Origin of the sequence: Pandoraea horticolens, from assembly GCF_902459555.1 — a bacterium.
Taxonomy (GTDB): Bacteria; Pseudomonadota; Gammaproteobacteria; order Burkholderiales; family Burkholderiaceae; genus Pandoraea; species Pandoraea horticolens.
The window spans coordinates 115,344-157,274 of record NZ_CABPSM010000013.1; the positions used below are offsets into that span (position 1 = coordinate 115,344).

General features: G+C 58.5%; 36 protein-coding genes and 7 pseudogenes (1 of these 43 cut by a window edge). 24 read left to right on the forward strand and 19 right to left on the reverse strand.

What is annotated here, in order from left to right; translation table 11 throughout:
* Positions 1-285, reverse strand: partial view of a cation diffusion facilitator family transporter gene (locus tag PHO31112_RS19860; protein ID WP_150622306.1) — the 5' end (the start) only. It extends 591 nt beyond the left edge of the window; only the first 285 of its 876 coding nucleotides appear in the window; the start codon lies at positions 283-285; the stop codon falls past the left edge of the window.
* Between the two features lie 224 nt (positions 286-509).
* Here PHO31112_RS19860 and PHO31112_RS19865 point away from each other — a divergent pair, with 224 nt between their 5' ends.
* Entirely contained in the window at positions 510-1,064 is a 555-nt protein-coding gene (locus tag PHO31112_RS19865) for a cytochrome b (RefSeq protein ID WP_281355110.1), read from the forward strand.
* 192 nt (positions 1,065-1,256) lie between these two features.
* Here the strand turns inward: PHO31112_RS19865 and PHO31112_RS19870 are convergent, their stop codons facing one another.
* Together PHO31112_RS19870 and PHO31112_RS19875 are read right to left on the reverse strand one after the other, a co-directional pair.
* Positions 1,257-1,718, reverse strand: a complete 462-nt coding sequence (locus tag PHO31112_RS19870; RefSeq protein WP_150622310.1) for a GNAT family N-acetyltransferase — start codon at positions 1,716-1,718, stop codon at positions 1,257-1,259.
* A 185-nt stretch (positions 1,719-1,903) separates the two neighbouring features.
* Positions 1,904-2,635, reverse strand: coding sequence for a hypothetical protein (locus PHO31112_RS19875; protein WP_150622312.1), 732 nt, complete (start codon positions 2,633-2,635; stop codon positions 1,904-1,906).
* 262 nt (positions 2,636-2,897) lie between these two features.
* Between PHO31112_RS19875 and PHO31112_RS19880 the strand changes: the two genes are divergently transcribed.
* Complete coding sequence (locus PHO31112_RS19880; RefSeq protein WP_174995800.1) at positions 2,898-3,503, forward strand: chloramphenicol phosphotransferase CPT family protein; 606 nt, start codon at positions 2,898-2,900, stop codon at positions 3,501-3,503.
* A gap of 48 nt (positions 3,504-3,551) precedes the next feature.
* Here PHO31112_RS19880 and PHO31112_RS19885 read toward each other — a convergent pair whose 3' ends face one another.
* Positions 3,552-4,001, reverse strand: a complete 450-nt coding sequence (locus PHO31112_RS19885; protein WP_150622316.1) for a YMGG-like glycine zipper-containing protein — start codon at positions 3,999-4,001, stop codon at positions 3,552-3,554.
* A gap of 15 nt (positions 4,002-4,016) precedes the next feature.
* Complete coding sequence (locus PHO31112_RS19890; RefSeq protein WP_425495221.1) at positions 4,017-5,015, reverse strand: SphA family protein; 999 nt, start codon at positions 5,013-5,015, stop codon at positions 4,017-4,019.
* A gap of 812 nt (positions 5,016-5,827) precedes the next feature.
* Between PHO31112_RS19890 and PHO31112_RS19895 the strand changes: the two genes are divergently transcribed.
* Together PHO31112_RS19895 and PHO31112_RS19900 are read left to right on the forward strand one after the other, a co-directional pair.
* Complete coding sequence (locus PHO31112_RS19895) at positions 5,828-6,415, forward strand: BPSL1445 family SYLF domain-containing lipoprotein (protein ID WP_150622320.1); 588 nt, start codon at positions 5,828-5,830, stop codon at positions 6,413-6,415.
* 703 nt (positions 6,416-7,118) lie between these two features.
* A complete protein-coding gene (locus PHO31112_RS19900) occupies positions 7,119-9,800 on the forward strand; it encodes an AAA family ATPase (RefSeq protein WP_150622388.1) in 2,682 nt (893 codons plus the stop codon).
* 6 nt (positions 9,801-9,806) lie between these two features.
* Here PHO31112_RS19900 and PHO31112_RS19905 read toward each other — a convergent pair whose 3' ends face one another.
* The 6 genes from PHO31112_RS19905 to PHO31112_RS19930 all read right to left on the reverse strand — a co-directional run bounded on the left by PHO31112_RS19905 (position 9,807) and on the right by PHO31112_RS19930 (position 16,302).
* Positions 9,807-10,979, reverse strand: coding sequence for a helix-turn-helix domain-containing protein (locus tag PHO31112_RS19905; RefSeq protein ID WP_150622322.1), 1,173 nt, complete (start codon positions 10,977-10,979; stop codon positions 9,807-9,809).
* Positions 10,980-11,135: 156 nt separating this feature from the next.
* On the reverse strand, positions 11,136-11,993 hold the full coding sequence (locus tag PHO31112_RS19910; RefSeq protein ID WP_174995801.1) for a helix-turn-helix domain-containing protein: 858 nt from the start codon (positions 11,991-11,993) through the stop codon (positions 11,136-11,138).
* Complete coding sequence (locus PHO31112_RS19915) at positions 11,990-12,844, reverse strand: helix-turn-helix transcriptional regulator (RefSeq protein ID WP_150622326.1); 855 nt, start codon at positions 12,842-12,844, stop codon at positions 11,990-11,992. Before PHO31112_RS19915 ends, PHO31112_RS19910 begins: the two co-directional genes overlap by 4 nt.
* Positions 12,845-13,172: 328 nt before the next feature.
* On the reverse strand, positions 13,173-14,630 hold the full coding sequence (locus PHO31112_RS19920; RefSeq protein ID WP_174995802.1) for an EAL domain-containing protein: 1,458 nt from the start codon (positions 14,628-14,630) through the stop codon (positions 13,173-13,175).
* Positions 14,631-15,009: 379 nt separating this feature from the next.
* A complete protein-coding gene (locus tag PHO31112_RS19925) occupies positions 15,010-15,699 on the reverse strand; it encodes a response regulator transcription factor (protein WP_174995803.1) in 690 nt (229 codons plus the stop codon).
* Between the two features lie 300 nt (positions 15,700-15,999).
* Positions 16,000-16,302: a hypothetical protein gene (locus PHO31112_RS19930; protein WP_150622331.1), complete on the reverse strand. Its 303-nt coding sequence runs from the start codon at positions 16,300-16,302 to the stop codon at positions 16,000-16,002.
* Positions 16,303-16,992: 690 nt separating this feature from the next.
* On the opposite strand from PHO31112_RS19930, the gene PHO31112_RS19935 reads away from it, so the two are divergent.
* The 7 genes from PHO31112_RS19935 to PHO31112_RS19965 all read left to right on the forward strand — a co-directional run bounded on the left by PHO31112_RS19935 (position 16,993) and on the right by PHO31112_RS19965 (position 25,557).
* Positions 16,993-17,322, forward strand: coding sequence for a DUF930 domain-containing protein (locus PHO31112_RS19935; protein ID WP_150622333.1), 330 nt, complete (start codon positions 16,993-16,995; stop codon positions 17,320-17,322).
* 247 nt (positions 17,323-17,569) lie between these two features.
* Positions 17,570-18,445: an acid phosphatase gene (locus PHO31112_RS19940; protein WP_246178408.1), complete on the forward strand. Its 876-nt coding sequence runs from the start codon at positions 17,570-17,572 to the stop codon at positions 18,443-18,445.
* A gap of 162 nt (positions 18,446-18,607) precedes the next feature.
* A complete protein-coding gene (locus PHO31112_RS19945) occupies positions 18,608-18,907 on the forward strand; it encodes a YXWGXW repeat-containing protein (protein ID WP_150622335.1) in 300 nt (99 codons plus the stop codon).
* A 121-nt stretch (positions 18,908-19,028) separates the two neighbouring features.
* Positions 19,029-20,597, forward strand: coding sequence for a DUF1254 domain-containing protein (locus tag PHO31112_RS19950; RefSeq protein WP_150622337.1), 1,569 nt, complete (start codon positions 19,029-19,031; stop codon positions 20,595-20,597).
* A gap of 36 nt (positions 20,598-20,633) precedes the next feature.
* Positions 20,634-21,884 (forward strand): AI-2E family transporter, encoded by a 1,251-nt coding sequence (locus tag PHO31112_RS19955; protein WP_150622339.1) that lies wholly within the window; start codon positions 20,634-20,636, stop codon positions 21,882-21,884.
* A 539-nt stretch (positions 21,885-22,423) separates the two neighbouring features.
* Entirely contained in the window at positions 22,424-25,009 is a 2,586-nt protein-coding gene (acnB, locus tag PHO31112_RS19960; protein WP_150622341.1) for a bifunctional aconitate hydratase 2/2-methylisocitrate dehydratase, read from the forward strand.
* Positions 25,010-25,242: 233 nt separating this feature from the next.
* A complete protein-coding gene (locus tag PHO31112_RS19965) occupies positions 25,243-25,557 on the forward strand; it encodes a hypothetical protein (RefSeq protein WP_150622343.1) in 315 nt (104 codons plus the stop codon).
* Between the two features lie 44 nt (positions 25,558-25,601).
* Here PHO31112_RS19965 and PHO31112_RS19970 read toward each other — a convergent pair.
* A pseudogene (locus PHO31112_RS19970) lies at positions 25,602-25,863 on the reverse strand (amino acid permease); the annotation flags it as partial.
* Between the two features lie 588 nt (positions 25,864-26,451).
* Here PHO31112_RS19970 and PHO31112_RS19975 point away from each other — a divergent pair.
* The gene (locus PHO31112_RS19975; RefSeq protein WP_150622345.1) at positions 26,452-27,006 is read left to right on the forward strand and encodes a glycine-rich domain-containing protein; all 555 of its coding nucleotides are present in this window, start codon (positions 26,452-26,454) and stop codon (positions 27,004-27,006) included.
* Positions 27,007-27,098: 92 nt separating this feature from the next.
* Here the strand turns inward: PHO31112_RS19975 and PHO31112_RS19980 are convergent.
* Positions 27,099-27,835 (reverse strand): annotated as a pseudogene (locus PHO31112_RS19980) (integrase core domain-containing protein).
* Between the two features lie 634 nt (positions 27,836-28,469).
* Here PHO31112_RS19980 and PHO31112_RS19985 point away from each other — a divergent pair.
* Both PHO31112_RS19985 and PHO31112_RS19990 read left to right on the forward strand, forming a co-directional pair.
* Positions 28,470-29,231 carry a hypothetical protein gene (locus tag PHO31112_RS19985; RefSeq protein ID WP_150622347.1) on the forward strand — a complete coding sequence of 254 codons (762 nt, stop codon included), beginning with the start codon at positions 28,470-28,472 and terminating at the stop codon, positions 29,229-29,231.
* A gap of 79 nt (positions 29,232-29,310) precedes the next feature.
* On the forward strand, positions 29,311-29,829 hold the full coding sequence (locus PHO31112_RS19990) for an AAA family ATPase (RefSeq protein ID WP_150622349.1): 519 nt from the start codon (positions 29,311-29,313) through the stop codon (positions 29,827-29,829).
* 47 nt (positions 29,830-29,876) lie between these two features.
* On the opposite strand, the gene PHO31112_RS27950 is transcribed toward PHO31112_RS19990, so the two are convergent.
* A complete protein-coding gene (locus tag PHO31112_RS27950) occupies positions 29,877-30,164 on the reverse strand; it encodes a hemagglutinin repeat-containing protein (RefSeq protein ID WP_281355112.1) in 288 nt (95 codons plus the stop codon).
* Positions 30,145-30,567, reverse strand: a complete 423-nt coding sequence (locus PHO31112_RS27955) for a hemagglutinin repeat-containing protein (RefSeq protein ID WP_150622352.1) — start codon at positions 30,565-30,567, stop codon at positions 30,145-30,147. Before PHO31112_RS27955 ends, PHO31112_RS27950 begins: the two co-directional genes overlap by 20 nt.
* Before the next feature lie 933 nt (positions 30,568-31,500).
* Between PHO31112_RS27955 and PHO31112_RS20005 the strand changes: the two genes are divergently transcribed.
* Together PHO31112_RS20005 and PHO31112_RS20010 are read left to right on the forward strand one after the other, a co-directional pair.
* Complete coding sequence (locus tag PHO31112_RS20005; RefSeq protein ID WP_150622354.1) at positions 31,501-32,541, forward strand: hypothetical protein; 1,041 nt, start codon at positions 31,501-31,503, stop codon at positions 32,539-32,541.
* Between the two features lie 192 nt (positions 32,542-32,733).
* Positions 32,734-33,135, forward strand: a pseudogene (locus PHO31112_RS20010) (transposase); the annotation flags it as partial.
* A 51-nt stretch (positions 33,136-33,186) separates the two neighbouring features.
* On the opposite strand, the pseudogene PHO31112_RS20015 reads toward PHO31112_RS20010, so the two are convergent.
* Positions 33,187-33,493 (reverse strand): annotated as a pseudogene (locus PHO31112_RS20015) (IS3 family transposase); the annotation flags it as partial.
* Positions 33,494-33,561: 68 nt separating this feature from the next.
* On the opposite strand from PHO31112_RS20015, the pseudogene PHO31112_RS20020 reads away from it, so the two are divergent.
* Positions 33,562-33,987 (forward strand): annotated as a pseudogene (locus tag PHO31112_RS20020) (integrase core domain-containing protein); the annotation flags it as partial.
* 51 nt (positions 33,988-34,038) lie between these two features.
* On the opposite strand, the gene PHO31112_RS20025 reads toward PHO31112_RS20020, so the two are convergent.
* Complete coding sequence (locus tag PHO31112_RS20025; protein WP_150622360.1) at positions 34,039-34,416, reverse strand: transposase; 378 nt, start codon at positions 34,414-34,416, stop codon at positions 34,039-34,041.
* A gap of 516 nt (positions 34,417-34,932) precedes the next feature.
* On the opposite strand from PHO31112_RS20025, the gene PHO31112_RS20030 reads away from it, so the two are divergent.
* Positions 34,933-36,132, forward strand: coding sequence for a hypothetical protein (locus tag PHO31112_RS20030; RefSeq protein WP_150622362.1), 1,200 nt, complete (start codon positions 34,933-34,935; stop codon positions 36,130-36,132).
* Between the two features lie 350 nt (positions 36,133-36,482).
* A complete protein-coding gene (locus PHO31112_RS20035) occupies positions 36,483-36,881 on the forward strand; it encodes a hypothetical protein (protein ID WP_150622364.1) in 399 nt (132 codons plus the stop codon).
* Positions 36,882-37,560: 679 nt separating this feature from the next.
* Here PHO31112_RS20035 and PHO31112_RS28245 read toward each other — a convergent pair.
* Together PHO31112_RS28245 and PHO31112_RS20050 are read right to left on the reverse strand one after the other, a co-directional pair.
* Positions 37,561-37,695: pseudogene (locus PHO31112_RS28245) on the reverse strand (DDE-type integrase/transposase/recombinase); the annotation flags it as partial.
* Positions 37,696-37,763: 68 nt separating this feature from the next.
* A complete protein-coding gene (locus PHO31112_RS20050) occupies positions 37,764-37,958 on the reverse strand; it encodes a hypothetical protein (RefSeq protein WP_150622366.1) in 195 nt (64 codons plus the stop codon).
* A gap of 211 nt (positions 37,959-38,169) precedes the next feature.
* On the opposite strand from PHO31112_RS20050, the gene PHO31112_RS20055 reads away from it, so the two are divergent.
* The 5 genes and pseudogenes from PHO31112_RS20055 to PHO31112_RS20075 all read left to right on the forward strand — a co-directional run.
* Positions 38,170-38,547 (forward strand): hypothetical protein, encoded by a 378-nt coding sequence (locus tag PHO31112_RS20055; protein ID WP_150622368.1) that lies wholly within the window; start codon positions 38,170-38,172, stop codon positions 38,545-38,547.
* Positions 38,548-38,603: 56 nt separating this feature from the next.
* On the forward strand, positions 38,604-38,798 hold the full coding sequence (locus tag PHO31112_RS20060; protein ID WP_150622370.1) for a hypothetical protein: 195 nt from the start codon (positions 38,604-38,606) through the stop codon (positions 38,796-38,798).
* Positions 38,799-38,917: 119 nt separating this feature from the next.
* Entirely contained in the window at positions 38,918-39,289 is a 372-nt protein-coding gene (locus PHO31112_RS20065; RefSeq protein WP_150622392.1) for a DUF2946 domain-containing protein, read from the forward strand.
* An 85-nt stretch (positions 39,290-39,374) separates the two neighbouring features.
* Positions 39,375-41,507, forward strand: coding sequence for a TonB-dependent copper receptor (locus tag PHO31112_RS20070; protein ID WP_150622372.1), 2,133 nt, complete (start codon positions 39,375-39,377; stop codon positions 41,505-41,507).
* Between the two features lie 189 nt (positions 41,508-41,696).
* Positions 41,697-41,801 (forward strand): annotated as a pseudogene (locus PHO31112_RS20075) (transposase); the annotation flags it as partial.
* Positions 41,802-41,931 lie beyond the last annotated feature (130 nt).

The window sequence follows — 41,931 nt, forward strand, 5'->3', positions numbered from 1 at the left end:
GATGCCAGCCGCAACGCCAAGCATGAGCACACCAAGAAGCAACGAAGCTGCCGTCTCGAATCGGTAGTGGCCGTAGGGATGATTGGCGTCAGGGGCCAGCCTGCTTTGGCGGTTGGCCGCGATCACAACGAAGTCCGAAATCAGATCGGAAAGCGAGTGGATGCCGTCAGCCACAAGCGCCTGAGACCTGGCCAGTAGCCCGATGACCACTTGGGCGATCGACAAGACAAGATTGACCCAAACGCTGACTAGCGTGCTGCGTATTGCTGCGTCATGACGATCCATAATTTCCCTTCGCACGGGGTTGGGTGGATAGTGGCTTTTCTCCCGGCGAAGCGAACGATATTTTAAAGTCAGGAATTTTTCAAGCGCATGATATTAAAACGTTTTTGATACTGATAATCGTTCCTATGCGCAATTACAAAAAAGCAAATTTCTTGAACGACCTAATTCTTCGCTAAGCTTAATAAATGCATAATTCACTATCCACTCAAACTGAAGGTTGAATAGTGAATAAGCGAACTTCATTCGGCGTTGTTGCCCGAGCATTTCATTGGGTCATGGTACTGTTGCTCATAGCCCAATATACGGTGGCGTGGACGATGCCGGATATCCACCGGGGAACCCTACCCATCGGCTTGGTCGGATGGCATCTGTCTATTGGGACTGCCCTGCTTGCATTGGTGTTGGCGCGATTACTGTGGCGAATGACTCACCCGGTACAGAGTGCATCAAACACGCCACTATTGAACGCGCTTGCCGGAGCCGGGCATGCGGCGATCTACGTCTTGCTGTTTGCCGTTCCCATTATGGGCTGGATCAACGCTTCGTCGCGCGGTTATGCGGTTCAGCTGTTCGGTACCGTAACGTTGCCGTCATTATCGACAGAAGGCTCGACGCTTGGTCATGCGATGGGCGACATTCATGTCTATGGATCGTACATTCTGCTTGGAATCGTCGGGATCCATGTTCTCGCCGCCCTGTACCACCGTTTGATTCTGCGAGACGGCGTCATGGAGCGAATGCTCCCGCTCTCCAATAAGAAGTGGCGCTCGATCGAATGACGATCTGGACTTCCCCGCTCTCGATGTACTCGCAAGCGACACTCAATGCCATTGCGAGACGTTTGAATAAATGCCCTGGGGGAGACACCATTGACCAGGACACGAATCGCCCTGATCAATGTCCGACATCCGCGCATCAGGTCCGTGTTGCACATTGAGGGGCTGCGCCACAGCGGCCCCCGATACGCAGCATCAACCCGGATTTTTAGACTTGTTGTCGATTGGAATCCGAATGAAATATATGTCCCAGTCGGATTCTCCCGTCCTCGTGAAGCCATGCCGCATGTAAAAGCGAATGGAGTCACTGTCTCTGAGAGCCCCTACAGTGAGAGGTAAAGACTTTTCGTCGGCTTGCCGAAAGATCGACGCCAGGACCAGGGCTCCTATGCCCTTTCGTTGATTGCCGGGTGTGACGTAGAGATGGTCTAGCGCTATATGGTCGGGGGCGAAAGTTATCGATACGAAGCCGACCGGCTGGCCGTCAACAATAATGAACTTGCATTGCGACGGCTCAAAACTTGAAAGGAAGCGGTCTCGAGCCCGTTGCGGATCGAACCGTCCGACTCGCTCGAGACTCTCCTGCATGGCGCTAATGCGAATCCGCACCAATGTCTCGGCATCGGAGTCCTTGGTGGGAGCAAATGTCAATCGCATGGGTTGCACTCTCCTTGTTGCCGAAGGCAATTTCTCGATGTAAGTCCGAGCCAGTCTATCTCAATGATGGCGTGGGACTTTTTCTAACGGGTAGTCAGGTGTTGCGCGTAAAAAGCGCCATTGCCCAGACAACCGCATTATGTACTACGGTTCGCCTGCCGCCTCCATGCCCCTTTATGCGCCCATCACCAAAATACTCGGAAGTAGCCCCGCGGCATTAGAAGGCGCTCCGCGGTTGACGCAGCCTGCTGGCCGCCTGCATCGGCCCCACTTGCCCCACCAGAACCACCAGGACGGCCAACGACGATTCCGCCTGATGGCGCCCCACCTGTGGACTGGCTCTGCCCATCGCCATGCCGCGCTTCACTCAGCCGGGTCGCAACCTCTCGGGCTTCTTCAGCGAACGCCCACAGCCGGGCGGCAAGGTCGGGCGCTTTCAACCCGGCAATCAGGATGACCCTGGAGATCTTGCCGTTGTCGGCAACCTCGACGGTGGAGGCTGCGAACTCGCGGAAGACCTTGTCCTTTGGAAGCCCCGCATTGCCCTTTGTCAGCTTGCCCCGATGCGCCACGAAGATGTCGCCTCGGCCATCCTTGACAAAGGCACCGGCCGTACGCCGGTTATAAGTGCCAGCCGGAAAGTTCAACTGGACAGCTATCTCGATCCGCTTCGTACTTCCCGGTTCTGCGCGAAGCACGAGGTTAAGGCGTTTGTCCGGCGCGACGTGCGGCGACCAAGCCCGGACACTGGTGCCAGCGCGCGCCTCGAAGTACACCGTGCCGGTGTGGTGACCGGCTGGGTAGGTTATCTCGCGGCTCTCTTCGTATTGGAGGGTCGCACGCAATTGCTTCGCAAGTTGCTCGTTCAGTCGCGAGATGTCCGCGATGTCTGTGACCACCTCGAAAGCTTCATCCACTGCTATCTCCCTGCTACCTCAGTTTGCTAAGCATCCGTTCTGGCTGGGCGCGGTCCGAGCCCCCCCCACAAAGATCGAGAACTTGCGGTTGAACAACCGCTTCCGGGTCGCGAATTCCCCGCTACGTAGGGCTGCAACGGGTCGCAAGCCACCGCTTGGGAACGGCGGCAACCGGCGGTGGATTCAACCAGTCGACACCGTGATCCGGTTCGTCGACAATTGCACCGTCGCCTGCGTTCGCAGGCCACCGATGGATACGTCAATGCCGATCACGGAAATGCTGCATCCGCCATATGGGACCATCATTGTGCTCAACGGTCCGAGCAGTGCCGGCAAAAGCACCCTGTCCAAGTATTTGTGTGAGAACTTGGCTGAACATCATTTGCACATCGAGCTGGACGCGTTCCGAAACATGGAGCCGGCTAACTATTGGGATGTCGAGAAGCAGATGACACAGGTTCGCGTGGCCGCGCTATGCCGAGCCATCAATGCCACGGCCGCGACCTTTTCCAGGCACGGCCAGGCCGTGATCGTCGATCACGTCCTTTCATCCGATGCGTGGCACTACATGCTTGAGGACTTGATCGGTCTCCCGGTTCTCACAGTCGGCGTCTTTTGTTCGCTCGACATATTGACCGAGCGCGAGCTTACGCGTGGCGATCGCAAGATCGGACTGGCCAAGTCTCAATTCGATTCGATTCACGCTAACCGGCACTATGATTACGTCGTGGACACGTCGTCTTCGAGCGCACTCGATTGCGCCCAGTCCGTACTGGAATGGTTACAACGCCGACCGACTCCCACTGCATTCGCAAAGATGCACCCGCAATTTTCCGACAACGCAAACTTGACGAAAACTGGCCAATAGTTGCTGGTGGTGGCTGGTCCCCCTTCCTTATGTCCGAACCTCGCAGCGTCACCTAACCGTGTAGCCACGCCCCTCCATACATGCCCCGTACGCTCGCCAGTACGCATCCATCTGCGACATCTTGGCGTTTTGCGCCATCTGGGTTTCTGCGGCATAGCGGCCACGCGCTCGCGCGCCGCCGGCAACGGCACCCACGGTTGCCCCGACCGCCGCAGCGTGCCCCACGTCGTTGTGGCCGAGTTCACCAACAACAGCGCCCGCCGCCGCCCCACGAGCAGCCCCCCTTACGTGGCCGCCCACAGGTGCGGGCGCAGGAGCCGCCTGAGCCGCGACCACTGCCGGATCGATGCCGGTGTTCTGCTTGGCCCATCCGTAGCATGCACCATCGTCGCTCGCCTGCCGCTCAGGACTCTGACCGTGGCCTGGATAGACGGAGGGCTTCTGGCCGAATGCGGAGGCCGCGAGCGTCAGACCCAACGCGAATATCACAAATCTCATGAGAATTTCCTGTTGCTAGAAGATGAGAGTGCCCGTTGCCATGAACGTCTGCGTGCTCTTGAAGCGGTTAGTACTCGAAACGGTCGGCACCCAGCGAGCCGAGAACGAGAGCGGTAGCTTGCCGTCGATCTTCGTGTCGTAGGTCACGATCGGCCCAAGTGCCACGTCCTGACCACGAAAGCCACCCAGGCGATCGGCAGTGGAACCGGTGTCGTTGCCAAGCTGCTGTGTCGTGCCCACGACAAGGCCGACGCCGAGACCATTCGAGAACTTCTTCATTCCCATCACGTCGAGCGTGAACAATGGCGCGTTTTGATAACCGGTGGCGTTATTGCGCGTATAGAACTGCACGCCGGCCACCACGTCGAATTCCAGCCCATATGACGGCACTAACTTCGTATAGGCCACCTGCGGAATGAAGGTCCAATTGTTCAGGCCCGTATTGGCCAGCGCGTTCGAGTCATAGCGCCCGGTCGGCGCCCAGACGTTGAGCGAGAGCGCAATATGATCGGTCTGCGAGAAATGGTAGCCAGCGATGATCGGCGCGAAGCTGATATCGAACAGGTTGGACGCACGCTGCGAGGCAGCCGCGTTGCGTCCGCCCACACCGAGCGATGCCGTGACACTGGTCCACATATAAGGCAACGTGAAACTCGATGCGAAATTCCATGCCCCCGTGCCCGTGTCCCAGGTCTTCATGAGCGTGGCAAGCGTGAGGGCAATCTGCCCATCCAGCCCGAGCGAAGTCTTGCCTGCCACCGGTACCTGCCGGTTTCCGCCGATGCTCCCGTCGAAATAGATCTGTGAGAGATTCGCGATCCAGATCGGCTGGGGCGACACAATCCCGATGCTGGGCTGCACGGCAGTGCCCGTGATCGGGCGGCCCAGCGCGCCCTCGGTGGCGTGAGCGTGAGTAGCGGCGCCCAACATGGACACCGCGGCGCCGAGCGCGAAAGCCGGCCGCCTGAGCGAGGCCGCCTTTGGTGAAATCCGGCGAAACAAACGTTGTGGCATCACGAGAAAGTCCTCATGCATCAAGGCCTGGCGTTTGCCTGGCGTTGGTCGAAAAGTCATGGAAATAGAGAGAGGCAGCGTCAGGCTGAAAGGCTGCCAGGAAGGCTTGCCGGAAGCGGGCGATGTCGCGCCGGCGAAGCGTGGGAAGCGTATTAATGCAGCCTCGCCGCCGGCTGCAATTGCCCTATTGCGATGCGCGCGAACACATCGATTACCGTCAATTGAGACATCTGCCTTTTCGTGCGAGAAAAATAGACGAAGTAAGGAAAGCCCACATTTGAATAACTGTCATTCTTGTTTGAATCACAACCATAGCCCAATCGTTTGAAACAAAAATCCTCTCGTACCCGCGCGATACACGATGGCGCTCGAGCCGAATCAAAGGCGAGCACGCACACACCAAGCGAGGCACTCAGATCAAGGCGACACACGGGAAACGTCGAATCAGAATGTGTCAACTCGTGTGCAAAAACAAGCGCCAAGCGGTCTGACGAGACAAATTCGAGAGGAAAATGAGACGGTGAGATCTTGTGCCGCAGGGGCTGCGTGACAGAATAAGACGTGCTGATGGCAGAGCAGCAACAAGGCTCGTGAGCCAGTGATCCAAGTGGCTTAACGAGGCATGCAAATCACCAGTCACTTGTCGCTTAGGGGAATCCTTGTGAAACACGATTTCTCCGTATTTTTCTGAACGAATGGGTGATGCGCAATCTTGCCAACGATTGCGATGGACTCCCGATCACCTCGTTCACATTGTCAGCCTTCATGGCGAAAACCAACCGATTGCGTATCACAACTGATAGGGAATAACGATGCAGAAACGGAACTCCATGCTGATGGTCGCGGCCGCGCTCGTCGTCGGCAGCTTAGCGTTTGCCGGTTGCACCACCACCGGCGACAAGCCCGACACCGCGGCGACCAGTGCATCCAAAGGTTCGGCGATCGACGCCAGCGTCGATGCCACGCTGACGCGCCTCTATTCCACCGTCAAGGGCTCACGTGAGCTTGTCGCGAAGTCGCGCGGCGTGCTGGTCTTCCCGGAAGTGATCCAGGCCGGCTTCATCGTCGGTGCGCAGTCCGGTAACGGCGCCCTGCGCATTGGCGGCGATACAGTCGGTTACTACAACACGTCGTCGCTGTCGGTCGGTCTTCAGGCCGGCGCGCAGTCGAAGGCGATCGTCTTCCTGTTCATGACGCAGAGCGCGCTCGACGAGTTCCGCCATTCGGAAGGCTGGGCCGCCGGCGCAGGCGCGTCGGTCGCGCTCGTGAAGGTGGGTGCGAACGGCGCGGTCGACACAACCACGGCCACCGCGCCGGTCCAGGTTGTCGTGATGACCAACACCGGCCTGATGGGCGACGTGTCGATCAACGGAACGAAGGTCACGAAGCTCAAGCTCTGACGCCACAGCAAGCGTATGCGCTTCGGTGCCGCGCCTGGGCCCTGCGCAAATGTCGGTGATCTTGCCACTCGGCATCGCCGCAACCTGGATCGCCCCTTATGGCCCGATCCAGGTCGCGGGCTCTTTCTTGAGCCCGCGAACCTCTGGCCTCACAGCACCGTTATCACGCGTGGGCACATGCGCCGACGCGTCGCCAGTATCGAAACGCTTCCCTCCTGCCCGCGCAAGAATCGGTGAACGATTCAGCACAACGCCGTGTTCGCGGCCACAGCCCACGTCACGGTTTGCCCTCCCCTCACCGCAAGTCAACGGTCATCTCCGGCATATCAAACGCCGGCGTCCCCTTCGATACAGGCGATACGCTCACCGTCAACTGGACAGAAGCGATGCCCCCGACACCCCTCCCCGTCGAGACAGCCCCCACGAAGGATTTACGTCCGATTTTCGTCACCGGGATTCGAGCAGATCACAATCGAGATCGAGATCAAACGACCTTTGTAAAAGTTCAAAGGCGAGGTGTAGCAAGCATTGCTAAGGTGAACTATGACGTGCGCCCCATTCCGAGCAGAAAGCGCCAACCAAGCGCGATGGCACGTCCGGGGAACGCTTTTCCGGCGAGAGCTGTTTGCCAGCGCGCCTCGCACGTTAGCTTCATATGCTTGCGGAGTCTCTCGCTCTCCTCCGAAATTCTTGCATGCCTGACATGACACCTCGCGATACCACTCTCGTGCTGCAACGCCTCAATACCCACTGTGCGATGGCGCTCGAGGCGGCCGCGAGTCTGTGCCAGTTGCGGCTTTCAGACGAAATCACCGTCGAGCACTGGTTGCTCGCGCTCCTTGAGGCCGGCGATGGCGATATCCCCGCCATCATGGACCACTACGGCATCGACGTGGATGTTCTCTGGGATGTGCTGATGTCCACCATCGACCGCTTGCCGCGCAATCTGCGAAAAGATCCTGGCCTGTCGTCGCAACTCGTGAGCCTGCTGCACGCCTGCGCGGACAATCCCCAATGGCCTATCCGCTCCGCCCATTTGCTCCAGGTCATTGTTGATTCTCCGCACGTGCTGCGTGCCCCCTCACTCTGGCCGCTATTGAACTTCAGCAGCGCTCAAATCGACAAGCTTCTCTCCCAGCTCAGCGCCCACACATGCGAAACGCCGTCGCCCCTCAGCGCGCCCTCTGCGATAGTCGAGTCAATGCTTCAAACGACATTCGGGCAGGACATAGCGTCCACGGCTCATTCACGCATGCCGGCAGCGGCCGACGGCCTGGGCTCGGCATCGGCAGACCCGCTGGCACGTCACACCACCGATCTGACGGAGAAAGCGAGAAACAGGGAGCTCGATCCCGTCTTCGGGCGTGATCGAGAGATCCAGCAAATGGTCGAGGTCCTCGCCAAAAGCCGAAAAAACAGTCCGATCCTGGTGGGAGAACCGGGGGTGGGAAAAACGGCCTTGGTCAATGGGCTGGCGTTACGCTTGGCGAGCGGCGACGTACCGAATGTCATTCGCGACGTGCGTATTCTGACGCTTGACCTCGGGTCGTTGCTGCCCAGTATCGAAGGAGAAGCCAGATTCGGGCAGCAGCTTGACGCCGTGATCGACGCAGCGCAAACGAGCGCCGAGCCTGTGATTTTGTATATCGACGAAGTCCACACGCTCTCGAGATCCCGTCATGCGACAAATGAAGCAAACGCAATCGATCAATTAAGGCGCGCACTGGCGCGTTGTGACATACGAACCATTGCTGTGGTGACGTGGGCTGAATACAAAGCGATCTTCGAGCCCGATGCCGCGCTGACGCGCCGCTGTCAGATCATTCAGGTCGACGAGCCGGACGACGATGCAGCATGCCTGATGTTGCGCGGACTCAAGTGGCATTACGCAACGTTCCACCGAGTCCATGTGCGAGACGACGCGCTGGTGGCAGCAGTCAAGCTCGCGCGTCGCTATATTCCAACGCGGAAGTTACCGGAAAAAGCCTTTGATCTGCTCGATACCGCAGCCGGGTGCGTGAGAATGGCGCTCGACATCGCACCTGCGGCCCTTCAGCGAGCCTCGGCAACCGTAAGTGCACTCGAAATCGAGCAGGCGACGCTTGAATTCGATATTGCCGAAGCAGGAACTGGGGCGTCCAAACGGTTGAAGGACATCGAAATCGCCCTTCATGCCGCAAGAGCCGAGGTGAGTGACGTTCAAGCCCGTTGCGCGACCGAGCGCGAACTTGCCAATGCCATACGGGCGCAGCGCGACGCAGCGCCTCAGATGCGCGACGCCGACGCGTTGGCGCTCGCTTGCGAAGCGCTGGCGCGGGCGCAAGCGCAGGACACGACCCCGCTCGTGTGCGCCGACGTAGACGCACAGGTGGTCGCTCAGGTGGTCTCCGAGTGGACAGGGATTCCCGTTGGCAATTTGACAATGGACGAGCCACATGATCTCCTCGCGCTGGACGCGTCATTGAGATCATGGATAGCGGGACAGCACGACGCCCTGCGGGTGCTCGCCGAGAACCTGCGGACCGCCAATGCCGGGTTCAAGCCGGAGCGTGCCCCGTCGGCGGTCTTCCTGCTGACGGGGCCATCCGGGGTGGGAAAGACCGAGACGGCATTGGCACTGGCGGACATCCTGTTCGGCAGTCAGGCCGCGCTTATCTCCCTCGACATGTCCGAATACCGCGAAGCCCACACCGCCTCCCGCTTGACGGGACCGCTGCCGGGCGATGTCGGATATGGCCGGGAGGGTGTGCTAACCGAGGCGGTGCGTCAACGGCCGTACAGCGTTGTTCTGCTTGATGGGCTGGAGAATGCCCATCGCGAGGTGTTGGACACACTCCGCCGAGTGGTCGATGGCCGCGTGACGCACGACGCGCAGGGACGCGCGATCGACTTCCGCAACTGCGTCTTCCTCATAACGTCCAGTGTCGGGGTCGAAACGATCGAGTCGATCACCGCCGAACACGCGGACGTGCCCCACGACATACTGCTCGAGGCGGTTCGACCGGTGTTGTCAACACACTTCTCGTCCGCCCTTCTCGAATGCGTCCAACCTCTTGTGTACCGGCCCTTGGATACGCCGGCGCTCCGGGAGGTCGTTCAAATGAAATTCGCAAAGGTGGCGGAACACCTGAAAGGGAAGCACAGGATGACGTTATCCGTAGACGAATCGCTGGTGACAATGTTGGCGCAGCAGTGTTTCTCACGACATACCGGTGCGCCCGGCATCGACGCCCACATCAATCAAGAAGTCTTGCCCATGATTGCCCGGGAGATTCTGACCAGGCGTACCCCGGGTGAGGCAGCGCAGCAAATCGGCCTTACACTGTCGCAAGACGGTCTGCTTGCCATCGACGTTGTGGCAGGTGGGTTCCCGCGCAACGAGTAGTCGGCATCAATCCGGTGTCGCAAAGATGCTCCCCCCGGCACTCTGGAAATCGTCGGGGAAAGGTTTCAGCTTCTTCAATCGCACCGAGGCCGCAGCGGTTTGCTGGGCCAGATGCTCCGATGCAGGGTTTGCATAATTCAACAGATGGGTATACAACCCCGTAACGCTCTGGTCGGCAAGCTCGAATGAAAAAGCCAGTTCTCGCGCCTCGCTCGGTGTCACCCCGAAACGTGCCCGGAATGCCCGTAGAAAATGGTTACTTCCAGAGAACGCCAGGTCATGAGCCAGACGGGTAATGGACAGCTCGCCTCGTCCGTTCCCGAGCGTCAGCGCGCGATAAGCGGCATCCAGCCGCTTGTTACGGATCACCGTCGCAATACCACCGTCAGCCGCGAAAATACGATAGAGATGCGCACGTGAGACACGAAAGCGCGTGATGATGGCATCCAGCCCCAAGGAAGGCGACGTGAGATTGGCATTGATGTATGAAAGCACTTGACTGCGCAGCACGCGCGAGAGCGCCGAGTCTTCGTTGAACCACGTCGATTCCGACTTCTTGGCGAGGATCTCGGCAAGCAGATTCAACGCGCCACTCTCCACACCGGGCGCTTCCTCGCCGTCAATCTCTGCGGCCACGTCCGACAGGCTGGTGAGGAATCCGGCGAGCAAACGGGTGATAGCGTACTCAGCCTTGAGAACGGTACCGTGGATGCTGCGCCCGCCGGTGGATTTGTCGATTGCCTCGCGCGGGATCACCAGAGACACCGTCGCGCCTGGGCTGACCTGTGTATTGACAGCGCGCGAAAGATCCATGGCGAGAATATCGCCCGGACGCACCGCGACGGGTACCCCCTCGAAATCGCCATCGAGCGAACCGGAAATGAACAGTTGGATCACGTACTGATCGAGACTGCTACTCAATATCAGCTTCCGACTCCGTTCATGCCGCTGCGAATTGAACGCCGTCTCGCCTACCAGCAACCTGCCGACATGTGTCGATGTCAGCGCCCCTTCAAGGCTGCCCCCTTTTTCGCTTTTGACGTGACGGGCGTCGAAAAAAGGGCTGATGAGCAGGCGGCACGCCTCGTCGCGATCCTCGGGAGGGAGATAGGCAGTGGAAAACGTAACGCCGTCAGTCGACTGCAAGCCGAATGCGTCCTCTCCAGAGTTGGTGGGCATGCCTTGGTTTCCTTAATGCCGACACGCGGAATTTAACACGGCAAGAGAGAGAATGCGATTCGGTCGACGCCGTCCAGCCGAGGGGCTCTTGACAGGGTGCGCAAACGACTTTAGCCCCCTTGGGGGGGCTCCGACGTCGGGCGTAAGTGGCTCTGCTCAGTTGTCAGAAGACGGTGAACTGCCGTCCTCCTCCTTATCTGCGACTCGACTCTGCCGACGCGCGCGGAATTTTGACGGCGTCAAGCCAGTGTGCTTCTTGAATGCGACGCTGAAATTGCACGGACTCCGAAAGCCGACCTCGTGCGCAACATCCGTCACCGAGATGCCCGAGTGCTGCAGCAGCCACGCCGCGCGCGCCAGTTTTTCCCGCCGCAGATACTCGGACACCGAAACGCCCAACTTGTCCTTGAAGTCCCGCGATAAGCGACGATCGCTTGCACCAACGGCGCTCGCCAACGCCTTCGCACTCATGTCGGCGATCCGTCCGCCGTTGATCAGCGTCATCACCGAGCGCGTGCTTCGCGATGCGCGATCGGCCCGTTCAAGTTCGACCTGATCGGTGACACCGCGCGCAATTCGCAGTTGCACGCGCAATCGAGCAATCAATTCTTCGGGCATGAAGGGGAAAACAATGCAGTCAGATGCCCCGGAAGCCAGCGCGCGGCTGCGGGCCTCGCTGGCCGCTTCAGCATCGACATAGATGACGGGTACGCCACGAAGGCGCGGCGCACCACTCGCCAGGCAACAAAACGCCCTTGCGTCCATCGCGCGGAGGGCGCTGTCGACAACGAAAGCCGTTGGCGGAGAAACCAACGCCTCGTAGTAGCTCGTCCAGCCATCGCACACCTCCCGCACGTCGAAAAGTTGAGCACGTAGTTCGTCAACCACGTCGGCAAACGCTGCAGGGCGCTCGGTCAGGAGCCAGAGGGTGGAACGAATGGCTGTATTGGCGGAGAACCCGCTCCCCTCACCTTGCGACGCGTGGGCCCCGGAAACGGCTGACGGGCTCGTCATGGTGTCGCTCCTGCATACCCAAGCGCCCTCCCTTGCGGAGCGCTCTTCTCTGTACGCCAATCCTTCGCGCGCAGGCCGCTCCCGCTCTGGCATTCGCCGCTCGAAGCACATCGATATTCCGATGGCGACTGCCCGACATCCTGTCTGAACGCCGTCGCGAAGTTGGCGCCATCGCAAAACCCCAAAAGTTCGGCGATGGCCGTCACGCTCATATCGCTTCCCTTGAGCAACACGGTGGCAAGATCTATCCGGCGCCGCTTGAGAAACCGTACGATGCTGCAGCCCAGAACGCTTCGGAAGGCGGCATCGAGGTGCCCTACCGACACGCCGATACGTGAGGCCAGCACTTGTTGCGAGATGTTGCCGATCTCGGTTTGCGCAAGGTACTTCACGGCCAGACGATAGATTTCCTGCTTGCGCGAGCCCGTGATGTCCAGACTATTCCGAGATGCCGGCGCAACGGCAAACTCAGGCCGCGCCCTGAGATGCATGCCAATGCGCAGGTCCAACTCTTTAGGGGATGCATCGGTGTCGATGTAATCGACGGCGCCGGCACGGAAGCACCGCACCCGCAGCGCCGGGGCCTGCGCAGGCCCAAACGCGATGATCGATGCGTCATGTTGGCGCAACACGTCGCGGCATCCCGAAATCGCGTCGACATTCGAATCGCGAACACCGATAAGCACCAGATCGGGCAATTCGTCCGATGCGCAGCCCCTCAGGGCTTCCTCAACACTTCGCACCACGCGAAGGCTAACGCCGCTCAAACGCACGCCATCCTTGATGCTCGTTATGTGACCGATTCCGCCATCGACCATCACATAACGCTCGGATTGTGATTGCAATTGCATGGCACGTCCCCCGTTTGACACAAGCCGGACACTCTCGCCATAGAAAAGCCGATAGGTCCGTTTTCCCCTGATGGCACGCCACCACCGTTCAAGAATCCGTGATCGGTGTGCACATGATCGATCGGGCCGAATGGCGCCTCGTGGATCGTGAGAGCATTGTCGTCAACATGGGGAAGCATGACTCTCCCTTGCGTCTCAGAATTCGGTTCTTTTTGTCTCCATCCTCCGCTGTGCGAGAGAAATATGGGTGGCGAAAGTCCGCTCGCGCCTTAGGACCATGGCCCCGATCCCCCTCGGCGAATGCGATGAACATCCAGTCGATGTCTGCTCACAAAACTGTGGAACATGGGCGCTCCGCCTGCACGGCAGCCGCATGGCACCGTTCAGCCAAGCGGGGAACGAACATGTGAATCGGCATGGGACGGCCGAACAGATAGCCTTGCAGAATCGGCACGCCCCGCTCACACAGGTAATCTCGCTGCCGCGATGTCTCGACCCCTTCCGCGATGATGATCAGGCCGAGCTTCATTGCCATCTCGAGGATACTGTCGAGCACTCGCTGAGAGAGTGCCCCTCCGCCAATCTTCGCCACGAAGGTCTTGTCGATTTTCACGGCGTCCATATCGAAATCGCGAAGATAGCCAAGACTCGAGTGCCCGACACCGAAATCGTCGATGGCAATCTTTATGCCTCTCGCGTGCAAGGCGTCGAAGATCTCCATGGTGTCGATTTCGGAGCCCAGCAGATCTCGCTCCGTAACTTCGAGCACGAGCTGCACACGACTTGTGCCCAACATCGCCTGCAAGGCGTCGCAATCCGCGATGATCGATCGCTCGCTCATGTGTCGCGCGCTCACGTTGAAACTGAGCCGGAAATTCGGCGGCAAATCCACGGAGGTCAGCATTTCTCCTACGGCGCGGAACAACGCTTGCGTCATCGGCACGATTAGCCCGCTCGACTCGGCCAACGGAATGAAACTGTCCGGCATCACCTCGCCCTCCTTCGGATGGAGCCACCGAACAAGGATCTCCGCACCAATCCAGCGCCCATCGGCTGCGCAAACCAGCGGCTGAAAATAGGGGACAAACTCACCGAACTGCAACGCCCTTACCATTTCATGACGCCGGGAACTGACGGCAGCCAATCCGCGCTTGACAACGCTCCCGAGAAACACGCTGAGTATCGCGAATACGATCAGCAATCCGGCGTAATCGGAGATCACCCGTCTTGCAAGCTCCAACCTGGAACTCTCGGCACGGACAAGCACTGGGAAACGTTTGGAGCGCATGACCACCGTGCTGACGGGTGCGCCCGAATGCATCGAAATGAGTCCATCCTTCCCGATGGACACCGCGCCCACATGGACCGTCATGTCGATTCCGTCACGCGCCATCAACCCCAGCACATCACGAACATGCCGTCCATCGATAGCGACAATCGCACCGCGGCCTCGCACTGCGCTCCGATATAGGAAGAGTGTGGAGTCGGGAACGGTTCCGCTGTGCGGAAGGATTTGCAAGCGCCCGTCGACGTAATCCGAGACATCGCGTTCGCGACGATAGGCGCCATACAAGGAACTGCAATAGACAGCAGAGGTATCGACGAACAAATCGACCGACCTGACGAACAGCACCGAGTTGACCTGCTTGCGCAGGTCGAGCACCACATCGTCGCAACTTTTCCCTGCCTCGTCGCGCACCCGGGCCGCCGCCTCTGCGGCGTTGCCCAATATCCACTCAACGTGAACAAGGACGCGATGCGCCTGCAGTTGGACTTCGTCGTCCAAAGAACGGCTCGCATGCCAATACGCGAGCCAGGCCGCTGCGATCACGGGAACAACGCCAGCGGAGATGGCGAGCCAGAGGTGCCAATGCCGAGGAAACGCAGGTCTTCCCGCCACATTCGTTCGCACGTCCCCCCCTTGGACATAAGCTCGATGGATGAGATCAGGATCTGCGACGTGTTCGCCAACACCTCCTGTCACACAAGCCTATTGAATGTCCCTCGCCACCATCTTTGACAAACGCAAAAACGATATTGAATTTCCGCACCGCATCGCGCCCCTGCCGAGAAAAACCGCGCCGGCGTCTGCCATCGGTTCCAGAGTCGTCTGGCGCGGCGGTTCGTAGCCACTCCGTTACGGAATGGCATGACTGAATCGACCTTCACTGCCACGTTTGCGGCAGCACGGGGGGCCACTCGCGACCCTCGTCGGAATGCTTGGTCAAGCGAAAAATCCGATACCCCTGCCCACGCACGGCGGCAAGTTGCAGTTCACCCGTTGCGCTGAGTTTCAGCTTGTTTCTTAGTCTGACAACCAGTACATCGATGCGGCGCGTTTCCCGGTCGACATTCAAGCGCCAGACATTTCGCAAGAGCGCTTCTCTCGAGACGGTTTTTTCGAAGTTGGAAAAGAGTGTCCAGGCGACATCGAACTCAAGTTCCGTCAGAACAACAGATTGCCCCGCCACCAGCACCGAACGTGAGGTGTTGCATAGATCGTAGGCACCAATATTGATGCGCGTGGGGCGCATTGTGATCGGCAGCGACCGACGAACCAGCGCACGCAGGCGCGCCAGGAAGACCGGGGGGGCGCATGCGGCATCGACACATTCGCTGGCGCCGGCGTCGAGCGCCATCACGACCTCGTGATCCGTCATTCGAACGCCAACGACCACAAGCGGAACTGACGGATTCCTGAGATGCACGACGCTGATCCGATCGAGCGAGGTCCAGTGCACACGTCTCATATCTATGATGACGACGTCCGGAATCCCTTTCTCGATAGCCACCAGGGCCTTTTCGAGCCCGTGAAACGTCAGGACATAATGCCCGTCTTCACCTATCGAGCGCACGAGCGTCTCGACTTTCGAGTGGTCTCCGCTTGACGGCCCCACAACTGGCGACGCGTTCGTGTCGAGAAACGCCGACTCAGTCAGTATCAATGCAAACACCGTTTGTCCTCCCGCTCATCGCGCGGAACCTTACGCCCGCGCGCGAGCCCAGCCTGAATATTTCATGCCCGCCCCTCGTTGGATCTTCCGTCAGCGCGATCCGGCAAGTTCAGACGATTCGCTTTATACATTCAGGAAATGAACGGCGCATTTGATACTTGGCTGCGAGTGTTTGATTTGCCGTTTAGCCGCACGCCTGTGTTATCGAACCAGAATCCAGGCCCAGGCCACGCCTAGCAGGCCAAGCACCATCCCCATCAGGCGCCCCTTTGCATTGCTCTTGATAATGCTCAGACCGTCAAACAGGCGACGCCCCTCCATCAACCCGAAGATGACAAGCACGGGACGAGCAAAGAGAAACAACGCCAGCACGATTTCCACTGCGACCCAATGCCACGTTTCATCGAGCGCACCGTTGGAAAGCATGAATATCGCGAAGTTGGCGCTCAGCGTAGTGATTCCCGCCCACCCAACGCCGTCCATGAACGCCTGACCATGAATCATTCACTACCTCCAAGCCATATATCGAGCCAGCGGCCCCACAGCGGCTTGCCCATGGCACCGGCGAGATTCGCCCCCCCCCCACCGTCGAGGTGCCGCTGTTGGTCGTGATGCTGCCCGAGCCGGCCGTATAGTTTCCGCCCGTGGGCAGCGCGCCAATGACGAGGAGCGGCAACGCTCAGCCTCCGCGGCAAAATCGACACAGACGCCATCATTCGACGTCATCGCCCGAAATCGACGTCGCGAATCGAGCACTCCTTTCGTCACGCGTGCGGACACATTGCGTGTCCGACGACACACCTGCCCACGAATGGCATCAAGATAGGAGATGAGCAGAAAGCAAGTCTTTGAATAAAAGGCACCTTCGTTTGCGAGGCAACCCGACGTTCGCAATTCGACAGCGGCCATCACTCTCACAGACCATTGCGAGAATCTTCTCGATTGACCAGGCAAAAAGATCAACAATCAAGATCGATTTTTCAAATATCCTTGTGCGCAATAAGACGTCAAATCACCGAAAGCGCCTTTTTTATCGACGCAAGGGAAATTGAAAAATTGCATCGACGAAGCCCGTGGTTGATTTTGTATTTACGGTGTTCAGCAGTGTGTGCGCAGCAAGTTGGGGGGCTATCCCGTCGACATGAAACATGTTGGACGGTGGGCGCAAGCGAACCTACGCGTGGAGCTTCACGCGTGATCGACGCGAGCATCACGGGGCTACGCTCGCCAAGCGACCGTGCGGTCGCCCGCGGATGGCCGCGCGAGAAGCAGGTCGCCGAGTTCATTTGCCGTCCTAAAGCGCTGGCCGCCTTTGGCGGCAAGCTCAAGGGGGTGGATCGCGTATTCCTCGGCACCGATGACCCCAACAATCTCAGCCTGATTCGCAGCGACAAGCTGATCGGCACCGGTCAGGCGCGATACGACGGAGGCTGGCGCACGTTTTCGTTCGAATGCCTGATGGACCCGAAAACCGCCAAGGTCACGAAATTCCTGATTTCCATGCAAGCGGTACCGCCGGTCTGACGATGGTCCCCGGAAAATTGCGGGAAGCCCGGCCTGTTGTCCGCCGCCGCCCCCTCGATTTCGTCTCATTCTTAATACCAATTTGACTCATTTCGCCCTCAACCCCGTTTCTCTCAAAGACTCCCGGAGTACAGTCGAGGAACAACTGCCATGAAGAAATTCACTGAGCGGTTTGCCGCCGTTTTTTCACAAGAACAACATAAACCACCCTCTTTCATTGCCGCAAAAAGCGAATACCGAATGCTCGATGCGCGATCAATTCTCAATCACATTGAAACGAGAACCATCCTCTATGCGCCTCAAAAATCATAAAATGACGTACGTGCTCGGCGTTGCGCTCCTGAGCGTTGTCAGTGCGGTGGCAACCGCTTCGGACAGCTCGCCGAATCCGAAAATCACCGATCCGCACTTCAAATTTGCGCCCGGCTATCTCCGGCAGAAAGACTTGCCTAACAGTCTCGAATTGCTCGGACCGCCTCCTGCCGATGGCAGCGCTGCGCTGGCCCGCGACGAAGCCGCAAGGGAGGCGACCGTGCCGTTGCGCGGCAAAGCGCGCTCGGAGATCGCCCGCCTCGACGCCGACCTCGTGTTTCCGCAACCGGCCAAGAACTTCTCTTGCGCGATGGGCGTCGACATCGATCAAAAGAAAACCCCTCGCCTGTATCACCTGATGGAGCGAGTGCTGACCGATGCGGGGATGTCCACCTATGGCGTCAAGAACAAATACAACCGCACTCGCCCCTTCGTGGTTCACAACGAAGGCACCTGTATGCCGGAACAGGAACCGTTGCTGCGTCATGACGGTTCATACCCATCGGGCCACACCGCGGCCGGCTGGGCATGGGCGCTGGTCTTGACCGAAGTCAGCCCAGAGCGAGCCGATGCGCTGTTCAAGCGTGGCCTGGCGTTCGGTCAAAGCCGAGTCGTCTGCAATGCGCATTGGCAAAGCGACGTGGATGCGGGACGCACCATGGGCGCCGCTACGGTGGCAAAACTCCACACCAATGCGGCGTTTCTTGCCGACGTGAAGGCCGCGCGCAAGGAAGTTCAGAGCGCGAGAGCCAAAGGTTCTGCCTCTGCACTCAACTGCGGCGCAGAAGAAGCCGCCTTGTCCGATCAGTAACCAATCATTCGGCTGCCCTCGCTCGACTGTCGATGCGGGAGCACCGAAAGATAGGGCTCCGGGCCCCACTTTCGGACTCGCTATCGACGTATGGGCGATCTCCGATGGCGGAATTCAGCGCAACCTGATTCCGCCGGCAATCAACAAGGAAACAGAGTCGTTATGACAAGGAAGTCCCTTTGTGCGTGGCTAGGCGCCGCAGTCCTCACGCTCGCCAGCGGCATTGCCGTCGCAGAAGCGGTCATCATCGCGCCCCACGAACCGCCTGCCGCACGAGTGGAAGTCGTGCCCGCCGCTCGCGCGGGTTATGTCTGGGACCCCGGCCATTGGCGCTGGGCTGCGGGTGGGTATGTCTGGGAGCCCGGGCACTGGCAAGCGGTGCGAGTCGGGCATCACTGGATACCAGGCCATTGGATCCGATTCGGCGCGAACTGGCGCTGGATACCCGGCCGCTGGAACTGAACCCCGCCAACAAGACCGAGTGGCAGCCCCGCAGCCGCTCTTGCCGTGCTCGCGCAAACGCGAGTGCCGGCAGCTCGAAACAAGCATCTCTTTAGCAACAACTCTAGTGTTGGAGAAGTGAATGATATTCAACCGTACCCGTAGCCTTGTCACCGCCACGCTCATCGGGGCGCTATGTGCCCCAGGCGCCTACGCGCAAAAGGCCCCCGATGGAGCAGCGCCGACGCGAGGGTTCAATACCTACATCCCCCAGGAAGTCCTGACACCCAATACGGTCCAGACCCGAATTGGCACGCTTAACTTTGCCGACGGTATTCCGACGGAAGACACGGCTAAACTGGTCTTCGATAACCTCGACTTCCTGCGCGGCGTGGAAGTGTTCCTCAACCTCATGCCTGCCGCGAGTATTGAAGCGATCCGCCGGTCAAGCGTTGCGCTCGGGGCAACCAAGAGCAACCAGGCCACGATCTACGATCAACTGGCCGATTCCAATCCGCTTCTGCTCACCGCCAACACCGACACGGTCTACGCCTTCTCCATGCTCGACCTGCAGACCGACGGCCCAACCGTGGTCGAGGTGCCGCCGGGCAGCGGTCCGGGAACCGTCAACGACGCGTTCTTCCGCTTCGTCGTCGATATGGGCGCACCTGGCCCAGATCGCGGCAAGGGCGGCAAGTACCTGATCGTGCCCCCGGACTACACCGGCAAACTCCCCAAGGATGTGAAGGACGGTGGCGAGTACTACATCTCGCGCTCGCCCTCCTATGTGAACTTCGTGGTCCTGCGCGGATTCCTGGTGGACGGCAAACCCGACGCGGCGTCGAAGATGTTCCGCGAGGGTTTCAAGGTCTATTCGCTGAGCCGCGCGAAGAACCCGCCGAAGATGGAGTTCATCAACTCCTCAAAACAAGCCTTCAACACAGTGCACGCCAACACCTTCGCGTTCTTCGAGGAACTCGATCACGTCATCCAGAAGGAACCTATCGGTTTTATTGATCCCGAACTGCGTGGTCTGGTCGCCTCGATTGGCATCCGCAAGGGCAAGACATTCGCCCCGGACGAGCGGATGACGAAGATTCTCACCGACGCGGTCGCTGTCGGTAACGCCACCGCACGTGCCATCAGCTTCCGCACTCGCGATCCGCGCGCCGCGCTGTATCCGAATAGTGCGTGGCGATCCGGCTTTATCGGTGACGATTATCGCTGGCTGGGCGGCGACGGCCTCTCGGGCCGCGACCTCGATGCGCGTACCAGCTTCTTCTACGTCGCCACGGTCAACACGCCTGCGATGGCTGCGAAACTGGTTGGCAAGGGGTCGCAGTATGCGATTGCCAGCGCCGATGCGGCGGGCAAGCCTCTCGACGGTGCGAAGCACTACCGGCTCCGCATTCCCAATGGCGTGCCGGCAAAGGACTTCTGGTCGGTGGTCCTCTACGATCCGCAGACCCGCTCCGAGCTTCAGACCTCGCAACCGTTCCCCAGCAAGAACAACAAGCGTGACAAGTTAATCGCCAACGCCGACGGGTCAGTCGATCTGTACTTCGGGCCCGAGGCGCCCAAAGGCAAAGAGGCCAATTGGACGCAGACGGTGCCAGGCAAAGGCTGGTTCACGATCTTGCGACTGTACGGTCCCCTCGACGCATGGTTCGACAAGACGTGGAAGCCGGGCGAGATCGAGGAAGTGAAGTAAGCGCGAGCGAGTGAGCGGAGTCATCCGCGAAAGGATGTGAGTGACGATAGGGGCCGCCAGTTGCCGATGCAGCGAGGTGGCCCCTTTTTTTTGCGCCTCGCCACGCGCACGCCCCCGTCAGTCTGCATCGCCGACGCCATAACCCCGAAACAAATTAGCCTGATATTCTTGCGGACGAAAGACGCGCGATCAGAGGCGCGTTTTCTGCCTTTACCGTTAAGAAAATCCATCATGACAACAACACCTGGGTCGGTTGCACAGACAACTACAGGCGTAGCCGCAGGTCTGGCAACCCTGTATTTTCTTCGCCCGGTACTCATCCCGTTCTTTCTCGCCGTACTCCTGCGAATTCTGATTTCGGGCATCGTCTCCGTGGTCGTCCGCCTCCTTCCGCGAGCGCCGAAATGGCTGGTCCTGGTGGCTACCGCAGCGATTGTGGGGTTCACCGCCTATAGCATCTTCATCATCACGCTCCAGGGAATCAGCGACCTCATTCAGCAATCCTCCGACCTCCCCGCTCAACTCGACCGCCTCATTCGGTCTGCCGCCGTGGGCTTCGGACGGAAATTCGATCTCGCCACCGTTATCGGGTTGATCGATCTCCCCCAACTCGAGCACAGCCTTGCCGCCTGGCTGGGAAATGCCGTGTCGATGGCATTTCTTACCTTGATGTTTCTCGTGTTCATGCTGTTGGGGGCAATGACAAACACCGAACCGAAAATACTGCGGATCACGACGAGTGAGGCCAGAGCGAATTCGCAGCGCCTCGTTCTCAACAAGATCGTGCATGGCGTACAGGCTTATCTGATCTCTCAGACGGCGATCAACCTGGCGATTGCCGTTCTCTCCGCGCTGGTTTTCCGGATTGCCGAACTGCCCAATACCGCATTCTGGGCAGTGACGGTGTTTCTTCTCGCGTTCATGCCCGTCGTGGGACCGTTCGTTGCGAGCGTTGTGCCCGCATTGTTTGCAGCGCTTCATAGCGATTCGATTACCGTGCCGCTCGGGGTGTTTGTCCTCACCCTTTCCATTTTCCAAATTGCCCACAATCTCGTGCTTCCCAAGCTCCAGGCGAAAAGCACGAACACGGACCCATTGGTCGGACTGTTCGCACTGGGGATCTGGACGCTGGTGTGGGGGGTACCGGGCGCCATTCTTTCGACGCCACTGACCGTCCTCGTGATGGTCATCGCCGCGCAGTTTCAAAGCTCAAGATGGCTGGCGATTCTCATATCGCACGACGGCGCTCCCGATGCGGCGCTTCCGCCATCCCCTGCCGAGAAGTGAACGCCTGGCGAGCCGATCGGACTCCCATGCGCCGGGCAAAAAAAACCGCCCCTGAAGGAGGCGGCATAGGCTCCCTACCACCTGGGGGGCCGGCAGGGAGAAGTGCGGTCGAGGTAAACCGCAGGGGAGAACTACCCGCCAGCCTCAATCCATTCGAATCGAGTTGCACAGTAGTCGAAATCAAGGGTAATGGGGGCATCTCGTCGGCACAAGACAGATCGCCCCGCATCTGGCAACTCGCACCGGAACTCAATAGCGAGAACAGATAATTCAAAGCCCCGGGAGGCCCGCAAACGATGGGCCGTATCCCGCGACAATCCATCGGCGCTGAACACGGCGTCAACGTCCTGCTCGGCAAACGAGGTCCAGTCACCGTGACCGCTGGCCTACAAATGCTTAACACTCTCAACTCTTATATAAGATATAAGACATTTGACGAGACGCTACGTCGAGACTAAAATCACGATCAAAGTAGCGCCCGGTATAGCCTTGGAGGCCTGAAAAGCCTTCCCCCGAAACGCAACACAGCAGGTCTCCCTATGCTTGAAAACTATCGTGCTCACGTGGCCGCACGCGCCGCGCTTGGTATTCCTCCCCTGCCGCTGACGGCACAGCAGACCGCTGAACTGGTCGAGTTGCTGACGAACCCGCCGGCTGGCGAAGAGCAGACCCTGCTCGACCTGATCACCCATCGCGTGCCCGCCGGCGTGGACGAAGCCGCTCGCGTGAAGGCAGGCTTCCTTGCCGCGGTTGCCAAGGGCGAGACCCGCTGCTCGCTGATCTCGCGTGCCCGTGCTACCGAACTGCTCGGTACGATGCTCGGCGGCTACAACATCCAGCCGTTGATCGAGCTGCTGCCGGACGCCGAAGTCGGCACCGTCGCCGCCGACGCGCTCAAGAAAACCCTGCTGATGTTCGATCAGTTCCACGACGTCAAGGAACTGGCCGACAGGGGCAATGCCAATGCGCGCGCGGTGCTCCAAAGCTGGGCCGACGCCGAATGGTTCACGAGCCGTCCGGAAGTGCCGCAAAGCCTGACTATTACCGTGTTCAAGGTAACGGGCGAGACCAACACCGACGACCTGTCGCCGGCCCCGGACGCCACCACCCGCCCGGACATTCCGATGCACGCGCTGGCGATGCTCAAGAACGCACGCCCCGGCATTACCCCGGAAGAAGACGGCAAGCGCGGCCCGGTCAAGTTCATCGAATCGCTCAAGGAAAAGGGCCATCTGGTCGCCTATGTGGGTGACGTGGTCGGCACCGGCTCCTCGCGCAAGTCGGCTACCAACTCGGTACTGTGGTTCACGGGCGAAGACATCCCTTTCATCCCGAACAAGCGCTTCGGCGGCGTGTGCCTGGGCAGCAAGATCGCCCCGATCTTCTACAACACGATGGAAGACGCCGGCGCCCTGCCGATCGAACTCGACGTGTCGAAGATGGAAATGGGCGACGTGGTCGAACTGCGCCCGTACGAAGGCAAGGCGCTGAAGAACGGCGAAGTCATCGCCGAATTCCAGGTCAAGTCCGATGTGCTGTTCGACGAAGTGCGCGCCGGTGGCCGTATTCCCCTGATCATCGGCCGCGGCCTGACCGCCAAGGCCCGCGAAGCCCTTGGTTTGCCCGCGTCGACACTGTTCCGCCTGCCGCAGCAACCGGCCGACAGCGGCCGTGGTTTCTCGCTGGCGCAGAAGATGGTTGGCCGCGCCTGCGGTCTGCCGGAAGGTCAGGGCATTCGTCCGGGCACGTACTGCGAACCGAAAATGACCTCGGTCGGCTCGCAAGACACCACCGGCCCGATGACCCGCGACGAACTCAAGGATCTGGCTTGCCTCGGCTTTTCGGCCGATCTCGTCATGCAGTCGTTCTGCCACACCGCCGCTTATCCGAAGCCGGTGGACGTGAAAACGCACCAGACCCTGCCGAACTTCATCAGCACGCGTGGCGGCATCGCACTGCGTCCGGGCGATGGCGTGATCCACTCGTGGCTGAACCGCATGCTGCTGCCCGACACGGTGGGCACCGGCGGCGACTCGCACACGCGCTTCCCGATCGGCATCAGTTTCCCGGCAGGTTCGGGCCTGGTTGCCTTCGCGGCTGCCACCGGCACGATGCCGCTGGATATGCCGGAGTCGGTGCTGGTCCGCTTCAAAGGCAAGATGCAACCCGGCGTCACGCTGCGCGATCTCGTCAACGCGATCCCGCTGTACGCCATCAAGCAAGGCATGCTGACCGTTGCCAAGCAAGGCAAGAAGAACATCTTCTCGGGCCGCATCCTTGAAATCGAAGGCCTGCCCGACCTGAAGGTCGAGCAAGCGTTCGAACTCTCAGACGCCTCCGCTGAGCGCTCGGCCGCCGGTTGCACGGTGCACCTGAACAAGGAACCGATCATCGAGTACCTCAACAGCAACGTCACGCTGCTGAAGTGGATGATCGCCCAAGGTTATCAAGACCCGCGCAGCCTGCAACGCCGTATCACGGCGATGGAACAATGGCTGGCCGATCCGAAGCTGCTCTCGCCGGATGCCGATGCCGAATACGCCGCGGTCATCGAGATCGATCTGGCCGACATCCACGAGCCGATCGTGGCCTGCCCGAACGATCCGGACGACGTGAAGACCCTGTCCGACGTGGCCGGTGCGAAGATCGACGAAGTGTTCATCGGCTCGTGCATGACCAACATCGGTCACTTCCGCGCGGCGTCCAAGCTGCTCGAAGGCAAGCGCGACATTCCGGTCAAGCTGTGGGTGGCCCCGCCGACCAAGATGGATCAGAAGCAATTGACGGAAGAAGGCCACTACGGTGTCTTCGGTACGGCGGGTGCCCGTACGGAAATGCCGGGCTGCTCGCTGTGCATGGGTAACCAGGCACAAGTGCGCGAAGGCGCGACGGTCATGTCGACGTCGACCCGCAACTTCCCGAATCGTCTGGGCAAGAACACGAATGTGTACCTTGGCTCGGCCGAACTCGCCGCGATTTGCTCGCGTCTGGGCAAGATTCCGAGCAAGGAAGAGTACATGACCGACATGGGTGTACTCGCCACCAACGGCGACAAGATCTACAAGTACATGAACTTCGACCAGATCGAAGACTTCAAGGAAGTCGCCGATACGGTGCAGATGTAAGTGTGAAGCTGGGTGACGGCGCGGGGCTTGCGCTGTAACACCGCCGCATCACGATCAAATGGCGTCTGGAGAATTCCGCTCTCGACGCCATTTTTTTATGGATACGATGGCCGCGCGCCCCGCCGATGGCGTGCTCCTACAGATCATCAGGCGTATTAAACATCCGTAGAGAAATACCGTTATCTCTCAGACGGTTTGGCGTCAATGCCGGGCCGCAGCGTTCCACATATCCAATGATGGGACCGGGATCTCGTGCATCGAGGCAGAGCTACGAGCAGCGATATGCCAACGACATCGCCAATCTCCACCGGCAATATGACGGTGTGAAATCCGTCACGGAAATGATCCAGTGGGTCGCCAAGGACAAGGAGGTCATCCCGACCTATTCCGGCTTTGAGATCGGCTCTGAGCTGGGAAAGAAGACCCCCGATAAGTCGGCGCAGTTCCGGGGCTTTCTTCAGCAGATTGGCCAGCACCGCGGGCAGGACTATGTCCCGCTTGTAGCACCGACAGTCCTTACGGGGATTTCGGCGACGACCAATAAATAGGCGGCGCCTCGCAAGCGCGGGTTGCCGTCGCGAGCGAGGCTTTAGAGCATGCGCGTTGCCGCGCACGTGCCCAAGTTGCCCGCCGAGAGCACGGAGGTGAGCACCACCGCGTTCATGACCAACGCCGCACCCAACGGTCCCGCGCGCCGGATCCTTGGATTTGCCCGCGGCGATGCCGACGAGTTCGGTGCCCTAGAACGAGAAGCCGACCACCATCGCCACGCCGATCAGCGCGGCGAAGGGCGCATCGCCTATCGCCCAATTAGCGACACCACCGCTCTCGCCTCCGCGAATGAAGCCCAACAGCCTTCGGGCTCAAGGTGTTATCCGCACACGGTTTCGGCGAAGCCGAATTCTGGTTGCGCTGATCAGAAAGGCCACCACACCGGACTATGGCACACGAAGTTCTCTTCGGTATACGAAACGTTCGGCTCGTCTCTGGCGTAGCCATCTGATGAGGCACTCAAGATCGAGGATTTTTAACGACCGTGATTTCGCATTTGCATTTTCTATTGGCGAACATCAGAGATCTGCACTATGATTAAATCGGTTCGATTTTAATAATTTTCTTTTATTTGATTTATTTTTAATTAAATAATTGAAATAAAATCTTACCACAATGAAATTCACGAAATAGAAAGGAATATCTCAATTAATTTTTTCTTGACCGCCAGTTTCGACGGCGAAGTTACTTTCAAATAATGAGGTGATATATGAGCGAAGTTATTTCCTTAAGCACTCTTCGTCTGAAGCTAGCCGAAAAAGAGATGATTGAAAAACTCGCGGGGCACATGGACATGCTTTGCAGAATGTGCGGATTTTGAAATCAACGATCTAATGATAGAGACCGCGAAATATGCGGTCTTTTCTATTTCTACCACGCGAGGAGTATCTATGCTTGCTTGCAAAGCCGTTCGCGATATTGCTCCGGCCTCACTCCTGAGTCATCTTCACAAGAAACTGTCGCACCTGACCAGGGTTGAGCAAGACATTCGTATTGACGAGTGCCTCAAATTTCTATTTCTTGCCTCCGTTCGCCTAAAGGGCGGTGAAGGCGCCTATATCGCTGTTAATCAGGATATTGATGAAGTTTGGCACGAGTGCATCTTGCAAACCAGAGAGTATGAATCTTTGTGCATGGCTCTTCCCGGAAAACAATTTATCCATCATAGCTCATCGGAGGAAGGATACCGTGGCTACGTGCGGGACACCGGTGCGAGCAAGGCGGCAGACGAACATGTGTGGTGGCTGGAGAATTATTATTTGCATTTCGGCGAGCACACCAGAAAATCTTCTGAACATTGGATTTCCGTGATATTTCTTATGAAAACTCTCCAATTGTCCTTGGTAGAAATAAACCGTATCGCCAGAGGAGAGACTATTCAAAAGCCGGTGGCGTATGACGTATCGCAAGCTGAAAAAACTACTGCAGGGATCGCGAATTCATAAGACTGCGCTGCCGACCTTCGGCGCGAAGGGTGAACATTGTTACGGTTGCCACGGTAGTCTCCCCCGTATTTGACGGGGCTCAGAAGTAGAGGTCATGCCGCGATGGGCAACTTCCGTTTCGGCGGTACGCCGCCAATGGCCGAGTTTAGCCGCTCGTGATTGTATGCCCACAGCCACTTTGTCGCAGACTCCTGAACGTCGCTCGCCGTCTCGAAGAGGTAATGAGTGAGCCCGTCGTATCGAACCGTTATGTTGTAACGCTCGATGTACGCGTTCTGTTGCGGTTTGCCGGGTTCGATAAACTGGAGCACGATGTCACGTCGAACGGCCCACTCCCTGAGCGCATCGCTGACATATTCGGGTCCGTTGTCGCTACGGATCTTCAGCGGCTTGCCGCGCCATTCGATTACCTGATTCGCTGATAGATGCGATAAACGCGTTTGTGATTCCAGGCAAACCCTTGACGTTACCCAGGTGCAGGAAGCACAGACCGAAGCCCCAGTTGCGCTGGTTGCGCGTGAGTTTCACCGGCCACTCGGCGATTACCCCATTTTCGGGGCAGCGCTTTGCCCGGTAGCGGTAGCAGGTCTCGCTCACGCCAAACGCCTCACAGGCCGCTCGTACGCTCATCGCGCGCTCCTTGACTGCACGCATGGCCATCTCGCGACGACGAGATGGCCTCACCACTTTTTTCAAGCGCCTCACGCACCACCTCGGCCACTGGTGTACCCAGTTCAGCCTGCTTCAACGCGTATGCGATCTGCTCTTCGGTATATCTGCTTTTTTCACGGCATGACCTCCTGGTCGGAGTGTCAACATCATGCCGGATTTTTTCAGTTTCAAACGGTTAAGTTTTGTGGGCTAGAGTCATTCCGTCCACATGGCAGCGCCCTGCTTCACAAACGGAATCAAGCGAAAGCGTACAAAGCCCTGCCGTCTGTGGACCAACGGCATGGTCGAGCGTGTGAGGCTTGGGTAAAATCATCGCCTTTACCGACTACCGAAAGAGCGATTTGTGCAAATGCGAACGGTGAGCCTCTGCGACAATAAAAAGCGCACGGCGGGCTGCGACGATGACGGGCACGCTGCGATCGAAAGCGCTTCCGTGAGATAAGTTCACAATGTATCCCGTTTCCGGCGCTGAGGCCCCGCGCTCCCAGTTCTCCACGACGACCTCAACGTCGGCACTCCCTACTACTACAACGCAGTCGACTACCCTTGGCACCAACGTGTGTGAAGTGCGCCAAGCTGATGGGTGGTCCCGTATGCCGTTGGGCCTGGGCCAACTCTTGCCGCCCCTCAGAATGGCGATAGGCACCAGACAGGCCTCGGGAAACGTGCGCCGGTCGACGCCAACTTCAACGCAGCCGACTATTGTCGGCGTCAACGTTCGCTTAGTGCGCCAGGCAGATCAGCCTGCTAGGCGAACGGGACCGCCTATCCATGCCGGGGCGATGGACGCCTTGCTGAACTTCACCCAACAAACGCCGTCCCCCGAAACATCGCAACTATTGGGCAGGTTTGAGGATATTCAGGAGAGCCTCGAGCGGTACGTCAATGCCCAAGCATTGGCCGACATGCCATCAAGCTCGCCTGAGCGCCCGCTGTCCGCTGAAGCAACAGCCCTGATACCCCAAGGGATGCGAGCCTGCATGGATACCGCGCCGGCGCCGCAGGCCAATGCTGGAGCGTTGGCCTGCATGCCGTCGGGCTCGATTCAACGACGGCATCTGCCGGAAGCATGCGCAGCGGAAAATCGGGCAGCGCACCGGGCGGCAGGCAGCGGGAGAGACGCTGGCTTAATGCCCGTCCCAATAAATGTCCTCCGCCAAAATGTTGGCATCCAAACTTTACGGGCGCTGCGTGACGCGCTGATCCACAACCCCAAGCTTGATGTGACAGGATGGGCGCGAACAAACCACCTTCATGCGCTAACGGTAAAAAGTTCAGTACGCAAAGGCACGCTAACGCCTGAGGCGCAGAACCGGTTGGATGTGGCCGACGGGAAAGCACCGCGTTTTAGGAAGGTGGAGGTGGACGACTTACGAGCGCTGGATGCCGCATTGACCTTCGACCGCAAGTTTGGCCTCGCAGAGTGGGCACGAGCACGCGGTCTGAATTCCGGCACGGTAAGAGCGCTTGTGCGGAAAGGCGCGCTCAGGCTGGCTGCACGGAAAAGGTTGCTGAATGCGGGTGGCCAACCTACGGAGCCCGGCGAGCTGTGACGCAGGCCGCCGCTCAAGCTCCGAAGCCCAGGAGGAAAGTGGCGCCGGGCGACTTGCGGGCGCAAGGTGACGAAAGATCATGAAACCGTCGACCCTTATCGTATTGCGAGGAAACTCTGGTTCGGGGAAAAGTGCCATTGCACGCATGCTTAGTGAGCGCTTGAAACCTCACAGTGCGTGGATTGAACAGGACCACATACGGCGTATCGTCTTGCGAGAGAAGGATGTGTCGCTTCGCGACACCCCCGGTTTGTTGTCTTTAATGGCTCGCTATTGCCTTGAACGTGGACGGCACACAATCATGGAAGGAATCCTGCACGCAGAGCGATATGGACCAATGCTCGAAGCACTATGTAATAGTCATTCCGGGCCGACACTCTTCTACAGCTTTGATCTGTCGTTTGAGGAAACGCTGAGGCGTCATGCAACTCGACGCTTGCCTGGCGTAAGTGAACAAATGATGCGACGGTGGTATCTCGGATGGCAGCCGCTGCAGTTTTGTTCAGAAGAACGCATCTTGGCAGAAGAATCACTCGACGACATATTGGATCGTATCGAGTCAGATATGAAGCGTCGTCTCGTAAGTGTAAATCGTTAGCATGCACCGGACGACCGACTGAGGCGTTTCCAGTGTAGGCAGTTGATCTAGGACGCCTCTTGCCGCCGTCTGAGCGGTGGGCTGGAGGGAGGATGTCTTGAGAGTCCAAGGCAACTCGCCTTTTTCAACTCGGCGATGACCGGCGATTTCAACGCCAACGTAAAGCCCGAGCGCTTGAACTCACGTGTCTCGTCGTGATGGCGACGCTCCTGCGCCGATTCGATCGTGACATTCTGGCCAATGCCGGTGACGTCGCCCGCCGCCACGATGTCGCTGCCACGCACCGACAGATCCTTGCCCGCCACCAGGCTCACGTTACCGTTCAGGCTGCCCATCTGCGTCACGCCACTGTCGTGGGGTCCAGTCGCGCTGCTCGTTCTTGCCGTACGAAACGCCCACGCCGCCCGATGACCCCAAGCCCGAGCGCTTCTTCTCGTAAGAAGCGCTGCTCTCGTTTTCGTTCTGGGCCGATTCGATGCGCAGGTCGCGCCCTGCCTGCAACGCCACATCCTGCGTGCCAACGACCGTCGATCCGCTCACAACGAGATCCCGTCCCGCAGCAACGCCAACCGCATTACCGGAAACCGTGGAGCCCACGGCAATCGTCTGGTGCGAGTTCGAGGCCGACGTCTCCCCCATTTTCGAAAGGAAACCCGAACTGCTGTCGTGCTGCCACTTCTTGCTGTCGTGCCGTCGCACGAAGTGAACGTGAGACATCGCCCCCCAAATGGAAACCATGCATTTCGGTAAGCGGACCGGCCTCTGCACCAAACGTTACTTTCCTTAGATGCGAACTAAACTTGCGATTCTCACGTTCTGCGAGTACCCCGGTTTCATTTTTGTAGACCAGAAGCTGCGCATCGCGGACTTCGTGCTATCCAGGCGTAGGCTTCATCTTTCGGATGAATGCGCGATATCTCGGGCGAGAATCGCCTGTCTTTGAGCAATTCGATGGCCTCTGGGCATAGGCCGTCAAGCAAATGGACCTTTCTTCGTATCATTGAAATGTCCATTGGGAATACACGCATGCCGTCGCGCACAGTTCATCAGCGCCCCGAGCAAATCCGTTTGCCCCCATGCCTGCCACACGTCGTAATAGGCGTCGGCAGGCGCATCTGGGACCACGCAGGGGCCTGCGGCTTGCCACCCCAGTGAGCGATTCATGCAAGCGCCGATGGCGAGACTATGCAATAGTGACCAACGATGGGCCATCTGGCAGGCACATCGCGATCACAAGAACTTCCATCAGGCAACGCCATGCTTCCTGTTTCCGGCGCTGGTGCCCCGCGCTCCCGGTTCCCCGTAACAACATCAACGTCGGTACAGCCTACTCCGTCAACTTCAACACAGTCGTCTACCCTTGGTACCGACGTGCGCGAAGTGCGTCAGGCTGACGGGTGGAGCCGTACGTCGTTGAGTTTGAGTCAACTCCTGCCGCCCCTCAGAACGACGAAGAGCGCTGGACTGACCCCGGGAAACGTGAGCCAGTCGACGTCAGCATCAACGCAGCCGACGACTGTCGGCGTCAATGTGCGCTTAGTGCACCAGGCAGATCAGGGTGGACGAACGGAACCGCTTATCCATGCCGGGGTGATGTCGGGCATGCAGTCGGGCCCGCTCCAACGCCCGTCCCCGCCCCCGACAGCAGCAATACTTGACGCGGTACTGGACATGCAAGGCATACCGGCGTCGCATGCCGAGGCGTTGTCGGGCATGCCGTCGACCTTGGCCCAACGGCTGCCGCCAGCCCAACGCCCCCACAAAAAAACGGGTACGGAGCACGGAAGAGCGAGGGTCACCACCGAGATGTTGTGGGCGTGGCAGCGCCTCGGCAAGCAGGCGATTGTCAAGGTGGGGGGGCTTGACGGCTTGGCCAAGCAATACCGCGTCGCGCCTGCCGCGCTGAAAACTTACCTGCGTGCAGACGGCACGCTGACGAAGCACGCCGAGGACCGGCTCAACCCACCTGGCAAGGAAATCACCCTCGAGATGGTGCGGGCGTGGCAGCGCCTCGGCAAGCAGGGGATTGTCAAGGCGGGCGGCCTTGACGGCGTGGCTAGGCAGTACGGCGTCGCGTCTGGCGCGCTGAAAATCTACCTTCGTGCAGACGGCACGCTGAAGAAGCGCGCCGAGGACCGGCTCAACCCGCCTGGCCGGGAAATCACCCTCGAGATGTTGCGGGCGTGGCAACACCTCGGCAAGCAGGCGATTGTCAAGGCGGGTGGGCCTGACGGCTTGGCCAAGCAGTACGAAGTCTCGTCTGCCGCGCTGAGAGCTTACCTTCGCGCAGACGGCACGCTGACGAAGCGCGCCGAGGATCGGCTCAACCCACCGGGCAAGGAAGTCAGCCTCGAGATGGTGCGGGCGTGGCAGCGCCTCGGCAAGCAGGGGATCGACAAAACCGGCGGGCTTGACGGCGTGGCCACGCAATACCGCGTCACATCTGGCGCGCTAAAACATTACCTACGTGCAGACGGCACGCTGACGAAGCATGCCGAGGACCGGCTCAACCCGCCTGACAAGGAAGTCACCCTCGAGATGGTGCGGGAGTGGCAGCGCCTCGGCAAGCTGGGGATCAATGAAGCGGGCGGGCTTGGTGGCGTGGCCAGGCAGTACGGCGTCGCGTTTACCAGGCTGAGAAATTACCTGCATGCAGACGGCACACTGACGAAGCGCGCCGAGGACCGGCTCCGCAATGATGGCGCGATGTAAACCGTAGATTCCCGCCATGGCGAGGACCAATCAATCGTTGAATTGATGCTCACTAGAGATCCCATGCATGTCTTCCAACATCGCTTGAAATGATCAATGCGTTGCGGCGGACTCGGCGGGCCTGTTAGGAATTTCGTGTTCGAGGCATATGATGCACCCAACAAGGAGAACGTATGCCACCCGAAAGCCCGACTGTCAGAGCTGCCAGCCATTCCCAGCGAGCTGCTTGAGCAGTTTGGCGACGGCCCAATGACGGCGGAAGCTATCAATGCCGCGGCCATGGCGCTCAAGAAGGCGCTGATCGAGCGGGCGCTGGGCGGCGAGATGAACCACCATCTCGGTTATCTGCCCGGCGCTGCCAAGCCTACCAACGCTACCAATCAGCGTAACGGCAAAGGTGCCAAGACGGTTCTGACCGAAGACGGCCCGATCCGTATCGAGGTGCCCCGTGACCGCGATGGCAGCTTCGAACCTATCTTGATTCCCAAGCACGAACGCCGCTTCGACGACAAGATCGTCGCTATGTATGCCCGAGGCATGACGGTGCGCGAGATCCTGGGCTTTCTGCTGGAGCAGTGCGGCACGGTCATCACGTGGGTTCGGCACATAGAAGTACGTGGCCTGCCGTAGCTGCAATACCGCTGTCGCCCGCCGAATGCTCACTCGATACGCTTGATTCAAAAAATTAGCCAGCCCGCGCTTACGGGCTGGCTTCACAGCTTTTTTGCACCACCTCCTGAAGCATCGTCTTGTCCAGGCTGAGATCGGCCACCATGCGCTTGAGTCGGGCGTTCTCCTCTTCGAGTTGCTTCAGGCGCCGCAACTCGGCAACCCCGAGGCCGCAGCACTTCTTCTTCCAGTTAATGGGATGGACTGCTGCCGTGGTACCCACTTCGGCTTGCTTCAGCGCGAAAGCTATCTGCTCGTCGGTGGTGAACTTCGATTTCTTCATACAAATCTCCTGCCCGTCAGAGCTTTAAATTTGCCAGAAATCTCCAGTTTTGGATGCTACGGTTTTTCGGGGGGAAGTCACGGACGCCGAACGTGATTGATGATTTCAACCGGGAGGCGCTGGGTATTGAAGTGGATTTCTCGCTGCCGTCCGAGCGGGTGATTCGCACGCTGAAGCAGCATATGGAATGGCGGGGCAAGCCGAAGGTCATCCGGTGCGATAACGGCCCGGAATATCTGAGCGCGGCCATCGTGACGTGGACGCAGAAGCAAGGCATCCGGCTGGAACACATCGAGCCGGGCAAGCCGCAGCAGAACGCGTATATCGAACGGTTCAACCGGACCGCCCGATACGAATGGCTGTCGCAGTATTTGTGGGAGGACCTGGAGCAGGTCCGCGAAGCGGCGGCCGACTAGATGTGGACTTACAATCGCGAGCGTCCGAATATGGCATTGGGCGGTTTTACCCCGAAGCAGCGGCTGACCATCACCGCTTGGTTTCTACTTCTGCCGACCGTGGAAAGCGGGGGCATTACCCTGACAGCACTACTGGACCGTGACGCTCAACGTGGCGAAACGGTCGCTCAGTTGCCCGAAGCTCGGCACGTCGATATCGAGAGCCCGCAGGCGCCAGTATTCCTGCATGAAGCCGGTGATCTGGCGCATGCCCCAGCCGAAGAGGCGGTAGTACGTATAGATCAGCTCGATGTAAGCGTTCGTATAGGCGGGGGTTCGCCCCGAGACGCCAGGCACATAGGGCTGGCGGTTGATGAACGGCGCCCTGAGGTCGCCGCTGGGGCAATAGAGGTTGAGCTGGCCGCGCCGCTTCAGGCTCCGGTTGTAGGCGTGCGCGTTCGTCACCCGATACGTCGGTTTGGGACGTTTTCGCGCTTCGCCTGTTTTCAGCCGGGCCTGATAAGGCACTGAGAACTCGCGGGACGAAATGATCAATCCCCACTTTATACACCCGCCACGCCGCTCACGAACATCGGACAATCGAAAATACCCCCCTTCCGAACAAAGCCGATGCGCACAGCCCCCTCTCTACGTTAACAGGTTCAAGTTCCTCCATGATTTGCTACATTTCCTCCTAGCGGGGGACGATGTGGAATGCCATCGATCCGGCAACGCTTCAGTTAGATTTGACGATACATAGCGAGCAACTATGAATTACATAGCATCGCCTAAGCAGACAAAGCTCACGCTCAACCCCGTTGGAGCAAAGAATTGTGGCATTTCAGTGGCAAGAACCCTGATAAATTAGCCATAACCGATTGCCTTTAACTTCATGAATTAATGGAATTATTATGGCAGGCGTCAGCTTAAATAATGATCAAATGCCAGAAGCGGCATAGCATGGATTTATGCTTGGCAAGATAAAACACATGTGCACTGAATCAGAAACATCGCTCAACCTGATCAATAGACAAGAGAGACGCTATGCCCAATAGTTCTAATAGTTTGAGCCGAGGAACGCGCTTGGTTTACGCGGCTCAATCACTGACGGAGATAAAGGCAGCCTATGCCGATACATTGCGTCATTATTTGGAAGGCACAAAGAAGTTTGACAACGTCACGAGCTACATGGGTTGTTCGTTTTTGCAAGGTTCTGATGGCGTAGTGCATGGCACACCGCAGGCAATTGCCTATAAATATCAGAATCAAACCAATATGGTAGCTGTTTTCTATGTGAACAGCCAGAATTTCCCGATGGTATTAATGAGTGGCGACGGTCTTAATGCGGGTAGCCATAAGTTACTTCCACTTGGAAAAGATCCGCACAATGTCTATTTGGCATGGTTTCGGCCAGAAGAGTCAATGGTGCCGTATTACCTCAGCGATTCAAAAGGGGATATATTTTACCTATTTTATAAACGAAATGGAACGCTACACTACGCGGCTTTTAGTGCTTTTGGTGCGGATCCCATAGATGGTATTGATCATGATCTCGGTCTGGAGATGGTTGACTATGTCAGTATCGTCGCAGGACCCCAGGGGAGCGCCAAACCTTACTTATTTTGGAATACGCCAAAGAGTGGCATTTCGAACGAGATCCCTTCTTATCTCAATACTTGTCAACTGCAGTTGAACAATAGCGATCCAAATTACAAAAATTACCCTACCGTTTCAATCATTCCGAATACCGGGAAGGCGAAGTTAACACAAACAGTTTATGCACCAAGCGCCACATACGTGGACCGGGGAAGTCAGGGGCAATATTTCGTCATTTTTCACAGCCAACCTCTGGGAAATGTGCACGACACTTCCCAGCCCAAGAGATTACAGGGATATGTGCTGCCCGTAGCAAACACGAATGGGATCGTCGAAGGGAATTATGCCATCCTGTCTGGTGTGACTTCTGCGGGAAAAAGGGGAGATATCGGTTACCCCATTACAGGTGCTACAGCACCTTGTGCTTGGTCTGATCCCGATAGCAGTACTTTAGCGGATGTTTATCTGCTGGATGACAACAATCGAATCCAGATTATTATCGTAGATCTTGCCGAACTCAAACCTAACGCCACTATTAATCAGGGGACTATGAGCTACATAGCATCGCCCAAGCAGACAAAGCTCACGTTTAACCCCGTTGGAGCAAAGAATTGTGGCATTTCAGTAGTCAGAACCCTAACAAATTAGCCATTACCGATTGACTTTAATTTTATAAATTAATTTGATTACCATGACAACCTCCTGATTAAATCCAGTAATTCGCGTAATTTACGTCCAAAAGAAACTATATACGTTAAATGCGCCATACTTTCTCGGTCAATATTTTTCTAAAGTCGCGTTCGAAGCGCCACACGCCTAAGAAATACCCGATTTTTCAGCCAGACATACCTATCCTAATGTAGTGCATTGCACCCCTCAGGCGCTCTTCTTTAGGGATTCTGGTAATTTTTTTTCATACCAATGCCAACCAAGCGACGATGGTCGTAAGGACTGTTCGTAGCAACCAATGGGTCTTGCCTATTGGAGAGCTATCTCAGGTGGGTCTTGGATTCATAGCATATGAATCGCTGGCGCCATATACCTTGGGTGATAAAATTTATATTTTTTATTACAGTTCAAATGGCTTAGCCACCAATGGTCTTTTTTACGCGACGTACGATGCCGATTTTATTCCAACTAAATATCGTAAGTATGCTGCAGATCAACCGCTCAAAAATCCTGATTTTAGCAACAACCAAGTGCTTGCTATAGACTGCGAGAGCGTCGTCGCTGGGCCGGATGGCGCTAGCATGCCTTACTTATTTTGGAACTCCATAAACGAAAAACTGGGCAAGTCTATCTTAACGCTTGCCAACTCCAATTTAATAACAGTGATCCCAGCAATGGTAACAAACCCAGCGCTTCAATTGCAAAAGGTTCTACACGACAAAACTTAATATAAACTTACTATGCGCCAAGCGCCGTGTACATAGATGATCCAAAGCTCGGTCAGTATTTTGCGATCTTTCATAATCAGCAAAGTAAACAATTGGAATGTTATATACTCGGGCTAAAAAGAACAAATAAGACACTCGCCGATAGGGACTATCAAGTCCTATATTACGCATCGCATTTAAGTGGTGTACCGGCCATCGGGCACATTTGGGGAGCCACAGCGCCTTGTGGAGCTTACTGGACGCCCGGTACAAACAAAGTTGATGTGTACTTGGTAGAGAACGACGGTGGAGTCAGGATGCTTCGGGTTGATCTTTCTCGATTCACGGGTGATTGGGTGCAAGTTACGGGAACACTCAAACTACCCTCTTCCGTACGGTCTGGGGGAGGGGCGAATTTAGGTGTTTCGGTGGTTAGAGTTCCCGCGAGATGATTACTTTAAGGGCAGGAGATGGGCTTTGTTCGGCAGGGTAGCCGCAGAGCATTGCGTGGACGCAATTAGACTGTCTTGACGCAAACGAGCTTGCCAAAGCTGTTCCACAGGTTCACGAGGTTGGCGATGATGACGCCCTCGCGTTCCTGGGACTCAATTCGGCGCGTCAGCAGCCGCGCGGGTTTTGTCGCAATAAGGCTGGGTAGTTGAGCGAGCCCGGCGATGTATGGTCGGAGTCAGAAGGCGAGGCTGTAGAACTGGTCGGTCACGATCTTCTTCGGCACCTCGGAACAGGCCGGCAGCACGCGTTTGAAGAAGCGTTTCGCGGCCGCCTAGTCGCGCCGCTTCTGCAGCGAGATGTCGAGCTCAATGCCGTATTGGTCGGCGACACCCATTGCGGCAAGCAATTGAAGCGTGAGCCATGCCGCGCCAATGGCAGCTAATAGGTTCTTCACGTGGGTCTCCCGTCCGGTGCGCTGCAAACGGCGCGCTTTTCTGCGAGCTTGTGCTGCGCGACGAGAATCTCCCACGCCTCGTCCTCAAGGCGTCGGCATCCCTCGAAGGAGAGCGCAAACGACTTTGTAGGCTCTTCCACGGTGTACCCACGTGCTTCGATATCTGCGACGACTTCGGGAATATCGGTCACAGGACATTATTTCCATTATCGTCTCATGACCTCGACACACTAAAAAGCTGACAGGCTCCATCGCGCACGTTTGGCAGCTATGAGGTCATTACCCCAGTGAGCGATTCATGCAAGTGCCGATGGCGAGCTTATGTCACAGTGAGACTGCCCACAATGGGCCATCTGGCGATGGCAGGCGCATCGCGAACAAGAACCTCCATCGGACAACGCCATGCTTCCCGTTTCCGGCGCACAGGCTCCGCGCCTCCAGCCCTCAGTGGCTGCATCAACCTCAGCACCACCCCGACAGAGCGCACAGCCGCCAACTACGCTGACCGCCAGCGTGCGTGCGGTGTATCAGGCCGGTGAGTCATCCGGCATGCCGTCGAACTGGCCGGAACTCCCGTCTCCCCCCGCAACACCGTCAATACTTGACGCAGTGCTGGACATGCAAGGGGTACCGGCGTCTCATGCCGATGCGTTCTCTCGCGTGCCGTCGACCTCGGCCCAACGATCGCCGCACCCCGAAACTCAGGAGCCGCATGTCAACGGTTGCCATCGAGAGCGCGTAGCGCCACAGGACGCAGGCAGCGGGGAGGTGCTGATTTAATGCCTCCGTCGGCCCAAATCCTCCGCAGAGAAACTGGCACGCGGCGCAGGAGAGTGATGGTCACTACCGAGATGTTGCGGGAGTGGCAGCGCCTCGGCAAGCAAGGGATTGATGAGGCGGGCGGGCTTGACGGCTTGGCCAGGCAGTACGGCGTCGCATCTGACGCGCTGAAACATTGCCTTCGCACAGACGGCACGCTGACGATGCGCGCCGAGTACCGGCTCCGTATGGATGGTGAGGGGGCGATGTGAACCCCAGGTTGTCTCGCGGACCGTCTGGTCGATAAATCGCTTCTTCATCGAGTTCTCCTTGCCTTTAGGATAAAAGAGAACTCACTTGCCACATGGCAACAAGAATCGTCTCAGGTCACATGCTGCACCGATATCGTCACCTAACCGCCTGGCTTGGCGTGCTCGCGATGTGGTTAGCGATTGCGGCCCCACTCGTGTCGCAGTGGCGCATCGCGCAGGCAGCGACCTCGGACGTGATGGTCTGCAGTGCAGAGCATGGCTCGCACCGGCAGCCGGATGCGGGCCGCACGCACGATCATGCGCGTCATCTTGACGTCTGCGGCTATTGCGGCTTCTTCGCACATAGCCCCGCGATCAACGCGCCTGACGTCGCTCCGTTTGCTTCCGTTTGCGTCGTTTCCGCGACAGTCGTCGCCACGCCGCCTGCCGTTGCGGTGTGCACTGAGCAGTACCCGCGCGCATACCCACGCGCACCGCCCGAGCGCGCCTGAGACGCTCTCTTCCCTTCATTTTCTACTGTCAACTTCCATGTGATCCATCGAGGCCGCGTGGACGGTGCGACTCGGGCCTTTGATCATGACCATATTTCAGTTGCGTGCGCCGCGTGCGCCCCACCGTGCCTGTGAGCGGCGCATACCGCGCATGTTGAAACTCACCGTTCCAGCGCTGGCCGTCAGCGCGATGGCCGCTGCGGCAGCCGCGGCTGCAACCGAGCGACCGACCGGCGTCTCGTCTGACGACGCTGCCGTGCAGCTATCGCCCGTCGAGGTCGTCGCCTCGCCGCTGACAACGCCACTTGTCGTCGTCACGGAGCCGAAGACGCCGCGTCAGCCGCTGCCTGCCAGCGACGGCGCGGATTACCTGAAGACAATCCCCGGCTTCACATCGATCCGCAGCGGTGGCACGAACGGCGACCCCGTGCTGCGCGGGATGTTCGGTTCACGGCTGAACATCCTGGCCAACGGGATACCGACACTCGGCGCATGCCCGAACCGGATGGATGCGCCGACGTCGTACATCGCGCCGGAAAGTTTCGACAAGGTCACCGTCGTGAAGGGGCCGCAAACCGTGCTGTACGGACCAGGGGCGTCGGCCGGCACGGTGCTGTTCGAGCGGGTGACGCCGCGTTTCGAGCGTCCCGGCATGCGCGTAGAGGGCAGTGTGGTGGGGGGATCGTTTGCCCGCAATGACCAGAACTTCGACGTGACGGTCGGCACGCCGGATGTTTATGGGCGCGTGAGCGCGAACCACGCCCATTCGCAGGACTACCGGGACGGCAACGGCAACACCGTGCCGTCGCAGTGGGACAAGTGGAGCACCGATGCCGCGCTCGGCTGGACTCCCGATGATCATACGCGCGTCGAGCTGACCGCCGGCACGGGCGACGGCTATGCGCGCTACGCGGGGCGCGGGATGGACGGCGCGCATTTCCGCCGCAAGACGTTCGGCCTGTCGTTCGACAAGCGGCATCTTGGCGATGTACTCGACCGGATCGAGGCTCGCGTGTACTACAACGAAGCCGACCACGTGATGGACAACTATACGTTGCGGCAGCCTGATCCGAGCAGCCGCATGCCGATGCGCATGGCCGCCGAGGTGCGCCGCCGCACGTTCGGCGCCCGCGCGGCGGCGACGCTGCGCTTCGGTGAGGACTTCAAGCTCGTGACGGGTGTCGACGCGCAATCGAACCAGCTCGATTCGCGCTCGGCGATGGAGCCGCAGAACTACGGCGACCAGCCGTGGGATGCGCAGGCGCTGATGTGGAACGCGGGAGCGTTCGGTGAGCTGACGTGGTCCGCGAGCGAGGTGTCGCGCGTGATCGGTGGCGCGCGCATCGACTACGCGGGCGCCCGCGACCAGCGCGCGACGACGGGCGGGATGATGATCAGCAAGCCAAATCCGACCTTCGACGACGATCGTGTGCGCGTGCTGCCGAGCGGTTTCGTGCGCTACGAGCGCGATCTCGCATCACTGCCCGTCACGTGGTACGCGGGGATCGGCCATGCAGAGCGCTATCCCGACTACTGGGAGCTGTTCTCCGCGAAGCGCGGGCCGGCCGGCTCGGTCAACGCATTCTCGGCAGTACAGCCGGAGAAAACCACGCAGCTCGACATCGGCGCGCAATACAAGAGCGACCGGTTCGATGCCTGGGTCTCGGCCTATGCGGGCTACGTGCAGGACTTCATTTTGTTTAACTATGCGTCCGGCATGATGGGACCGACTACGCAAGCGACCAACATTAATGCGCAGATCATGGGCGGCGAAGCCGGCGCGTCGTGGCACCCGGTGGCACCGTTGCGCGTCGAGACGTCGCTCGTGTATGCATGGGGGCGCATCGCGACGAGTGGCGATCCGCTGCCGCAGATGCCGCCGCTCGAGGCACGCGTTGGACTCGAATACACGCGCGGGGCCTGGTCGGTCGGCGGCCTGTGGCGGGTCGTTGCGCCACAGCATCGCTATGCCCTGAATGAGGGCAACGTGGTCGGCAAGGACTTTGGCCCGAGCGCCGGATTCGGCGTGCTGTCACTGCATACGCAATACAACGTCAGCAAGACCGTGCAGATATCTGTCGGTGTCGACAACGTGTTGAATAGGGCCTACACCGAGCATCTGAACCTTGCCGGAAACGCCGGCTTCGGCTACCCGGCGAATGCACCGGTGATGGAGCCGGGCCGCACCGCTTGGGTGCGCGTGAGCGCGAAGCTGTAGCGTGCCTGGCACGTGTGCGATCCAGCATATGCGTGAACGATGGCGACCCCGCTCGTTCGGGCGGGGCGCGTCAATCGATTCGTGTGGAGGCTCGGCCGGCCAGCCTGTCTTAGATCAGCTGACCTGCCCCCCCGACAAACAGGGCCATCCGGAGTCTAGTAAAGTTCGTTTTCGGAGAAGAAGACGAACATGAAGAAGCGCTTTTCGGAACAGCAAATCCTCGGGTTTCTGAAGGAAGCCGAGGCCGGTATGCCGGTCAAGGAACTGTGCAGGAAGCACGGGTTCAGTGATGCTGGAGTTGCCCCTGTAATACCGGACACAGCGTCACACTAAGGTTGCTGAATCCGTCGAGCGCCGGAACTCGCGAGGCGAGCGGTATTTCAGCGCGCTATGGGGATGCTTCTCGTTGTAATGCTCGAACGCG

Excerpts from the sequence above, each read along its gene's own strand:
- PHO31112_RS19870 (WP_150622310.1), bottom strand. The coding sequence starts at position 1,718 with ATGCGATTGACATTTGCTCCCACCAAGGACTCCGATGCCGAGACATTG.
- PHO31112_RS19880 (WP_174995800.1), top strand. The coding sequence starts at position 2,898 with ATGCCGATCACGGAAATGCTGCATCCGCCATATGGGACCATCATTGTG.
- PHO31112_RS19885 (WP_150622316.1), bottom strand. The coding sequence starts at position 4,001 with ATGAGATTTGTGATATTCGCGTTGGGTCTGACGCTCGCGGCCTCCGCA.
- PHO31112_RS19890 (WP_425495221.1), bottom strand. The coding sequence starts at position 5,015 with ATGCCACAACGTTTGTTTCGCCGGATTTCACCAAAGGCGGCCTCGCTC.
- PHO31112_RS19895 (WP_150622320.1), top strand. The coding sequence starts at position 5,828 with ATGCAGAAACGGAACTCCATGCTGATGGTCGCGGCCGCGCTCGTCGTC.
- PHO31112_RS19900 (WP_150622388.1), top strand. The coding sequence starts at position 7,119 with ATGACACCTCGCGATACCACTCTCGTGCTGCAACGCCTCAATACCCAC.
- PHO31112_RS19905 (WP_150622322.1), bottom strand. The coding sequence starts at position 10,979 with ATGCCCACCAACTCTGGAGAGGACGCATTCGGCTTGCAGTCGACTGAC.
- PHO31112_RS19910 (WP_174995801.1), bottom strand. The coding sequence starts at position 11,993 with ATGACGAGCCCGTCAGCCGTTTCCGGGGCCCACGCGTCGCAAGGTGAG.
- PHO31112_RS19915 (WP_150622326.1), bottom strand. The coding sequence starts at position 12,844 with ATGCAATTGCAATCACAATCCGAGCGTTATGTGATGGTCGATGGCGGA.
- PHO31112_RS19930 (WP_150622331.1), bottom strand. The coding sequence starts at position 16,302 with ATGATTCATGGTCAGGCGTTCATGGACGGCGTTGGGTGGGCGGGAATC.
- PHO31112_RS19940 (WP_246178408.1), top strand. The coding sequence starts at position 17,570 with ATGCGCGATCAATTCTCAATCACATTGAAACGAGAACCATCCTCTATG.
- PHO31112_RS19945 (WP_150622335.1), top strand. The coding sequence starts at position 18,608 with ATGACAAGGAAGTCCCTTTGTGCGTGGCTAGGCGCCGCAGTCCTCACG.
- PHO31112_RS19950 (WP_150622337.1), top strand. The coding sequence starts at position 19,029 with ATGATATTCAACCGTACCCGTAGCCTTGTCACCGCCACGCTCATCGGG.
- acnB (WP_150622341.1), top strand. The coding sequence starts at position 22,424 with ATGCTTGAAAACTATCGTGCTCACGTGGCCGCACGCGCCGCGCTTGGT.
- PHO31112_RS19965 (WP_150622343.1), top strand. The coding sequence starts at position 25,243 with ATGATGGGACCGGGATCTCGTGCATCGAGGCAGAGCTACGAGCAGCGA.
- PHO31112_RS19975 (WP_150622345.1), top strand. The coding sequence starts at position 26,452 with ATGCTTGCTTGCAAAGCCGTTCGCGATATTGCTCCGGCCTCACTCCTG.
- PHO31112_RS19990 (WP_150622349.1), top strand. The coding sequence starts at position 29,311 with ATGAAACCGTCGACCCTTATCGTATTGCGAGGAAACTCTGGTTCGGGG.
- PHO31112_RS27950 (WP_281355112.1), bottom strand. The coding sequence starts at position 30,164 with ATGGGCAGCCTGAACGGTAACGTGAGCCTGGTGGCGGGCAAGGATCTG.
- PHO31112_RS27955 (WP_150622352.1), bottom strand. The coding sequence starts at position 30,567 with ATGGTTTCCATTTGGGGGGCGATGTCTCACGTTCACTTCGTGCGACGG.
- PHO31112_RS20005 (WP_150622354.1), top strand. The coding sequence starts at position 31,501 with ATGCAAGGCATACCGGCGTCGCATGCCGAGGCGTTGTCGGGCATGCCG.
- PHO31112_RS20030 (WP_150622362.1), top strand. The coding sequence starts at position 34,933 with ATGCCCAATAGTTCTAATAGTTTGAGCCGAGGAACGCGCTTGGTTTAC.
- PHO31112_RS20055 (WP_150622368.1), top strand. The coding sequence starts at position 38,170 with ATGCTTCCCGTTTCCGGCGCACAGGCTCCGCGCCTCCAGCCCTCAGTG.
- PHO31112_RS20060 (WP_150622370.1), top strand. The coding sequence starts at position 38,604 with ATGGTCACTACCGAGATGTTGCGGGAGTGGCAGCGCCTCGGCAAGCAA.
- PHO31112_RS20065 (WP_150622392.1), top strand. The coding sequence starts at position 38,918 with ATGCTGCACCGATATCGTCACCTAACCGCCTGGCTTGGCGTGCTCGCG.
- PHO31112_RS20070 (WP_150622372.1), top strand. The coding sequence starts at position 39,375 with ATGACCATATTTCAGTTGCGTGCGCCGCGTGCGCCCCACCGTGCCTGT.